This window comes from Corallococcus sp. AB045, assembly GCF_003668895.1.
Classification (GTDB): Bacteria; Myxococcota; Myxococcia; order Myxococcales; family Myxococcaceae; genus Corallococcus; species Corallococcus coralloides.
On record NZ_RAWN01000048.1, the window covers coordinates 1 to 54,111 of the forward strand.

Annotated in this window: 33 protein-coding genes; 16 read left to right on the plus strand and 17 right to left on the minus strand. The window is 69.4% G+C overall.

Annotated elements, in window-relative coordinates:
- Positions 1-140: 140 nt before the first annotated feature.
- Positions 141-1,787, plus strand: a complete 1,647-nt coding sequence (ffh, locus tag D7Y21_RS14165) for a signal recognition particle protein (protein WP_121713758.1) — start codon at positions 141-143, stop codon at positions 1,785-1,787.
- Positions 1,788-1,954: 167 nt separating this feature from the next.
- Positions 1,955-4,084: an Ig-like domain-containing protein gene (locus tag D7Y21_RS14170; protein WP_121713760.1), complete on the plus strand. Its 2,130-nt coding sequence runs from the start codon at positions 1,955-1,957 to the stop codon at positions 4,082-4,084.
- Positions 4,085-4,161: 77 nt separating this feature from the next.
- On the opposite strand, the gene D7Y21_RS14175 is transcribed toward D7Y21_RS14170, so the two are convergent.
- The 12 genes from D7Y21_RS14175 to D7Y21_RS14225 form a co-directional block, all read right to left on the minus strand.
- Complete coding sequence (locus tag D7Y21_RS14175; protein WP_199735419.1) at positions 4,162-5,262, minus strand: TIGR04552 family protein; 1,101 nt, start codon at positions 5,260-5,262, stop codon at positions 4,162-4,164.
- Positions 5,263-5,364: 102 nt separating this feature from the next.
- The gene (locus tag D7Y21_RS14180) at positions 5,365-5,847 is read right to left on the minus strand and encodes a toxin-antitoxin system YwqK family antitoxin (RefSeq protein WP_121713763.1); all 483 of its coding nucleotides are present in this window, start codon (positions 5,845-5,847) and stop codon (positions 5,365-5,367) included.
- A 227-nt stretch (positions 5,848-6,074) separates the two neighbouring features.
- Positions 6,075-6,974 carry a hypothetical protein gene (locus D7Y21_RS14185; protein WP_233612097.1) on the minus strand — a complete coding sequence of 300 codons (900 nt, stop codon included), beginning with the start codon at positions 6,972-6,974 and terminating at the stop codon, positions 6,075-6,077.
- 226 nt (positions 6,975-7,200) lie between these two features.
- Positions 7,201-9,312 carry an adventurous gliding motility protein GltJ gene (gltJ, locus tag D7Y21_RS14190; protein ID WP_121713767.1) on the minus strand — a complete coding sequence of 704 codons (2,112 nt, stop codon included), beginning with the start codon at positions 9,310-9,312 and terminating at the stop codon, positions 7,201-7,203.
- A gap of 136 nt (positions 9,313-9,448) precedes the next feature.
- Positions 9,449-21,724: a tetratricopeptide repeat protein gene (locus D7Y21_RS14195; RefSeq protein ID WP_121713769.1), complete on the minus strand. Its 12,276-nt coding sequence runs from the start codon at positions 21,722-21,724 to the stop codon at positions 9,449-9,451.
- Positions 21,725-21,830: 106 nt separating this feature from the next.
- Positions 21,831-23,546: a DEAD/DEAH box helicase gene (locus D7Y21_RS14200; RefSeq protein WP_199735420.1), complete on the minus strand. Its 1,716-nt coding sequence runs from the start codon at positions 23,544-23,546 to the stop codon at positions 21,831-21,833.
- Positions 23,513-23,710, minus strand: coding sequence for a hypothetical protein (locus D7Y21_RS42215; protein ID WP_370038597.1), 198 nt, complete (start codon positions 23,708-23,710; stop codon positions 23,513-23,515). Before D7Y21_RS42215 ends, D7Y21_RS14200 begins: the two co-directional genes overlap by 34 nt.
- Positions 23,711-23,744: 34 nt before the next feature.
- Positions 23,745-24,383 (minus strand): adventurous gliding motility protein CglE, encoded by a 639-nt coding sequence (cglE, locus tag D7Y21_RS14205; protein ID WP_120618596.1) that lies wholly within the window; start codon positions 24,381-24,383, stop codon positions 23,745-23,747.
- A 115-nt stretch (positions 24,384-24,498) separates the two neighbouring features.
- Entirely contained in the window at positions 24,499-26,469 is a 1,971-nt protein-coding gene (gene gltG / locus D7Y21_RS14210) for an adventurous gliding motility protein GltG (RefSeq protein ID WP_121713788.1), read from the minus strand.
- A gap of 85 nt (positions 26,470-26,554) precedes the next feature.
- Positions 26,555-26,815, minus strand: coding sequence for an adventurous gliding motility protein CglF (cglF, locus tag D7Y21_RS14215; protein ID WP_014395388.1), 261 nt, complete (start codon positions 26,813-26,815; stop codon positions 26,555-26,557).
- A 142-nt stretch (positions 26,816-26,957) separates the two neighbouring features.
- A complete protein-coding gene (gene gltE, locus D7Y21_RS14220) occupies positions 26,958-28,394 on the minus strand; it encodes an adventurous gliding motility TPR repeat lipoprotein GltE (RefSeq protein WP_121713773.1) in 1,437 nt (478 codons plus the stop codon).
- A complete protein-coding gene (locus D7Y21_RS14225) occupies positions 28,394-31,987 on the minus strand; it encodes a tetratricopeptide repeat protein (RefSeq protein ID WP_199724375.1) in 3,594 nt (1,197 codons plus the stop codon). Before D7Y21_RS14225 ends, gltE begins: the two co-directional genes overlap by 1 nt.
- Positions 31,988-32,281: 294 nt before the next feature.
- Between D7Y21_RS14225 and D7Y21_RS14230 the strand changes: the two genes are divergently transcribed.
- Both D7Y21_RS14230 and D7Y21_RS14235 read left to right on the plus strand, forming a co-directional pair.
- Positions 32,282-32,935: a hypothetical protein gene (locus tag D7Y21_RS14230; RefSeq protein WP_120564135.1), complete on the plus strand. Its 654-nt coding sequence runs from the start codon at positions 32,282-32,284 to the stop codon at positions 32,933-32,935.
- 80 nt (positions 32,936-33,015) lie between these two features.
- The gene (locus D7Y21_RS14235; protein WP_120564134.1) at positions 33,016-33,957 is read left to right on the plus strand and encodes an ATP-binding protein; all 942 of its coding nucleotides are present in this window, start codon (positions 33,016-33,018) and stop codon (positions 33,955-33,957) included.
- Here the strand turns inward: D7Y21_RS14235 and D7Y21_RS14240 are convergent, their stop codons facing one another.
- Complete coding sequence (locus D7Y21_RS14240; RefSeq protein ID WP_121713775.1) at positions 33,958-36,543, minus strand: N,N-dimethylformamidase beta subunit family domain-containing protein; 2,586 nt, start codon at positions 36,541-36,543, stop codon at positions 33,958-33,960.
- A gap of 165 nt (positions 36,544-36,708) precedes the next feature.
- The gene (locus D7Y21_RS14245; RefSeq protein ID WP_120564132.1) at positions 36,709-37,902 is read right to left on the minus strand and encodes an aspartate kinase; all 1,194 of its coding nucleotides are present in this window, start codon (positions 37,900-37,902) and stop codon (positions 36,709-36,711) included.
- Positions 37,903-37,944: 42 nt separating this feature from the next.
- On the opposite strand from D7Y21_RS14245, the gene D7Y21_RS14250 reads away from it, so the two are divergent.
- Genes D7Y21_RS14250 through D7Y21_RS14265 form a run of 4 tightly spaced genes read left to right on the plus strand, consistent with a single transcriptional unit; the run spans position 37,945 to position 42,522 of the window.
- Positions 37,945-38,688: an ABC transporter ATP-binding protein gene (locus tag D7Y21_RS14250; protein ID WP_199724373.1), complete on the plus strand. Its 744-nt coding sequence runs from the start codon at positions 37,945-37,947 to the stop codon at positions 38,686-38,688.
- 17 nt (positions 38,689-38,705) lie between these two features.
- Positions 38,706-39,509 carry an ABC transporter permease gene (locus D7Y21_RS14255; RefSeq protein WP_120564131.1) on the plus strand — a complete coding sequence of 268 codons (804 nt, stop codon included), beginning with the start codon at positions 38,706-38,708 and terminating at the stop codon, positions 39,507-39,509.
- A 2-nt stretch (positions 39,510-39,511) separates the two neighbouring features.
- The gene (locus D7Y21_RS14260) at positions 39,512-41,065 is read left to right on the plus strand and encodes a GldG family protein (protein WP_121713790.1); all 1,554 of its coding nucleotides are present in this window, start codon (positions 39,512-39,514) and stop codon (positions 41,063-41,065) included.
- Positions 41,062-42,522: a DUF4340 domain-containing protein gene (locus D7Y21_RS14265; protein ID WP_121713777.1), complete on the plus strand. Its 1,461-nt coding sequence runs from the start codon at positions 41,062-41,064 to the stop codon at positions 42,520-42,522. Before D7Y21_RS14260 ends, D7Y21_RS14265 begins: the two co-directional genes overlap by 4 nt.
- 7 nt (positions 42,523-42,529) lie before the next feature.
- Here the strand turns inward: D7Y21_RS14265 and D7Y21_RS14270 are convergent, their stop codons facing one another.
- Entirely contained in the window at positions 42,530-43,234 is a 705-nt protein-coding gene (locus tag D7Y21_RS14270; protein WP_120564201.1) for a metallophosphoesterase, read from the minus strand.
- Positions 43,218-44,042: a nucleotidyltransferase gene (locus D7Y21_RS14275; protein WP_120564129.1), complete on the minus strand. Its 825-nt coding sequence runs from the start codon at positions 44,040-44,042 to the stop codon at positions 43,218-43,220. The genes D7Y21_RS14270 and D7Y21_RS14275 overlap by 17 nt, the downstream gene beginning before the upstream one ends.
- A gap of 243 nt (positions 44,043-44,285) precedes the next feature.
- On the opposite strand from D7Y21_RS14275, the gene D7Y21_RS14280 reads away from it, so the two are divergent.
- The 8 genes from D7Y21_RS14280 to D7Y21_RS14315 all read left to right on the plus strand — a co-directional run bounded on the left by D7Y21_RS14280 (position 44,286) and on the right by D7Y21_RS14315 (position 52,950).
- Entirely contained in the window at positions 44,286-45,284 is a 999-nt protein-coding gene (locus D7Y21_RS14280) for a hypothetical protein (RefSeq protein ID WP_121713779.1), read from the plus strand.
- A 28-nt stretch (positions 45,285-45,312) separates the two neighbouring features.
- Positions 45,313-45,855 (plus strand): RNA polymerase sigma factor, encoded by a 543-nt coding sequence (locus tag D7Y21_RS14285; RefSeq protein WP_233612098.1) that lies wholly within the window; start codon positions 45,313-45,315, stop codon positions 45,853-45,855.
- Positions 45,852-46,640: a DUF4384 domain-containing protein gene (locus D7Y21_RS14290; protein ID WP_121713781.1), complete on the plus strand. Its 789-nt coding sequence runs from the start codon at positions 45,852-45,854 to the stop codon at positions 46,638-46,640. The genes D7Y21_RS14285 and D7Y21_RS14290 overlap by 4 nt, the downstream gene beginning before the upstream one ends.
- A 164-nt stretch (positions 46,641-46,804) precedes the next feature.
- On the plus strand, positions 46,805-48,379 hold the full coding sequence (locus tag D7Y21_RS14295; protein WP_121713782.1) for a caspase family protein: 1,575 nt from the start codon (positions 46,805-46,807) through the stop codon (positions 48,377-48,379).
- Between the two features lie 11 nt (positions 48,380-48,390).
- On the plus strand, positions 48,391-49,356 hold the full coding sequence (locus D7Y21_RS14300; protein ID WP_121713784.1) for a hypothetical protein: 966 nt from the start codon (positions 48,391-48,393) through the stop codon (positions 49,354-49,356).
- A 111-nt stretch (positions 49,357-49,467) separates the two neighbouring features.
- A complete protein-coding gene (locus tag D7Y21_RS14305; protein WP_120564199.1) occupies positions 49,468-50,754 on the plus strand; it encodes an AmpG family muropeptide MFS transporter in 1,287 nt (428 codons plus the stop codon).
- A gap of 143 nt (positions 50,755-50,897) precedes the next feature.
- Complete coding sequence (gene pgm, locus D7Y21_RS14310; RefSeq protein ID WP_121713786.1) at positions 50,898-52,535, plus strand: phosphoglucomutase (alpha-D-glucose-1,6-bisphosphate-dependent); 1,638 nt, start codon at positions 50,898-50,900, stop codon at positions 52,533-52,535.
- A 58-nt stretch (positions 52,536-52,593) separates the two neighbouring features.
- On the plus strand, positions 52,594-52,950 hold the full coding sequence (locus D7Y21_RS14315) for a DoxX family protein (RefSeq protein WP_120564123.1): 357 nt from the start codon (positions 52,594-52,596) through the stop codon (positions 52,948-52,950).
- 16 nt (positions 52,951-52,966) lie between these two features.
- Here D7Y21_RS14315 and D7Y21_RS14320 read toward each other — a convergent pair whose 3' ends face one another.
- A complete protein-coding gene (locus D7Y21_RS14320) occupies positions 52,967-53,836 on the minus strand; it encodes an SDR family oxidoreductase (RefSeq protein ID WP_199735421.1) in 870 nt (289 codons plus the stop codon).
- Positions 53,837-54,111 lie beyond the last annotated feature (275 nt).

The following is a 54,111-nucleotide window of genomic DNA, read 5'->3' on the forward strand; positions in this document are numbered from 1 at the left end:
CCCCGGTCGTCCAGCAGTGGAGGAATCGAGGGTGGTGGCATCCCGGGTGGTGGGGAAAGCCCCTCGATTCCTCCACTGCTGGACGACCGGGGCTTCCGTGACCGTCGCATCCGGCGGGACGCTGTTATAAAGCGCCCCCCATGCTTGAGACCGTCACCAAGGGCTTCCGGGCCGCCAAGAACCGCCTCGCCGGCAAGAGCGAACTCACCCCCGAGCTGGTGGACGAGTCGCTGCGAGACATCCGCGTCTCCCTGCTGGAGGCCGACGTCGCCTTCGACGTGGTGAAGAAGTTCGTCGCCCGCGTCCGCGAGAAGGCGGTGGGCGAGGTGGTGCAGACAGCCGTCACGGACGCGGGGGGCCAGAAGCGCAAGGTCAGCGCGATGGACCACTTCATCAAGATCTGCCACGACGAGCTGGAGGCCCTGATGGGCCCGGTGGACACGAGCCTCCACCTGAAGCCCAAGGGCCAGCTGTCCGGCATCATGATGGTGGGCCTCCAGGGCTCCGGTAAGACGACGACCACGGGCAAGCTCGCCAGCCGGCTCCTCGCGGAGGGGCGCAAGCCGTTGCTGGTCGCGGCGGACATCTACCGCCCGGCCGCCGTGGATCAGCTCAAGGTCCTGGGCGAGCGCCTGAAGGTCCCCGTCTACCACGAGCCCGGCGTGCAGCCGCCCGAGCTGGCGAAGCGGGGCTACGCGGCCGCGCGCGAGCAGAAGTGCGACGTGGTGCTCATCGACACGGCGGGCCGGCTCGCCATCGACGAGACGCTGATGACGGAGCTGGAGTCCATCAAGTCCAACGTGCAGCCGGACACCATCCTGCTGGTGTGCGACGCGATGATCGGCCAGGACTCGGTGCGCACGGCGGCCGAGTTCGACCGGCGCCTGACGCTGGACGGCTTCATCCTGACGAAGCTGGACGGTGACGCGCGCGGCGGCGCGGCGCTGTCCATCAAGGAAGTGACAGGCAAGCCCATCAAGTTCCTCGGCATGGGCGAGTCGATGGACAAGCTGGAGGAGTTCCGTCCGGAGGGCCTCGCGGGCCGCATCCTGGGCTTCGGCGACATCGTCGGCCTGATGAAGGACTTCGAGAAGGTCGTCGACGAGAAGAAGGCCGAGGACGACGCGCGCAAGCTGCTCTCCGGCCAGTTCTCGATGAAGGACTTCGTCGAGCAGATCCGCATGGTCCGCAAGATGGGCCCGCTGAAGGACCTGCTGGAGAAGTTCCCCCTCTTCGGCGACCTCACCGAGCACCTGAACCCGGACGAGAAGGAGCTCACGAAGATCGAGGCGATGTACGACTCGATGACGCAGAAGGAGCGCCTGCGTCCGGACCTCATCAACGGCAGCCGCATCAACCGCATCTCCAAGGGCAGTGGCCGCAAGCCGGAGGAGGTGCGCGAGCTCCTGCAGAAGTTCGGGATGATGCAGCAGGTGATGGGCACCATCGGCCAGAACCCAGGCCTCCTGGGCCGCATCCCCGGCTTCAAGCAGCTGGGGCAGCTGGGCCAGATGAAGAACATGGACCTGGGCAGCATGTTCGGGAAGGACCCGAAGGCACTGGAGAAGGCCATGTCCGCGATGGGCGGAGGCATGGGGGGCATGCCCATGCAGCTGCCGCAGATCGCCCCGGGCTACACGCCGCCCATGGGTCAGGCCGCGATGGCCAAGGCCCGCCTGATGGGCTACGCGCCCCCGGCCGTGAGCAAGCCGGACGACCGCGACGCCATCAAGGAGCGGCGCAAGAAGGAGAAGGAGAACAAGAAGAAGAACCGCAAGAAGAAGTAGCTCGCGGCCTTCTGGAGTCCCTCACCTGCCCGCGCGTCCCCACCCGAAGTCCGGGGGGCGGCGGGCAGGCGTGTTTCCGGGTCCGGACGCCTGTCCTGCTCCGCGGACGGGCATGGCAGTGTTCTCGCTCGGGACCGACCGGTCCCGACCTTGCAGAACGCGCCCCCATGCCCAACCTGAAACACCTGTTGCTGTTGAGTTGCATCGGCCTGAGCCCCGCATGCATCGACGTTCCCCCGCTGGATGACCCGCCCAAGGAGGACCCACGGACGGACCCCGACGCGGACTTCACCTTCACGGCGACTCCTGCCCAGGAGCAGGTCCTCCCGGGAGGAACCCTGGACTGCGACGTCCGGCTCGCCTGGACCGAATCCACGGGAGGCGCGGTCACCTGGAGCCTCGTGTCCCCGCCTGCGGGCGTCGAGCTTCAGCCGTTCACCCTGCCCAAGGGAGAGACGCGAGCGACCCTGAGCATTCGCGTGGGAGCGGGCACGGCGCCCGGGGCCTACACGCTGACGCTCCAGGGCAAGAGCGGCTCGGTCACGAAGCAGGCCACGCTGACGGTGACGGTCGGAAAGCCCGGTGACCTGGTGGTGAACTGGGTCGTGCCCACGCCCGGCAAGGCGTACACGCGAGGCCCCCTGCTCCTGCAGTTCACGGTGGAAGGAGGCGCGGCGGAGCAGGTGGAGATCCTGAAGGACGCCACGGTGCTCGTGAAGCCCACGGGGAGCCCCTATTCGTTCACCTGGGACACCACCTCGGAGGCGGAGGGCACATACCAACTGTCCATCCGCGCGACCCGCGGAGGAGCAGTCTTCACCAGTGCACCAAGGACGGTCATCGTGGACCGGACGGCGCCCACGGTGGCGTCCTTCCTTCCGGCCAAGGACTCGGCGACCATGGGCGTCCACGACTCCGTCCGGGTCACCTTCAGTGAGCCCATGAATCCGCTCTCGGTGACGGAGGAGGCGGTCGGGCTCAAGACGGGAGCGGGAGTAGCCATTTCCAAGTCCTCAGCATTGTCTGCCGATGGGAAGGCGCTGACGCTGACGCCAGCGACCTCCCTGGCAGCGCCCAGCACAGTACAGGTCGAGTTCGCTGCTGCAGCCAATGTCATCACAGACTTGGCTGGAAACAGCTTGGTGAGTGCCCCCGCTTGGTCCTTCACAGTGCCAACGTGGCTGCCATTGGGTGGTGCCCTTAGCGCGGTGAGCGGGGCGACGTCCGCCAAGGAAGTCGTTCTGAAGCTTGACCTTGAAAATCAGCCCGTCATTGCCTGGACGGAAAGTGATGGCGTCGCCCGCAACGTCTATGTGGCTCGCTGGACAGGAGCCGAATGGACCCTCCTGGGGGGCGCACTGAATGGATTGGGTGCGGCAGGAACCGACGCTGGTCACCCTACGCTGATCATCAACAAGTCGAACCGCCCCGTTGTCGCATGGCATGAAGCCTCGGGGGATGGTAAAGTCAACAGCATTTTCTCCAGGGCATGGAATGGCACCACATGGGAGGCGCTGCCTTCTATCGTCCTCCCCTATTATGCCGGCTCGGATTCCCTCCGTTTGCCGACCCTGCTCCTTGAGGAAACAGGGACGCTAAGCCTGTATGCCAATTACAGCAATGAGGGCGAAGGCTTGGTCAGGCACTATCGACTCACGGGGGGAGCTTCCTCCTGGTCGCTTTCGACATTGCCGATCCCCAGCGGATACACCCGAACGTACGCTCCCACCGCCTTGATTTCAGGAACTCAAACCTTCACAGCTTACAGCATTTTCAACTACAGCGGCGAAGGTGATGGCACTCGAGAAATCGCCGTCGTTGAGAATGACGGGTTGCCCCTAGGCGGTCGGCTCCTGGGGTCGTTGGCATGGACACCGACGCTATCCATCGATGGCAACGGACGCCCCTGGGTTGCCTGGGTCGAATCACCTTCCGATCAGCCGACGTCCGATGGACAGGTCTATTGGGCGCGCTGGGAAGGCAACGCATGGACTACTCCGTCACTCGTCAGCACTTCCACGACAGGCAACATCACGCCCGTCATGAGCATGGCAAAAGGAGTCCCCCATACGCTTGCATGGAGCGGGATCGTCGCATCGGAAAGAGTCATCTTCATCAACCGATGGATTTCCAATCAATGGCAGCCCGTCAACGCGCCGCTCACTGCCTTGACCGGAACAAGCACTCCCGCCACATCTCCATCACTGGCATTGAGCCCAGCGGGCACCCCGTTCATTTCCTTTGTCGAAGAGGATTCGTCGTCAGCAAACGTATACACGTTCAGGCTCAACGACTGACGCCCACCATGAACACTCGCGCTTCTCGAAGCGCGAGTGGCACGGGATGCCGAAACCATTCATCCCCGTGAAGTTGCTCACCCTTGACGCTTGGGAACAACGAGCCCTCGACTCAAGCGGTTGAGGACACGGCGCTTCTGCCTTCGCTTGTAGCTCTCATGAGCGTTGTCACCGAGTTCATTACGGCGAGCTGTTTCTTCGTCCGCGATCTGGAACTCAACGAGCGCGAAGGTGACCCGTCCCTTCCGGGGGCGGGTATCACTCTCAGGCGGAGGAAGGTAGGGATCCATCCGGAGTGGAAGGTCCACGACGAAGTTGAGGACCCGGTAGGAATCCCCAGAGAAGGCGTTCCCCATTCGGTCCTCGCGGTCCTCGAAGTCCCGGTCCAGGTGGAGCTGGGGGATGAACTGCTCGAAGTGAGGGTTCTCCTCCAACAGCCCCTTGAACGGCAGCAGCGTGTTCTCCGTCTGCCCCGGGACGACGAAGTTGAAGGGAAACAGGCGCTGCGTCAGGAAGTAGAGGACCGGCAACAGGTCCTCCCGCTTGCGGGTGATGACGCGAAACCGAGTACGGTCATAGACCTGCGCCGCCACGGTCTCCTTCTTCGCGATCAGCTTCGTGACCAGGGAGTCCCGCGTCTTGATGGAGTGGGCGAACTCCACGATGGGCAAGCCCATCTCCTTCATCTCACGAGCAACGCCCAGCACCTTCTCCGTGACCATCTCCGCCAGTTCGGCCTCGGAGGCGGCCAGCCGGAAGAGAAGGTCACGCCCTTCGATGTGCTGGATGACGTGCATCACCTTCAGAACGATGCAGGCGATCCGCCGGTAGCGAGCAAGACCCTTCGCCCCCGAGGCAAAGAGGAAGAGGTCATGGAGTTCTTCCGGCCGGGCCACCGCGTCCGCGACCCGGTAGTCGAAGGTCTTGCGCAGGTACTCGACGGCATCGGCGAGCACCGTCCGGCCCCAGGCATCATCATAGGGCCGCGACACGTCCAACTGGCAGAGGCGCAGGAACCGGTCCACCTCGTCCCGAGTCTGGAAGTGCATGCGCCGCCAGTCGATAACCGAGCCACCTCTCAGGATGAGCCGGATGCGCTCAAGTTCACGCAAGCCCATCTGCGGCACCGTGCAGACAGGGACAGCGGAAAGGACTGGAACGAGAGAGGGGGCCTTCACAGCGTTGTTCCTATCTGGCTGGAGCCCCAAGGGAAAGCCCCGCAATGCGAAGGGCCCCGGCCTGGAAAGCAGGCTGGGGCCCTCCTGACCACGTCCGCCTGGCTACTTGGCGGCGACTTCCTTGCCCTTCTCGAAGCGGCTCTCACGGACGACCTTGCCGTCCTCGCTCATTTCCTGCACCACGCCGTCCTTCAGGCCATTCTGGTACTGCTCGATGAAGTGGGGCTTGCCGCTGGCGAAGTAGAGCGTCCGAGTGCCGTGGTAGTTGTTCTCGCGGAACTCCGTCTTGCCGTATTGGTTACCGGCTTCATCGTAGAAGTACCAGGTGCCGGTCTTGAAGCCATTCGAGTACTGCCCCACTGCCGCCTTCTTTCCATTGGCGTGGAACGAACGGTAGGGGCCGTTCGCCACGAAGCTTCCCCCGGCCAGCTCCTGCTTGCGGCAGAACAGCCCCTCTTCCTTGGAACCGGACTGCTTGGTGCCCTCGGGACACACCAACTGAGTCGTGGCGTCTCCCGCGAAGGAGATAGGGGATGCGAGAGCCAGGCCCAGAGTGAAAATCCGCATCAGCTTCTTGGACTGCATGGAGTCTCCTTTTGAAGTCGCCGGAACGCCCGTGCGCGCACCTGAAAAGACTGGGAAGGACTGACTGAAATTCATGGACCCTTCCTGCCGTTTGACGGCTTCACCAAAGCTTCAAGTTCCGTGGCAGAGAAACAACACAAAGAGCCCCGCCCGATGATTCCTGGGCGGGGCTCCAATAGGCTCGGTGGCTCGGAACTCCTGAGCATCAGGAGTCCTCGATCCGGTCCTTAGTAGTTCGCCTGGTGGCAGGCGAAGTTGCCGCCCGTGAAGTAGTAGCCAAGCGAAGTCGTGGTCGACGACGGCAGCACGCAGAGGTTGGCAACAATGTCCGCGCGCTTACCGGAGACCGTGTAGTTGCCAGCAGAAGTGCTGATCGAAGGCGCCTGCTCGTTTCCAGCGACGAGGACGTAGAAGAAGCCGTTAAGCTCAGCGGACGTAGCCGGCCATGCCGTGTCCGAATACGCCGAGATGGTGATCTTCACGCGCTTGGTGCTGGCTCCGGCGCTCGCGCAGAAGGCGCTGTTCGGCTCCGCGCTCGTCGTCGCCACCTTGAAAATGATCGGACCCGTAGTCCCCAGCGACGACTTCTTGGGGAAGGCCGTGTAATTGTCGCAGGTCGGGGTCGGGGGCGCCGAGCAGGTTCCGCTGTAGCAAGCCGAGCCGTACGCGCAAGCCGCCTGGCCCTCACCGGTGCAGGTCGTCGCGGCCGGGCTGCACACGCCCGTGGCGGTGTTGCAGGTGTTGCCGGAGCCGCAGTCAGCGTCCTTGGTGCAGGCCGCGGGGGTGGAGCCGGGCTCCTCGCAGCGCTTGGACACGGTGCCGCAGACCAGGTCCGTGGAGTCGCCATCGTTGCACAGCTGGTTCGTCTTGCACTGGCAGACCTTCTCCGTCTTGGACGAACCGGCCAGCACGGCGCATTCCTTCTCGCTGTCCGGGCAGTCAGCGGCGCTCTCGCAGGTCTCCATGCACACGCTGGCGGCCGTGTTGCAGAAACCGGAGGAGCAGTCGGTGTCCGACGTACAGGAATCAATCGTCGTCGCGTCATCGCCACAGGCCGTCAGGGCCAGGCTCATCGAGCTCAAAGCGGCGAGCATCACCATCATCTTGCGCAGCTGCATTCGGAACATCCTCCTGGATGGGTTACGTCGCCCGGTGTCTCCGGCCACCTGACTCCAGACACCGGGTTTGAAGTCGAGCGGCTTTAGTCCTCTCGCTCCAGACGTGTCAACGAGTGTCGACCGACCTTTCCACGGCTCCCACCCGAGGAAATTCACTGTTCACGAAAGCGCACAATCCTGACGCACGTCACAGCGACATCGCCGTCATACATGACGGCGATGTCGCTGCTGGATTTCAGAACGTGAACGGGAAGTCGATGGGCTCGCCCTGCTTCTGGTGCTTCGGGAACGACCAGCTCTTGATAAGGCCCGTGATGCACGTGGCCATGTGGCTCGAGCGGAACTCGTCCGTGCGGCACGACACCCCGGTCGTCTTGCCGCTCGTCTGGACCGTCCAGCGCATCACCAGCTTGCCGCTGAGCGACGGGTCCTTCTGCTTCTGCTCGTTCACGCACTTCACGATGGCCGGCTTGTTGTTCAGCACCACCTGCATGATGTCCGACTGCTGCAGGCGATCCAGCGTGCCGCCTCCCGGCTCGGGCGGGATGTACGCCGTCGCCGTCGGCTTGCTCGCGGGCTTCGCGGCCGTCGTCTTCTTCGTGCCGAACAGCTCGTCGAAGTCGTCATCCCCGCCACCGGAGCTCGATGACGAAGACGACGACGCAGCGGAAGGCTTCGACACGGTGATCGCGTCGCCCTCGTCCTCATCCCGCGAGGAGCCTCGGCTGCCGCTGGAGCCCGACTTGCGATGGTTGCGCGAATCCACGCGCGCCACCGCCGTCCCCATGTTGGGCGTCGTGGAGGCAGGCTTCACCTCCGCCGTGGGCGGAGGAGGCGTCGGCGTGGCGGCCGGAGCCGCCGCCACGGCGGGCGCGGCCGGAGTGCCAGCGGCGGAAGGCGTCCCCGCGGCAGCGGTCGCCGCCGTGCCTTCCGCAGGCGTTCCGGCAGGAGGGGTCGGCGTCGCCGCGGGCTGCACCGCCGCCGGAGGAGGCGTCTGCACCGCAGCGGGAGGCGGCGGCATGGGCGGCATCTCCGCCTTGGGAGTCGGCGCGGCCGCGACCTGGACCGGCTGCTCCGCGGGACGCTCGGACGAATTGCCGCGCGCGACGAAGACGACCGCTGCACCCGCCATCACCAGCACACCCGCCGTCACCGCGACCATCATCCCCGTGCGGCCCTTGCCGCCCGCCGGTGCCGCCGCGGGCGGCGGATAGGCCGCCGGATACCCCGGAGGCGGGTAGCCTTGCGGCTGCTGCCCGTACGGCATCTGGGGCTGCTGCGGCGCATAGGCCGCGGGCTGCTGCGGCGCGTACTGCTGCTGCACCGGCGGCTGCGGCGCATAGCCCTGCGGCTGCGGCGGCGCGTAGGCCTGGGGCGCGGCGGCCATCATGGCGCCGGGCATCGCCGGGGAGGACACCGGCTCCGGCGGCGGCATGGGCACGTCCAGGAGGCGCGACTGTGACAACGGCTCGCGCTCCAGCGACGGCGCCGGACGCGGCGGCGGCTTGCTGAGGGCGTCGTTCTCCTCCTTCACCAGCGAAGCCAGCACGCTCGCGGCCGAGGGCTTCCAGCCCACCGGCTCCTCGGCCACGGCCGAGTTGCCACCCGAGCCAGGACGGGAGGCGCCCGCGCTGAAGGCGGACTCCACCGGACCGGCGGGAAGCGTGGGCGACGACGTGGACACTGGCGCGGGCGCGACGATGACCGGCTTGGCCGGGCGCGGCGCCAGCACCGACGCCAGCTCCGCCGTCTCCGACAGGGGAATCCAGTCGCTGAAGCCCGAGCGCCAGCAGAGGTTGTCCGGGCCCACCTCGCCACGGTCCCAGGCGTCCTTCACCTTCTCCACCGTCCAGGGGCCCACCTGCTTCTCGTCGATGGCGACGTACCACTCGTGCGACGCGGCGGCGGCCTTCTCCTCCGCGGTCGGCTCGGCGGATTCGGCCTCGGCGAGCTTGCGCACGGCCTCCGCCTTCGCGGCCTTGGCCTCCGCTTCCGCTTCCGCGGCCTTGAGCTTCTGCGAGCCCGTGCTCAGGACCTGGTCGAAGACCGCGCCGATCTCATCCTCTTCCACGTCCGTGAAGAGGCCGCCCTCCGGCGGCGTGCCCAGCGAGGCGGGCAGCCCCGTGCCGGACGACTCCACGATGCGGGGCGCGTTCGCATCCGCGCTGCTCTTGGTCTCGGTAGACGCGGAGGCCTCCGCTCCGCCCTCCTTCGCCGCCGATGCACCGGCGGGCCTCACCAGAATGGTGTGACCGCACTTCTTGCAACGAAGCTTGACCCCCTTGGGGCCAATCTTGTCGTCGCTGATCATGTACTGCGCGCGGCAGCTGTCGCAGACGAAACGCATCGTTCCCGTAAGCCTCAGAAATGACGGGCGAAATCCCGTCCGAATCGTAGAAGTGGCCACCGGCGGAGATCAAGGACACCTGCCTTGAACGCCCGCCTGCTTTCAACGCATGAACCCTCGTTGCGGTCTGAGGGCCTTACTTTCGCACCTGGACCTCGACGTGTGTGCCAACGGCCACACGCAGCTCGTGCAGGTCCTCGGAGGTCGCGAACACCAGCAACTCCCGCAGCTTGGTGCGCGGGGCGACGCGGAAGGAGGACCCCGTCTCGCCCTGCACCATACGGCGCACGGGCTCCAGCTCGCCCGCGGCGAAGAGGCCCGCGCGCGACGCGGTGAGTTCCGCGCCCTCCAGCCACGTGCGCACATCCTGCGGCGTCGCCGTGGGCAGGTAGGCCCTCGCCACCTTCGCCAGGGCGGCCCGGTCCGGCTCGCTCAGGCTCTTCTGGAGCAGCTGCCGCTCCACGTCCACCAGCCGCGGATCCACCGTGTAGCGCACGTTGCCCACCACCAGGCTGAGCGCCGCCTGCACCACGGCCTCCAGCCGCTCGGGCGCGACGCGCTGGCTGAACGCCAGCTCCGGACGGGCCAGGGCCAGGGTACGACCCAGGAGGTAGTACACCTCCTTCTGCCCCTGCTCCGCGAAGTACTTGCCGCCCACACGCACACACGCGGGATGCGTCTGGAGCAGATCCACGTTCACGAGCGGCTCGGGGGCCGGTTCGTTGGAGCGCTTCGCCAGCCGCTCACGCGTGGCCACGAGGAAGGGCGAGTACAGCTCCACCGCCTCCATGCCGAAGAGCCGCGCGACGTAGCGGTAGTGGTTGACGTGGTACTCCTGCGCCGCCGCCACGTCGATGCGGTGGCGCTTCGGCACCAGCTGGTACTGCGGGAAGGGCACCGAGTACAGGTGTCCCGCCTTCTCGAAGAGCAGGCCCAGCAGCTCCGACAGCGGCCCGCGCACCTTCGGGTGGAAGAGCGCGGTCTGCCACAGCCGGTCCGTCAGCGGACGCTGCGCCAGTTCCTTCTTCTTCGCGTAGGGCCCCAGCTTGGTGAGGATCTCCTGCTCGTCCTCGCCCGCCTCACCCAAGAGGCCCGACACCGCCTGCGCGGCGAGCCACGCGGCGTCGTAGTCCTTGCGCACCGCGGACAGCCGCACCAGGTTGCCCACCACCTTGCGCGGGTTCTCCGTGTTCGGCAGCGCGCGGCGCAGCGCCACGATGGCCTCTTCCTCGCGGCCCGGCATCTGGCCCGCGACCTCCGCGAACATCTCCTGGATGGAGGCGTCGTCCGGCAGGCCCTTCGCCGCGACGCCGTAGGCGGCCACCGCGCCTTCCGGATGCTTGAGCACCTGGAGGTACAGGTCGCCCAGCGCGCGCCACAGCGTCATGCGCGCGGGGTGCGTGTCCGGCGTCTTGGGCAGACGCGCGAGCATGCGGGTGTAGTTCTCCTCCAGCACCTTCCACTGACGCGCGCCGCCGAGCATCGCCTCCAGCGCGCTGAAGGCCTCCACGAAGCGGTGGTCCAGGTCGAGCGCGGCGTTGAAGGCCTGCGTCGCGCCCTCCACGTCCTTCAGCTCGTCCCGGCGGATCTCCCCGAGAGCGAACCACACGCGCTTGGCCTTGTGCGGCTCCAGGGCGAGCGCGGGCAGCGCCAGCATGCGGCCCAGCACGTCCGCGGCCTTCTGGCCCTGACGCGTCTCGCGCAGCAGCCGGTAGAGCGCGTCCATCACCTCCGGCGCGTCCGGCTGCGTCTTGAGGGCGCCGGTGAACGCGTCGATGGCCATGTACGGGTCGTGCAGTTCGTCGCGCGCGATGCGGCCCAGCTCCAGGTAGACCTTGACCTTGGCCTCGCCCTCCAGGCTGTTGACGAGTTCCTGGCGCAGCTCCGCGGACTTGTCGTAGTTGCCCGCCTTGTCCATCAGCGTCACCAGCGCGCGCAGCGTCTGCTCGTGCTGCGGGTCGATGGCGAGCGCCTTCTCGAAGTGGTTCTGTGCGCGGTCCGTCTGGCCGAGCGCGGCGTGCACGTCACCCAGCTGCCAGTAGACCTCCACGACCTCCAGGTCCGTCAGCTCCTCGCGGTGGTGGATGAGGATGGTCTGGAAGACCTTGAGCGCGTCCTCGTACCGCTTCGCCTGCACCAGCAGGTTGCCGTAGCCCTCGAGCGAGGGCAGGTACGTGGCGTCCAGGCCATAGGCCTTCTCGTACGAGGACAGGGCCTTGTCGCGGCGGCCCAGCTTCTCCGCCACGTAGCCCAGCCGGTAGAGCTGGCGGCAGAGGTCCTGCGCGATGGCGGGGTCCTTCTCCGCCATGGCCTTCTCCGCCATCTTGCGCGTGACGATGTCCAGCATCCGCTCCGCGGACGACCAGTCCTCTCTCGCGATGTAGACGTCCGCCAGCGGGCGCGCCGCCTCCAGGCTGTCCGGGATGTGCTTGAGCGTCTCCTCCCAATAGGGCGTGGCCGTGTCACGGTCCTCGCGCGTCTCCGCGTGGTAGCGCGCGACGTCCAACAGGGCCTTGCCCTTGGCGGCTGGATCATCCGTCTGCTGCGCCTCCTGCAGCAGCGTCTGCTCGTAGCCGCTCCAGTCCTGCTCCTGCTCCTGGATGCCCTTGAGGGCGCGGATGGTGGGCAGGTGGCCCGGGTCGATGGCGAGCGCCTGCTGGTACGCGTTCCGCGCGCTCGCCATGTCCGAGAGCATGTCCTCGTTGATCTTCCCCAGGCGATGCCACAGCTCCACCGCCGCCGGGTCGCTGCCCACGACCTGCGCTTCCTTCTGGAGCATCTCCAGCGCGAAGGGCCAGTTGCCGCTGCGCTCGTAGAGGTTGCCCAGGGCGTGCAGCGCCTGACGGGACTCGGGGTCCGTGGCGAGCGCCGCGTGGTAGCTGTTCACCGCGCGGTCCACGGCCTTGAGGTTCTGGTACTGGACGTTGCCCATCTCCACGTACAGCTCCGCCTGCTCCTGCGGGCTGGTGGCGAGCGCGAGCTGCCGCTCGTACGCGAGGAGGAGGTCCTCCCACCGGGACTGCGCGCGGCGCAGCCGGATGAGCGACTTGATGGCCGACACGTTCTGCGGGTCGATGGAGAGCACGCCCTCCACGCACGCGTCGGCGTTGGCCGGGTTCTGGTACGTGTCCTCCCAGATGGTCGCGCTGCGGAAGAGGACGCGGACCTTCTCGCGGTAGTCCTGCGACAGCTCCAGCATCCGCTCGTAGATGGCGAGCAGGTCCGCCGGCTGATCCAACCGCGTGTGCAGCCGCTCCAGCGCCTCCAGCGCCTCGCGGTTGTAGGGGTCGAACTCCAGCGCCATGCGGAACGCGGAGACCGCGGACTCGTCGTCCTTCAGGTCGCGCTCGTAGACGGTCGCAACCTCCACCTGGATGCGCGCACGCTCCTCGTTGGACGCCGCGAGGTCGCGGGCCCGCAGCAGCGTGGTGGCCACGTCACGGAACGCATTCCCGCGACGGTAGAGCTTCGTGAGGACGCCGAGCGTCTCCAGGTCCGGCTCCAGCTCCAGCGCGCGCAACAGGGCGCTGGCCGCCTCCGTGGGGTCGTCCAGCGTCTCGTCCCAGACGCGGGCGATCTCCTTGAGGATGCCCTTGCGCGCCTCGATGGAGCCCGCCGCCTCCAGCTTCTGCTCCAGCGCGACGACGTACTCGCGGTCGCGGCCACGCCGCTGGAACACCGCCGCCAGCCCGTCCAGCGCGGTGGCATTGGTGGGGTCGAACTCCAGGATCTTCCGGAACGCGGCCTCCGCCGCCTGCGGATCATCCAGCCGCGAGTCGTGGATGCGCGCGAGCGTGGCGTAGATGCGCTCCGCGAGCGGGCCACGGGGCAGTTCGTCCGCGACCTCCTCGTAGACCGCCGCCAGCTCCTCGTGGCTGCCCGTCTCGTCCGCGAGGCGCTCCACCTCTTCGCGCAGCGCATCCTCGGCCGCGTCCAGTTGCAGCGCGCGGCAGAGCGCCAGGAAGGCCACGTCCTTCTGGCCCAGGCGCTCCTCCTGCACCCGGGCGATCTCCCGCAGCGCCGCCATCTTCTCCTCGTCCGTGACGAGGTGGGGCATGTAGCGGTCCATCACCGTGGCGTACGCGCGCCAGTCGTTGTTCGCGCGGTACAGCGTGCACACGCGCTCGTAGGCGGTGCGGTTGGCGGGGTCGAGCTCCAGCACCTTCTCCAGCGCGCCGGCGGACAGCTCCGGCTTTCCGCCCTGCCCTTCCCACAGGTCCGCGACCGTGAAGTACGCGGCGATGGCCGGGTCGCGCTCTTCGGCCACCAGGTGCACCTGGACCTTGAGCTCCAGGGCGCGCACCGCGTCGTTCCACGCGCGCAGCGACACGGACAGCGCGTACACGCGCTCCAGGTCGGAGACAGAGTGCGGCTCCACCTCCAGCGCGCGGCGGGCCGCGTCCAGCGACTCCTCGCGCCGGCCCATGCCCGCGAGCACCTCCGCCATCCGCAGGCGGAGCGCCTTCACGCCGTCGCTGCTGTCCTGCAGCGGGATGAGGCGGCGCAGGATACCCACCAGCTCCTCTCGCTGGCCCGTCTCGTCGTACAGCTCGCGCAGCGTGTCCAGCACGCCACGGTGACGCGCGTCGCGGTCCAGCGCCGCCTTGAAGTACGGCACCGCCGCTTCCGGCTGCTTGAGCAGGCGGTACACCACGCGGCCCAGGCGCTCGTTGAGGCGCACCACCTCACGCGGATCCAGCGTGATGGCCAGGCGGCCCTCGAGCATCTCGCGCAGCTCCTGCGGACGGCCCGCGCGCTCGTACAGCGACTCCAGCGCGTTGAAGACCTGCTCGTTGCGCGGGTTCTTCGCCAGCAGCTCGCAGTACAGGTCGATGGAGCGGCCCAGGTCCGAAAGCCCCTCGGCCGACACCTGCGCCATCTTGCCCAGGACGCGGTCCCGCTCGCTGCCGGAGACCTTGTCCGCCTGGAGCTTCAGGATGGCGTAGAGCTTCTCGGACGCGCCCGCGCCCTCGTAGATGCCCTCCAACAGCCGCGCCGAGGCGAGGTGCGACGGATCCAACGCGAGGATGGCCTCATAGGCCCCCGCGGCGCGGTCCGGGCTGTCCATCCGCTCCTGGTAGAGCTGCCCCAGGCGGAAGAGGAAGCCAATCTTGTCCGCCGGCTGGGTCGCGCCGGTGGCCAGCGCCTCCAGCACACCGGCCAGCTCCGGCCACGCCTCCAGGTGCAGGTAGAGCCGGTCCAAGGCGACGAGCGAGCTCTGCTGCACCGACGCGTGCAGCGTGCGCGCACGCTCGAAGTAGGACACCGCGCGGTCCGGGTCGCGCAGGCGCGTCTCCAGCACCTGGCCCAGCTTGAGGCACACCTGGGCCGCGTCGGCGGCCTCGGCGATGCGCGGCAGGGCCTCCTCGTAGAGCACCACGAGCTCGTCGTAGCTGCCCGCGACGTCGGTGGCGTTCTCCAGGCGGCGGCGGACCTCGCTGTCGTTCGGGTCTTCCTTGAAGCCGCGGTAGAGCGCGAGGAAGGCCAGCTCGCTTTCGCCCTGCGTCTCGCGCAGCGTGGCCAGCTCACCGAGCAGCTGCTTGCGCTCGATGGCGTCCGGCGACACGCCCACGCGCGTCTCAATCAGCTGCGCCAGCCGCATGACGTCACCGCTCGCGCGGAAGGCGCGCAGCAGCGTCTCCACCGCGAGCAGGTTCTGCGGCTCGCGCGCCACGATGGCTTCCATGCGGCCCACCGCGCCCGGGTGGTTGGGCTGCATGGACAGCACCTCGCCGAACAGCGACAGCGCGCCCGCCTTGTCGAGCAGCTTGGACTCGCGCACCGTCCCCAGGCGGAACTTCAGCTCCAGGCCCTCCTCCGGCGGCATCAGCGCGATGCGCCGCGCGAGGACGTCCGCGAGCTCCGGCCAGCGCTCCTGCTTCTGGCAGAGGCTGTCCATGCGCGCGAGCGCGACCGCGTCATCCGGCTGCAGCTCCAGGAGCCGCCGGAACGTGGCCAGCGCGCCCAGCGGATCCTTGAGCTGCTCCTCCTGCAACGCGCCAATCTGGTGGAGCACCGCCGCGCGGCGCGCCGGCTCCTCCGACAGCGCGAGCTGACGGCGCAGCACCTCCAGCAGCTCCGAGGGACGGCCCGTCGAGGCCACCAGCCGCGCGGTACCGTCCAATGCCTCGGTGTCCGTGGGCTTGAGCTCCAGCACGCGCTTCCACGACTGGAGCGCTTCCGTCGGCTCACCCAGGTCCACCTGCATCCGGGCGAGCGCGCGGTACAGCTCCGCGCGGGCCGCGTCGCTGGCCTTGGGGGCCACCTCGGTCAGCACCGCGCACAGCTCCTCGGGCGCCTCCGCCTTGTCCACCAGCTGGATGCACAGCTCCAGCGAGCGCGGATCCTCCGGCAGCTCGCGCAGCGCACGCGTGGCGGAGAGGAACCCCATCTCCGCGTTCTCCAGCGCGGTGGCGTAGATCTCCGCGATGCGGCGCAGCAGCGCGGCCCGCTCCTGCGGCACGGCCTCCGCGGAGGCGCGCGACTCCAGCATCTCCACCTGCTTCAGGTGGTTGCCCACCGAAGCGAAGATGGGCTCCAGGGCGCTCGCCGCCGCGCCTCGCAGCGGGCTCTCCGAACGCGCCAGCTCCTCCAGCGCGCCCACCGCGCCCGGGTGTCCCGCGCGCCGCGCGAGCACCGCCTGGTACAGCTCCAGCGCGCCGCGCGGATCATCCAGGCGCGACACCTTCAGCCGGCCCAGACGCACGCGCAGGTCGGACGCCTCTTCCTGCGCGTCCCGCGCGTCCGCCATCTGGATTTCGCGCTCGACGTGCTGCGCGAGCTCCGCCCAGCGCTCCATGTCCGCGAGCACGCGGCCCAGGAGCTTCAGCGCGTTGGCGTTCTCCGGCCGGCGCTCCAGCACCTCGCGGTACGTCTGCGCCGCCAGCGACTTGTCCGCCAGCGTCTCCTCGGCCAGGTGCGCCAGCTCGAAGAGCAGGTTGATCTGCGAGGACGGACTCGTCTCCGCCGCCACCTGCCGGCGCATGACGAGCGCCAGCTCCCGGTGCGCGCCCGTGCGGCGGTGCACGCGGGCGATGGCCTCCAGCACCGGCTTGTTCATCGGGTCGCGCCGGCTCACCTGCTCCAGCGCGCGCACCGCCAGGTCGTAGCGCTTCAGGCGGTTGTCGTAGATGGCCGCCAGCCGCCGCCACAGGTCGCCCGCCAGGGGCTCCGCGGGGTCGCGCTCCAGCTGATCCTCGTAGGCCGCCGCCACCTCCTCGAAGGAGCCCGAGTCCGCCGCGAGCCGCTCCAGCTCGTCGCGCACGCCGGCTTCCGCGGGCAGCTCGTTGAACGCGCGCAGGCGCGCGACGAAGGCCAGCGACGTCTGGCCCAGGCCCTCGCGCAGGACGGCGATCTCCTGCAGCCGCTCCAGGCGCTTCTCCGGCGGAACTCCCGGCAGGAGCACCTCCAACACGTCCACCAGCTTCCGCGTGTCGTTGAGGCCGCGGTAGACGGGCTCCAGCAACCGCGCCGCCTCCAGGCGGGGGCCGTCGTGCGCGAGCAGGCGCTCCAGGCCCGCCACCACCTGGCCATCGCCCGGCGACAGCTCCAGCAGCCGGCGGTACACCGGCAGCGCCTCCGTGGGGCCGACTTCCTTCTCCAGCAACTGCGCGCGGCGCAGCAGGTACGCGCGGCGCCCGGGCTCGTCCGGCGCGAGCTCCGCGAGCTGATCCAACACGTCCGCCTGCTCCACGAAGTGGCGCGTCTTCGCGTACAGCTTGTCGAGCGCCAGCAGCCCCTCGGGCACCTTGCGGTTCGCCAGCGCGGAGCGCAGCACCTCGATGGCCTTCGCGTCCTCGCCCGCGCTCGCGTAGGCCTCACCGGCCTTGAGCAGCAGGCCCAGCCGCGCCTCCGGGTCGGTGGAGAGCTGCGCCTGGCGCGCGTAGACCTCCGACAGGCTCTTGGCGTTCTGGCCCTTCTCGTAGAGCTGGGACAGCGCCTCCAGCGCCTGGCGGTCCTGCGGCGCGTCCGCCAGCAGGTTCTTCCAGAGGCGCGTGGCCTCCTCGGGCTGATCCAGGCTCTCACGCAGCTCCGCCGCGCGGCGCAGCAGGTCCAGCGTCGCCGGGTCTCCCGCGGTGAGCTCCACCGCGGTGCTCTCGTAGATCTCCGCCAGCACCTCGTGGCTGCCCGTGTCGCGGGCCAGCCGCTCCAGGTCCGGACGCACGCCTTCGCGGTCCAGGTCGTTGGCGAACGCCTTCACCGCCGCCATGAACGCGAGCGACGGCTGCTGCATGTCGCGCTCGAAGATGCGGCGGACCTCCCCGGCGAGGATGATCTTCTCCACCGTGAGCGCGGACTCCATCCGCGTCTCGCGCAGCGCCACGCGGCGGGCATGGTCGCCCACCTGCGCGAGCACCTTGTCCAGCACCTCCAACGCCGCGCCGCTCATGGGCACGGACGCCTTCACCCAGGCCTCCAGCGCGGCCCTCGCGCCCGGGTGGCCGGGGTCCTCGGTGAGGATGCGCTTGTAGAGGCCCAGCGCCGCGTTGGCGTCGTCCAGCACCGTGCGCAGCAGCTCCGCCAGGCGGAAGGACACCTCACGCCCCTGCGGGCTCTGGCCCTCCTGGTTGCGCCGCAGCGTGAGCGTCCACGCCAGGTCCTTGGGGCGGTTGAGGTCCGTGTAGAGGCGGTCCAGCGCCGTGGCGGCCTCGCGCTGCGCCGGGTCTCGCTCCGCGATGGCGCGCCACGCGGACGCCGCGCTCTCCTTGTCGGTGAGCTTCGCCTCGTGCAGCAGCGCGGCCTCGCGCAGGCACACGAGCTGATCCGCGGGCTCCTGGATGGCCGCCGCCAGCTTCTCCAGCACCTCCGCCAGCGCCGCCCACTCCTCGCCCGCACGGTGCAACCGCTGCAACGCCCGCAGGCTGTCGAGGTTGCCCGGCTCCAGCTCCAACAGCGCGCGCAGCGCCTTCACCGCGCCGGGCCGGTCGTCGAGCTTCTTCTCCTGCACCTCCGCCAGCTCGCGCAGCAGCGCCGCGCGCGCGGGGCCCACGTCGCCCTCCTCCGTCAGCTCGGAGAGGATCTCCGCGAAGCTGTCGAGCGCGTCCGCGTCCTCCGCGGCCTGACGCGCGGCGGCCCGGAGACCCGCGTCCGCCGGGGCCAGGCGCATCGCCCTCGCGAGCGACGCGAACGCCAGCTCCGGCTGCCGCAGGTGCGCCAGGTGCACCTGGGCCGCGTGACGCAGCGCCTGCACCCGCCCGGCGTCGTCGCGAGCCACCTCCGAGAGCACGTCCAGCGTCGCCACCAGCTTGCGGTGTTCCTTCGTGCGCTCGTACGCCGGAATCAGCGCGCGCGCCGCCGCCTCGCGCGACGGGCCCGAGGCCAGCATCGCCTCCAGCGCCGAGAGCGCGTCCGGATCCGACGGACGCTGCCGCAGCAGGTCCGCGTAGCTCTGCACCGCCTCCGCGCTGCCGTCCTGCGAGCCCTGCAGCAGCTGCGCGCGGCGCAGCTTCAGCCGCGACACGTGGTCCGCGTCACCGGCCGTCTCCGCCAGGCCGATCATCCGCGCCAGGGTGTCCCCCAGCTCGCGCTGCATGCCGGCCTTCTCGTAGAGCTCCGCGAGGCGCGACAGGTGCCGGCCCTCCTCGCCACCATGCGTGATGGCGGACTGGAGCGCTTCGGCGGCCTGCTGCGGACGGCCCAGCTCCACGTTCAGGTCCACGAGCCGCAGGAGCAGCTCCAACCGCTCCGGCCCGCGCGTGGCGTGGATGCGCTTGCGCAGCAGCGTCTCCGCGTCCGCGGAGCGGCCCGCGCGCCCGTACAGCCGCACGAGGCGCTGGAGCACCTGCGGCGACTCGGGCGAGCGCGACAGCGCGGCCTCCAGCGCGGTGATGGCCTCCGCCGCCATCCCGCCCTCCTCCGCCAGCACCGACGCCTCGGAGAGCAGCTGCACGGCGAGGACGGGGTCCTCGGACTCCGTGGCGAGCGTGCGCAGCACCCGGCCCAGCTCCGCGTGCGCGGACAGGTCGCGCGCCAGGCGCGCCGTCTCCGCGCGTCCCGCCTCGTCCTTCGGCTCCTCGCGCACCATGCGCAGCCGCGTGTCGAACGCCGCGCGGCTGTCCGCGAGCTGCTTCTCGTGGATGCTGGCCAGCACCGTCAGCAACCGCTTGCGCGTGGGCGCGTCCGTCGTGGAGTCCAGCTGCTGCTGGAGCGCCGCCACCTGCCGCTGATGGTCGCCCGTGCGGCCGTAGTGGTTCGCCAGGGCCTCGGTCAGCGCGGCCGTGCGCACGCCTCCGGCCGCCAGCCGCTCCAGGCCGCCCACCACCACACCCGTGGACACGTTCTCCGCCAGCAGCGCGAGGAACAGGTCCGCCGCGTCCTCCTGGCGGTTCAGCCGCTCCGCGTACAGCTTCGCCTGCCGCGCGGTCCACTCGTTGCGCTCCAGCTGCGTCTCGGAGAGCGTCGCCAGCTTCCCCGCCAGCGCCGCCGCCTCCTCGAACTTCGACAGCGCCACGCACAGCGCCTGGAGCCGCTGCACCGCCTGCGTGTCCTCGGGTGCCAGCTGCACCCACTGACGCACGAGCGGCTCCAGCTCCACGGGCGAGGCACCCGCCGCCTCGCGCCGGGCGATGTCCGTCTCCAGCCGCGTCTTCGGATCATCCGCCAGCGCCGCGGCCGCCTGCAGCGACTTCACCGCCTCGCTCGCCACGGTGTCGCCCGGCGCGCGCGCGAGCACCTCGCGCCATGCCGCTTCCGCCCGCACGGGGTCCGCCAGCGGGCCCTGGAGCAGCTGAGCCAGGTGCCGCCACAGCGCCACCGCCACGGCCGGAGGCGTCGCCCCCTGCGCCGCGCGCAAGAGCGCGTGCGCCAGCGCCGGCTGCGCGTTGGCCTTCTCCGCGTGCTCCACCACCGTGTTGAGCAGGAGCGGCCGCCCCGGCTCCAGCTCCAGCGCGCGCGCCAGCACCTCGAAGGCGCCTCGCTCGTTCTCCTGCTCCTCGAACATCAGCGCCAGCGCTTCACAGAACGCCACGCGCTCGGCGCGCGGACGCGGGGCGAGCATGGCCAGCTCCAGGAGCGGCAGCACCTCGTCCAGCTTCTCGTCCTCCGCCAGCAGGCGCGACAGCTGGAAGGCCGCGAGCGCGTTGGTGGGCTCCAGCTTGAGCGCCGCCTCCAGGTGCGCGCGCGCCGCGTCCGCGTCCTGCAACTGCTGCATGCACAGGTCCGCCAGGCGCAGACGCAGGCTGGCCTGCTGCGAGCGGTCCTTCACCGTGCCCAGGTAGCGCTCCAGCGTGGCCACCGCGTCCGCGTAGCGCTCCTGGCCCAGCATCAGCTCCGCCGCCAGGCTTGCCGCGTCCGCGCGCGACGCATCCGCCGCCACGGCCTTCTCGAAGGCGGCCAGCGCTCCGGCCGCGTCGTTCATCCGGCCCAGCTTCACCGTGCCCACGCGCAGCCACAGGTCCACCTGCGCCGTGCGGTCGCGCGCCTCGCCCGCCATCGCCTCCAGCTGCGCGAGCGCCGGTCCGTAATCGCCCGCGCGCCCCGCCATCCGTTCGATGAGCGTGAGCGCTTCCGGCATGCCCGGCCACAGGAGGAAGCAGCGGTCCAACGCCTCCTTCACCTTGCTGGCGGAGCCCGGGTCGTACCAGGCGAACAGCTTCGCCACGAGCAGCGACAGGCGCGCGGCGCTCTTGCGGTCGCGCTCCTCCAGCGACATGCCGCGCAGCATGCGGACCTTGTCGCGCCACACCTGCTCGAAGCGCTGCATCGCGCGGGCGGCCTTGTCCGCGCGCGCGTTCTGCGGATCCAGCTCCCGCGCCACGTCCAGCACCTGCTGCGCCAGCGTGTGCTCGGTGGGGTCGTCCACCAGCCGCTCCGCGAGCGCGGCGTACTCCTCCGCCATGCCCGCGTCGCCCAGCGCGGCGCGCTCGCGCTGCAGCGCCTCGAACGCCGGCTGGAAACGCTCCTCGGACAGGAGCAGCTGGCGCACGCGCCGGAACGTCGCGCGGTCCGGCTTCACCCGCGCCGCGCGCTGCAGGCACAGCACCGCGCGGTCGCGCCGGAAGAGCTTCTGCTCGTAGAGGTCCGCGGCCTTCAGGTAGTGGCCCGCGCTCTCCTCGCCCTGCGTCGCGGCGCCCAGCCGCTCCAGCACGTCCACCAACGACGACGAGTCCTGGCGGATCTCATGCAGTCGCTTGAGACCGCGCAGCGCGGGCATCGGGTCCTTCGCGACCAACAGCGCGCGCTTGAGCAGGTCCTCCGCGCGCGGCGCGTTGCGCTGACGCTCGTGGGCCAGCTCCGCCGCGCGGCACAGGAGGCTCGCCGCCTCCTCCGTGGGAACATCCCGCGAGCGCCCCTCGTACAGGCGGATCAGCTCCTCGACCCGGCCCGTCTTCTCCAGGGCCGCTTCGGTTTCAACGAAGGAGCGGTCATCGGTCACACGCAGCGTGGGACGCGCAGGGGTGGAAGGCTGTTCCATGATGCTCGTTGGCCAAAGGGGGAATGAAACGAGGGCGCCAGCGGCCGGAGTGTACCGGCCGCGGGCGCCCCCGGGCAATCATGCAAAACCCGTCAACCGGCGGGAATTATTGGCTTTCTTGCTCGCCAGCCGAGGAAGCATTTTCCGTCGGCGACGCCGCGGATTCGGCGTCGTCAGCGGCGTCCTGCTGGCTGTCCGCGGGGGGCGTCGCGGGGGCCTCGGGGAGGGCCTTCGCGCGCTCCAGGCCGGCGCTGTCGTTGAGCTGCGTGTACAGGGCGATGGCCTTGTCACGCTGCTGCAGCTCCTCCGCGAGCTGCGCGGCGCGGGGCAGGTGCTCCCCACCGAGCTTCTCGTAGAGGGGCAGCGCCTTGTCCTTGCGGCCCGCCTGCGTCCACGTCTCCGCGGCGGCGGTGATGTCACCCAGCAGCTCCAGCCACCGGGCGCGGCCGGCGGGCTTCTGCTCCTGTTCGGCGCGGGCCAGCTCGCGCTTCGCGAGCTCCTTGGCCTCGTCCTCCAGGGTGAGCCGCTGCATGAAGTGGAACGCCTTCGGAGGAGGCAGGGGGCTCAGCACCTCCACCGCCTCGCGCCGCTGGCCCACGGCCACCAGCAGGGTCGCCGCGCCCAGACGGTCGCCGCGATCCACCAGGGCCTTCACCTCCAGGCCCCGGATGCGGTTGGCGCTGACCAGGTCCCGGGCGCGCTCGTACGCCTTGCGCGCCAGGGTCAGCTTGTTCGCGCGCTCGTACGCGAGGCCCGCCTGGTCGAACTGCCGCGCGCGCTCGTAGAGGCGGGCGACGTTCTCGAAGTCGGCCTTGGCGACGTAGTGCTCCATGAGCAGCTCGTACGCGCCGGCCTTCTCCAGCGTGGGGCCGATCTGCTCCGGGGGCAGCGTGCCCACGAGGCGGCGGACCGCGTCGTTGTCCTGGCCGGACAGCGCCGTGCGCAGCGCGCTCTTCAGGTCACCGCCCGCCTCGAACAGCCGGGTGGCATCCGCGAAGCCGTTATTGCGCTCGTGCAGGCGCGCCGCGTCGCGCGTGCGGCCCATGCCTTCCAGCTGGGTCGCCTGCTCCTTCCAGTCGCCCGTCAGCTCCGGCATCGGCGCGCGCTCGGGGCGCTCACCGCGCGGAGGACGCTCGCCACGCTCGGGGCGCTCGCCCCGGGCAGGACGCTCGCGCCGCTCACCGGCCGCGCCGCGCTCCGGACGCTCACCGCGAGGAGGACGCTCCCCGCGCTCACCCCGGTCCCGGCGCTCGCCGCGCTCCGGACGGTCACCGCGCGGAGGACGCTCGGCGCGCTCCTCACGGGCCGCGGCCGCGGGCTCCGGCGTCGGCTCACGGCCGCTGAGCGCGAAGGCCGCCTGGGAACGGTCCGCGTCGCCCGCGGCGCGCCAGACACGACCCACCAGCGACATCACGTCCACCCAGCCGTCGAACTTCTCCTTCGCGGGGTCCACGGCCGGCTTCGCGGGGGCGGCCTCGGCGGGCGCGCTCCCTTCAGCCGGCGCGGCACCCTCGGCCGGAGCAGCAGCCTCGGAGGCCGGAGCCTCCTCGGGCGCGGCTTCGGTGGTGGCGCCTGCTTCCGGCGCCGCGGCTTCCGCGCCCGCTTCCGGCAGGGCCGGCTTGGACTGGCGCTGCACGCGCAGGAGCGTGGTGATGAGGCGGCCACGCGTGTTGAGGTCCAGGTCCTCCAGCGACTTGAGGTTCATGGTCCGCAGCGAGCGGACGATGGCCTCCAGCGGACCCTTCTCCGCCCCGAAGTCGTTCTTGGAGAGCGCCTTCTCCAGGACGCTCAGCTCGGCGATGACGCGCTGGCCGGGCCCCACCGGGCCGGCGTCGCGATCACGGCCACGGCCTTCACCCCGGCCGCGCCCTTCACCCCGGCCACCGCCAGGACCGCCACGACCGCCGAAGCCTCCCGGTCCGTCACGACGGGGCCCCTGGCCCGGCGCGCCCCCGTTCGGACCGCGTCCACCCGGACGCGATCCACCGCTTCCATTCTCCTGAGCCACGTGAATCTCCCGCTAGAACGCGTAGCGAATGTTGGGCGCCACCGCGAACCCGAAGGCGCCCTTGGAGGCGAGGTAGTTCCCCACGACCTCCAGCCCCACCGAGAAGTGGCGCAGCCGCGTGTAGTACTCCACTCCGGGCCCGGCAAACACAAGAATGTCGGAATCAGGGAGGAGCTTCTTGGGAGAGAACATCGCGTAGCCCACGCCGGCACGGGCGTAGATCCAGGTGCGCTTGACCTCCTGGCTGTCGGCGAAGCCCACCAGACGGGCGCGCAGGACGGCGCCGGGCACCAGCATGGTGAAGTCACCGGACGCGGCGCCCTGCGAGTAGCCGACGTATTCCGCGCCCGCGCGGTTGGCGGAGCCCATGAAGAAAACGCCCAGGGACAGGCGCTCGCCCAGGTCCACGCCCAGCTCCACCTGGGCCATCTGGCCCGAGGAGAAGGGCCGCGGGCCGGTGTCCGCGGGCGGGTTGGCGATCCACGACGGCCCGCCATACACGCCGAAGTACACACCGCGCTCGACCTCGTTGAAGGTCACCGCGGGCCGGTCCTGCATCGCGGAACCGGCGCTGGGGGTGTCCTGGGCGCCCGCCATCGCGGGAAGGAGGAGCGCGGCGCTCAGGGCAAGAGGAGCAAGGACTTTCTGCATGGAGGGCAGCCTGGTGGGGGGCAGTCCTCCCGCGGGGGCGGGAGGTTGAAGTGAAGAAGCGGGCAGCCCTGTGTCCAGGACCGCCCGCGCGAATGACAGATGTGTTGATTCTACGTCAGTCACCGGCCTGCTTGAAGATGAACGGGTAGGTGACGATCACGGAGCCTCCACCCTTGGGCTCCGGGAACTTCCAGGTGCGCACGCGGCCGGCCACGCAGGTCTCCAGGTCCGAGTTGCCCGCCGTGGACTGCGCGACGTTGGACGTGGCCACCGAGCCGTTGGCGCTGATGATGAACTTCACGGAGACCTTGCCGCCCAGCTTGGGGAAGCGGTTGAGCAGGCTCTCGTAGCAGTAGCGGATCTGCCCGCGGTTGCGCTGGATGACCTGGCGGATGAGCTCCTTGTCCAGCGAGCCCATCACTTCCGGATCCGACGAGGTGATGCCCACGTCCACGCTCTGCTTGCCGCCGAGCGTGCCCACGCCGGTGCCGTAGCTGCCGCTGCCGCCGCCACGGCCCTTGGTGCCGATGCCGCCGATGCCGATGCTGTCACCGGTGCCACCGCCACCACCGCCGCTGCCGCGCAGGCCCATGCCGCCGAAGCCGCCCGCGTCTCCCGCCTTGGCGCCGAACATGTTGCCCATGGCGCTCTTGAGCTCGCCGCCCAGGCCCGACTTGCCGAAGATGGTGGAGATGCCGCCCTTGCCACCGCCGAAGATCTTCGCGGTGAGGGCGCGCGCCTCGTCCTTCTTGTTCGGGTCGCCCTTGGGCGCGGCGCGGTTGTTGGTCTTGGGCGCGTCCTTCTTGCCCATCTGACCTTCGTCGTTGCGCTGCTTCTGGGCCATCTCGCCCGACTTCTTCTCCTTCTGCTGGTTCAGCTTCTCCAGGAACTTGTTCTTCTGGGTCTCCGGAGCCTTGATGATCAGCTTCGCGATGCGCGCGTCGTTGCCCGCGAGCTCATCCGCGTACTCGTCCCCTTCCCCACTCTGGTTCATGGAGTGGATGACAAACGCGGTGCCGATGAAGAACATCACCAGGAAGATGTTGAGCGCCGTGTAGTCGATGTTCTCGCCCATCGGCACGACGACGCGCTTGGGCACCGGCTGGAACTGCGCCTCCAGCGTGAGGCCGCCCAGGTCCACCCAGACGAAGTCGTCCGCTTCCAGCGTGAGGCCGTAGGCGTCACCGTCCTGGGAGGCCTTGCCGGACTCCATCACCGCTTCCAGGTCCAGCGTCTCGCCCTTGCGGGTGAGCTCGCCCTTCATCTTGCGCGCGAAGCGCAGGGTGAAGGACTGACCGTCGGTGCGCAGCACCTCGAAGGTGGGGGCGCCCAGCTTGGCGTCGCCCATCACGAAGTCCACGCCCTTGGCGCTGCCCACCGTGAAGGCCTTCTTCGCGCCGGGGGGCACGAAGAACTCGCCCACGCGCTGGTCACCCCAGAGCAGGCGCAGCGACACGCCCTGCGGCCCGTTGGACTTGGTCTTGCGCACGGTGCGCACGCGCGGCGCGGCTTCCTGCTCCTCGTGCGCGTCCTCGTCCGCCACGGGGGCCTTGGGAGCCCGCGCTGGCGCCACGGCGTTCTTCTGCGTGGGCGCGACGGAGGCGTCCAGTGCGACGGGAGCCGGCGTCGGGGCGGGCGCGGGCGTCGCTGCCACCGGAGCGGCGACAGGCGCGGCCACGGCCTGCGCGATGGCGGCGGCGGGGGCCACCGGCGCAACGGTCGGGTTCTTGTCCGTGGGCGCGTCCGCCTGGGCGACGGCGGCGGCCAGGTTCACCGCGGCGACAGCAGCCGGGTTCTCCAGGCGGATGGTGGTGCCACCCACGCGGACCTCGTCACCGAAGGAGACCTGCCCCTTGTTGACGCGCTTGCCGTTGACGTAGGTGCCTTCGACGCTGCCCATGTCGATGATGGACATGGAGCCGTCGGCGGCGACTTCGATGACGGAGTGGATACGGCTGACCTTGTCGTCCTCCAGGCACAGGTGCGCGGAGGAGAGACGACCAATCTTGATGATGTCGCGCTCGTAGTCCTTGGAGGCGACCAACGTGTCGCCCTTGAAGACCTTGAGTGTCAGGGGTACGGCCATGGAGGGCTCCCGGTAGGCTTTGGCGCTCTTGGACAACGGTGCCGGCGGAAGGTTCCCGCCGCCGGTTCAATCCGTGGTGGGGGGATTACAGCTCGCCCACGGACTGCATCACCTTGTCCTCGAAGTCTTCGCGGATGCGGATGAGGTTGGAGTGCTTCACGGTCTTGCGCGCCTCGACGTACTCGCCGTCCGGCTTCGTGAGATCACCCTCGATGGTGTCGTCCTCGAAGTCGACGCTGGTCGTCTTCTGCATCCTGGCGCCGCCACCCTCACTCTTGCCGCCTTCGTCCTGGGCGAAGGCCGGGGCCACCGACAACGTCATGCACAGCATCAGCCACTTCCGCATCCTGCCTCCACGTGGGGCCTTCCCAAGGCCCACTGGTGTTTCCGCATGGTGGGCCCCCGCCCTGGAAAGCGAGGGGCTCACAAGGTTCGCATCTTCCCGAGCCGCGCCGCCAGCGTGAAGCCACTGGCGGGCGTCTCCCACATCACAGCAGGTCGTCCGTCGGCTCGTCGGAGTCCACCGGGGCTGCATTCTTCTGGGCAGGGGCCGTCTGCGTGCCACCCGCCGGGGTGGCGGCCGGCTGCTGCGCGCCCGTGCCGGAGGCCGGCGTGGCCTGCGGGGCGGTGCCGGTGCCGGACGCGGGCGTCGCTCCACCCGGAGGCGTCTGGCCCTTCTGCTTCGCCTCTTCCGCCTTCATCGCGGCCTGCTGCTGGGCCTGGAGCGCCTCCAGCTGCTTGGCCTGGGCCTCCGCGGCCGACGCCTCGCGCTTGGCCTGCACGATGCTCTCCGCCTCGCGCATGAGGCTGAAGACAGGCGCTTCGGCATTGAGCGCGACCTCGCCGCCGGCGAGCGCGACGTACTTCTTGTAGAGCTCCACCGCGCGCTCGGGGGCGTCCTTCACCTTGTGCAGGATGATGCCGCGGTTGAGGTACGTGGCGCCCAGGTCGGGGTTGAGCTTCTCCGCCTCGTCGTACTCCTGCATGGCCTTGTCGTACTGGCCCTGGCCCTTGAGCGCGATGCCCAGGTCCACGTGCGCGGCGGCGTTCTTGCCGTCCGACTGCAGGATGCGGCGCAGGTGCTCCTCCGCGCCGGGGAAGTCCTCCGCGTTGAGCGCCAGCTGGGCCAGCTCCACGTGCGCCGGCACGTAGTCCGCCTTCGCCTCCAGGGCGCTCTTGAACTGCAGGCGCGCGCCCTCGGTGTCGCCCTCCTTCAGGAGGATGAGGCCCACGGCCTGGTGCAGCTCCGGATCCGTGCCGTCCAGCTTCACCGCGCGCAGCGCGACGAGCTTCGCCATGGCCAGCTGCTTGCGATCCAGGTAGCTGCGGATCATGACCTTGAGGGCGTTGGTGTTCATCGGGTCGCGCATGAGCGCGGCGCGAGACAGCTCCATCGCCTTGTCGTGGTCGTTGTTCTGCCGGTAGATCTCCGCGAGCCGCGCGCGCGAGCCCGCGTCGTCCGGGTAGCGCGTGAGCACGTCCTGGTAGAGCGCCACGGCGCCGGCCACGTCGCCGCCGTTCTGCTTCATGATGGCCAGGTTGTCGGACGCCTGACGCAGGGACGGCTTCTTGGTGAGCGCGGACGCGTAGCGGGCCTTGGCCTCGTCGGGCTTACCCATGCGCTCGGCGATGACGCCCAGGTTGTACTCGGCCTCCGCCAGGTTCTGGTCCGCCTCCAGGGCGGCCTTGAACTTGCGCTCCAGCGACGGGTAGTCGAAGGCCTTGGCCTTCTTCTGCGCGTCGAAGGACTTCGTCGCGTCATCGAACAGCAGCATGGCGCGGTTGGAGATGGAGACCGGGCCCGTGGCGACCACGGGCTTGGCGACGGGCGCCGGGGTGTTGGTCTGCGTGGTGGAGCAGCCGACAGCGGTCAGCGCCAGCGTGGCCAGCAGGAGGGGGCGGAACGGGTGCATGCGGCGATTCATTAGAGGAAGTCCTCCGGCTCCTGATCATCAACAGTCTTCTTGGGGGCGCCGTCCTTGGACGCGGCGGCGGGCTTGGCGACCTCGGACTCGGTCTGCTGGCGAAGGGCGTTCGTCAGCGCGGACAGGTCCTCGTTGAGCGCCTCGCTCTTGGCCTGCTTCTCCGGTTCCACCTTGGTGACCGGGGGCGGGATGTCCTGCACGGCGGCCAGGAGGTCGCCGCCCAGCACCAGCTCCTTGTTCTTCAGCGCGAGCTTCTCCTCCAGCACCTCCGGGTAGCGGTCCGGGGCGTAGGTGGTGCGGAGGATCTTCAGGCTCGCCGCGGCGCAGTCGTTGAACACGCCCAGCTCGCGGCTCTTGGCCACCGCACCGGAGAAGGCCTCCGTGGCCTTGTCCTTGAGCGGCTGCGCCTGGTTGCTGAACTCGTCGCGCAGGGCCTGCTGCGACTCCTCGTCCAGGCCTCGCGGCATGGGCGCGTTCACGACGAGCTCCGCCATGTGGTCATACGCGAGGCCAATGCGCTGCAGCGCGCAGATGGCCGGCTCCGGGGCGCCCAGGGCCACGGTCTGCACGTACTTCTTCTGGACGACTTCCAGCGCGCGGCCCTTGTCGGCCAGCGAGCCCTTGAAGCGCTCCGGCGACGGCGGCACGCCCCAGTACAGCTTCAGGCGCTTGAACTCGTTCCAGTCCGGCTCGATGGCCAGCAGGTTCGCCTGCGCGGCGGCGGCCAGCGCGGGCTTCTCCAGCGCGGTCTGCTGACGGCGGGGCAGCTGATCGAAGTACTCGAAGATGCGCTTGTTCATGCGGCGCACGTCGTTCGTCTTCTTCATCTTCGCGTAGATGTCGGTGATGCGGCCCTCGGCCATGAGGAACTTGCTCTGGGAGCGCATGTTGTCGCGCTCGTACTCCTCCAGGAGCTTGATGGCCTTCATGTACGCGCCCTGCTTCACGTGCAGGTCCACGACGGACAGGAAGGCGGCCTCCGTGTCCTTCGACTTGGGCCACAGCTCGATGTAGTGCTCGCGGTTCTTGAGCGCGGCCTTCAGCTGGCCCAGGCCCTCGCGGTAGGTGGCCGCGTTGAACAGGGCGATCTGCGCCTTGGACTCGTCCCACTTCTGCACCACCGCGGGCTTCGCGGGGCCGTCGTCGTTGGAGGCCTGCTTGCCCTTGCCCTTGGCCTTGCTCTTCGCCTTGGCCTTCGCCGCCGGCGAGCCGCCCTTCTCGTTCAGGTTGCGCTCGTAGCCGCGCACGTAGAGTTCGTAGGTGCCCGCGGCCTCCTCGAAGTCACCGATGGCCTCCAGCGCCTCCGCGTTCGCGTAGATGGAGTCCGGCACGTACTTGGACCGGGGGTACTCCGCGAACAGGCGCTTGCGGACCTCGATGGCCTTATCCAGGCTCTTCGCCTTGTAGTAGTCGACGGACGCGTTGTAGAGCGCCAGGTCCGCGATCTCCGTCTGCGGGAAGTCGTGGACGAAGTTCAGGTACGCCTCGGCCGCCTTGGAGAACTCCTTCTTCTCCTCCAGCTGGCTGACCAGCTTGAACGACGACTGCTCGATCAGCTTCGCCAGGTCGTCGCGGAACTTGCCGGTGGCCAGCTTGTCGTTGGAGTAGAAGCGGCGGGCCCACTCGTTGACCTTCGCGAAGTCGCCCAGCAGGTTGTACGAGTCGAGGATGAGGTTGGCGGCGATTTCAGCCGCGCGCTGCCCGTCCTCGAACTTGTACTCGGGGTAGCCGAGCGCGATCTCGCTGAAGCGCAGCACGGCTTCGTCGAAGTGGTTGTGGCGGTAGTAGATGTTCGCCGCCTTGAAGGCGATCTCCACGCGCTTGTCGCCCTTGGGGACGTACTTGAGGTAGCGCTCGCACGCGTCGAGCAGCGACTTCTTCAGCGTGGGGATGGCGATCTTCTTCTGGATGTCCGTGCCGGCGGACTCGGACTTGGCCTCGCCGCGCGCTTCAGCGGCCTTGACCACTTCGTCGTAGGCGAGCACGGCGTTGTAGGAGGCGTTGGTCAGCCACTTGCCCGGCTTGCCCGGCTTGGGCTTGCCCTTGTCGTCCTTGGCCTCCAGCACCTTGGCGTCCTGGAGGACGACCAGCGTGTAGTTGGCGGCGGCCTTGTCGAAGTTCTGGAGGCTGTCGTTGAGGAGCTCCGCCCAGAAGAAGCGCAGGTCATACGCCTTGGGGTTCTCCGGGAAGAGCGTGAGGTAGTCGCTGTACACGGCGTCCGCGTACTTGAAGGTCTCCTCGCTGCGCGTCTTCCTGCCCTCGTTGTGCCAGGTGACGGCGAGGTTGGAGAGCGTGCGCTCGGACAGCTCCTTCGCCTCCGCGAGCGCCTTCTTGTCCTTGTCGTCCTTGATGACGCCGGAGGACTCGACGTCCTTCATGATCTTCACGAGCCGGCGCACCTGGGCCACGGTGCGCTCCTTGTTGCCCATGCGCAGGATGCAGTCGACGATCTTGCCCTGGAAGCCAGGAGCCTCCGGCGACAGCGGCTTCTCCTTGATCAGCGAGTTGTAGGTGATGGCCGCTTCGCGGTCCTTGCCGTCGCCGTAGTACAGGTTCGCGAGCTGCTTCATCATCGCGAAGCGGTCTTCCGGATTGGTGGCGACCTTGCCGAAGTCCGCGCGCGCCTGCGTGACGTCACCCTCGCGGGCGAAGGCGCGCACGTAGTCCGCGCGCGCTTCACGCACCAGCGAGCCCTTCGCCTTGGACTTGCCGTCCTTCTCCACGGCGGCGGCGCCCGCCAGCTCACCGTAGAGGACCACGGTCTTGTACTTGTCCTTCGCGGACTCGTACTCGCCCATGTTGAAGTAGCACCAGCCCTGCTTGTAGAGGGCGAAGGCGTAGACCTGGTTCTCCGGGAACTCGGCGGCCTTCTTGTACGCGGCGAGCGCCTTCTCCAGCTCCGGGCGCTTGCCCTTGGAGTTGTTGAAGTAGTACTCGCCGAAGGCGAAGTACGCGTCCGGGATGTACTTGGACTGCGGGTACTTCTCAATCAGGCGCTTGAACGCGACGAGCGCCTTCTTGTCCTGGCCGTCCTCCATCAGGTACTGGCCGAGGAAGAAGAGCACCTCGTCCGTGCGCTCGAACTTCGGGTACTCCTGGACGATCTTCGTGTACTGCTCGACGGCGTACTTGCCGTTCTCCTTCACCTTCGCCATCAACTCCGCCTTCTCCGCCTTGGCCTTCTGCTGGGCCGCGGCGTCGTTGCGGTTCATGGCGACGATGAGCTCGTCGTCCTTCCGGTTGGCTTCGAAGAAGAAGAACTTCGACTCCTCCCAGTAGAGCTCACCCAGGCGGAACAGCAGGCTGGGCGCCTCCTTCTGATCAGGAGACAGCGAGATGATCTTCCTCAGCGATTCGATCTGTTCGCGGCGCTTGGAAGCGACCTGCACTTCCACGCCCAGGCGGAACTGATCATATTGAAGCGCGGGAGCGGCCTGCTGGGCTTCCTTCGGGCGCGTGATGTCGCCTGCGAGGGACTTGTCCACGATGGTGGTGGACTTCTTGCCCAGGTCAGCGTCGCGCAGTGCTTTCTTCTCCTGGGCCGAAGCCATGGAAGTCAGGAGAACGAGGCAAACGAGTAGCGAGCGGCGCATGGTCTTCCTAGGAGCGGGGAACCGGCGTCCACGGATGCCTGCTTGCTTGGCAAGTGTCCGGGAATCTTCGGGAATTTCCATGAGGGGACTCGTACTATGCGCGGTTTGCGCAAGGCGGGTCAACTCAGACGACGGGACGTCCGGTCCGTTGGATAGCAAGCGGGAAAACTTCAATTTCGCTGTGCGCCAACGCCGCTCCAGACAGCGACAGGAAGGTTGCACGGAAGGCCCCAACAGGTATGGGAAGCTGGCGGCTGTTCGTCTGGCCGTCCTGCCTGGGGTGGTTGTCGGATCATGAGTCTTCTGCCGGAGAGCGCCAGCTTCGAGGAGCTGGTGCAGGACTACTTCCTCGCGGTGCGCGGCGCGGGCCTGATGTTGTCCGCGCTGGACACCGAGCTCGTCATCGCGTGGGCGCGGGAGGGAGTGCCCTTCGAGGTCGTGGCGCGTGGCATCTCGCGTTCGGCGGAGAAGGCGCTGTGGGACGCGCGACCCGGAGAGCCGGTGCTGCGTTCGCTGCGCGCGTGCCGGCGCCAGGTGGAGACGGAGATCCGCAAGTACCGCGACCTGTCCGCGGGCCAGGGAGAAGAGGCCCCTCCGGCCTCCTCGAAGAAGCGCCCTGCCCGTTCGTGGGAAGAGGTGCGGCACGCGCGGTTGTGCGCGGCGCTGCGGGCGCTGACGGAGCGCGAAGCCGCGATGGCGCCGCGGGTGCACCGGCTGCTGGACACGGTGCTCGCGTGCGTGCCGCGCGAGCCCGCGGCCATGGATCAACAGGAGGCGTGGGCGCTGCTGGTGCTGCTGCGCGCCCTGCCCTTCGCGGAGCGACGCACGGTGTGGCGAGATGCGCGCACCGGTGAACAACAGCTGATGACGGCCCGCGCGCGGCGTGTGTCCCGGCGCTTCCGGCTCCAGGCGGCCGTCAGACGGCGGCTGGACATGAAGGAAACCTGAAGGGTTGTCCCCCTTCCGCACGCCTGAACGAAGGTTCAGCAGGCTGACGGCCAGGGGGGACGGTGTTATGGCTGGGCGCGATGGCTGCCAAGGCGAACGGCGAGGCGTGTGGGCAGTGCGGCGGGCGGACGTACCTCATCGAGCGGCGCGGAGAGCTCGCGACCGCGCGGGTGTGTCCGTGCTCGGCGGACTGCCCGATGTGCGGTGGACGCGGGCACAGGCTGGTGCAGAAGGAAGGCACCTTCAGCGCCAAGGTGGGCCCCCGGACGTATGACGTCCTGGAGCCGTGCGTGTGCACGCTCCGGCGCACGCGCGTGGCGCTCTACAACGACGTGCAGATGCCGGGCGTCATGGCGCACGCGTCGTTCGACAACTACCGGCCCTTCAACGAGTCGCAGGACCGCGGCCGCGGCGTGGCGATGCACTTCGCCAATCAGTACGTGAAGGGCGCCACCAACAAGGGCTTCGTGCTGAGCGGGCCGGTGGGCACGGGCAAGACGCACCTCCTCGCCGCGACGCTCGGACACCTGGTGCTGGAGCTGGGCGTGAAGTCCCGCTACGTCGAAATCTCCCTCCTCTACGCGACCATCCGGCGCGGCTTCCAGGACGGCAAGAGCGGCGGGGAGATCATCGGGCCCCTGTCGGAGGTGGAGGTGCTCGCCATCGACGAGTTGGGCAAGGGGCGCGGCAGTCCCTTCGAGATGGAGACGCTCGATGAGCTGATCGCCCGGCGCTACAACGCGGGGCGCACGACGCTCTTCGCCACGAACTACTCGCTGGAGCCGGAGCGCAAGGGCGCGCGGAGCAGCGCGCCTTCGGGCTACCGCACCACGGACGACGCCCGCTCCGCCATGAAGGACGCGGAGCTTCTTCGCGAGCGCGTGGGTGAGCGCATCTACAGCCGCCTCTGCGAGATGTGCACCTTCGTGGAGCTGCCGCGCGACACCCCGGACAGGCGGCGCACGCGGCAGGAGATGGACGCGCCGCCGCCCATGGGTGGCATGCGCAACCCGGGCCGGTGATCAGCGCTGGATGGCGCGCACCAGCGAGTTGCCCGCGTCCGCCACATAGAGGGTGCCATCCGGCCCCACCGCGAGCCCGGCGGGCAGCACCAGCTGGGCCTCCCTGCCCGTGCCGTCGTCCGCGCCATAGCGGCCACTGCCCGCGAGCGTGGTCAGCTTCTCCGGCTCGCCGGACGCGTTGAAGGTCAGCCGGCGCACGCGGTAGTTGCCGGGGTCGGAGATGGCGAGCGAGCCGTCCGGCAGCAGCGCCAGGCCCAGGTACGGCAGCATCTGGCCCTCCTTCGGATCCCCGTCGCGGAAGCCGGGCGTGGAGCCCGCCACCACGGTGGTGACACCGTCGCGCACGCGCACCACGCGCGCCATGCCGCTCTCCACGACGTAGGTGGTGCCGTCCACCGTCTGGACCACCGCGGAGGGACGGTAGAGCCAGTCGCCCTGGAGCGTCGTCACCGGGTTGCCGGGCGTCACCATGTCGATGCGGCGGATGACGCTGTTGTTCAAGTCCGCCACGAGCAGCGCCGTGCCGTCCGGCGTGAACGACAGGCCCGCGGGCTGGTTGAAGGCCGCCGACAGCGCGGGGCCATCCTGATAGCCCCACGTGGTGCCCGCGAACACCTCCGCCTTGCCCTCCGGGGAGATGCGACGGATGACCGCGTTCTCGGTGTCGGACACGTAGAGGTTGCCCAGCGCGTCCGAGGCGATGCCCATGGGACCGTTGAGGCCGGTGAGCACCGTGCGGATCTTCCCGTCCGGAGACACGCGCTTCACCGTGTTGCCCAGCGAGTCCGCCGCCGCCCAGCCGCCATCCGGCAGCACGGCGACGGCGAGCGGCGCACCCAGTTCGTCAGGCCCCACCTTCGCGCCCGCGTGGCAGCGCTTGCCGGGCTGTCCCGCCACCGTCGTCACGGAGGCGGCGAACGGCCCCATGGGCGTTGGCGCCGCCGGGGGCTGGAACTTCACCAGGTCGCCCGGCAGCTTCCGGCCCAGCGCCTTGTAGAGCACGTTGGCCACGATGCGGCCCGCGCGCGGATCCGCCACGCGGTCCGCCACCCCGGCCAGCTTGTGCACGAAGTCGATGCCGCCCGAGGAGAAGACGTACGCGTCCCCCTGCTTGCGCACCACCATGTGCGCGAAGCCGAAGCCGCCCTGGAGCGACAGCGAGGGGGACTCCGCGAGCACCTCCACGCCGGCGGGCTGGCGGCCATTGGACACCAGCTGATCCACCTCGTAGCCGTTCGCCATCCACAGCGTGTCACCGGCCTTGAAGCCCGTGCCGTTGAAGACCCAGTGCTCCGGGTTGGTGATGACGGTCGGGAAGGGCCACTGGTGCCAGCGCGCGGCGAACTGCACGCCCAGCAGCGCGTTCTCCGGACGGGGCGCGGGCAGGTCGCGGAACTTCACCGTCCTGCGCTGGTCCTTGTACGGATCCTGGGGCGCGCCCTTGTAGCAGGTGACAACGCGGCGCGGTCGGCCGTCCGCGGAGGGCTCCATCCGCACCTGCCAGTACGCGTTGTTCGCGCCCAGGTTGATGATGGACCGCCCCTCCGACAGCGCGCGGTCCGCATGGTCGCGCTGCTTGGACGACCAGTACTCGTCGTGGCCGGACATCAGGAACACCTTCGCGCCACGCAGGAAGTCGTAGCTTTCGTCCATGTCCTCGTCGGTGAAGTAGCCCACGTCCAGGTCCTGCGACTCCAGCCACGTCACCAGGCTCAGGTCGTCCAGCATCAGGTGCCCGGAGCCCTGGCCCCGGTAGTAGGGCCGGTCGTAGGAGGACTGGAAGGCGCGCGAGACGCCGTGCGCCTTCATCACGCCCTTCTGATCATCGTAGAGGCTGGTGCCGCCCCAGGTGTTGTACGCCGCCCAGTTCGAGGTGGGCATGAGCACCGCGACCTCCGCGCGCGGGTTGGCGTCCCGCACGAAGAAGGGCACGTAGCGCGACGGCCGATCGTCTCTCACGAGCTTCACCACGTACACGCCGCGCACCCAGTCCTCGCCGATGGGGATCTCCAGCGTGGGGGACCAGGAGCAGGCGATGATGCCCGTCGTCGGATCCGCCGGACAGTCCGCCTGCCGCGTGCCCTGCACCGGGCCGCCGCGCGCGACCTCGCGGGCACCCACGCCGCCGTAGTAGCCCAGGCGGTAGACGAACCAGCTGAACTTGCGCTCCTCGGACAGGGACACCGCCACGCGCAGCGACTCGCCCTGCGTCAGGGTGGCCTTGAGGGGGTAGCCTTCAATCTCACGGCTGTTGGCGTTCTTGTCGATGCGCCAGCCGTTGGTGCCCTTCCTCTGGTTCTCCTTGTGGACGGCGTCCGGGTCGCGCTCGGGCAGCGCGCTGCCACCGTCGGGCAGCGTGCCCGCGTCCGGCTCCTCTTCCGGCGTGCCCGCGTCATATTCGGGAACGACGATGCCGCCGTCCGGACCGATGACGCCCGCGTCGTCGTTGCTCAGCGGCGGATCATCATGGCGGTCGCCAGGGGGAGGCGTGCCGGGTGCCGGACCGGAGTCCTTGCACCCCGAGGCCCCGGTCACCAGGAGCGCCAGCACCACCCCCAGTCCCATCCAGCGACGCCCTTGAGCCATGCCCGACCCTCCAAGGTATTCAGAGGAGGAGGGTAGGCATCGACTTCTCAGAGGGAAGCGCCCTGCCCCCATTGGGAAAGGAAGTTCGACAGAGGATGTCGACTCGTCCCCAGGGACAGCCCGCAAGTCCTCGGATCAATGGAGGTTGCGGGGGCTCGGAGCGTGTCAGCTACCGAGCAGTTCGCGGTGCAACCGGGCCGTGAGGGTCTTCAGATGCGTCTTGTCCACCAGGAGGGTCACCTGAAGTGGCGAGGTGCTCACCGCATGAACCCGGGCGGACAGGGCTTCCGCGGCGGAGAGGGCCTTGCGCAGCGGCACCCAGTCCGCGTTGAGGCCCACGCCCACACAGGTGACCGTGCCCCAGCCGTCCTGCCAGTCCACGCCCGCGCCAAAGCGCGTGGCCAGCTCGCGCTGGAGCGCCTCCGGACCGTGGATGTCCGCGAGCGGCACCGCGAGGTACGTGCGCCCCGGCGCGCCCGGCAGTCCGTCATGGGCGAGCGTGCGGCCTCGGACGGCGCGCGCGTCCAGGAACTCCAGCAGCTCCTGGAGTGGCACGCTGGCGTGGGCGACGAGCACGGCCATCTCCGCGTCCGCCGTCACGCCCTTCACGCGGCTGTCGGTGGGCACGGCGAGCTCCTGCACGCTGGTGCCGGTGCCCTGTCCATGCGCGGTGCGCGCGAGGATGGTGATGCCGCGCGCCTTCGCCCACTCCACGGCCTGCGCGTTGAGCACCTTGGCGCCGGCGCTCGCCAGCTCCTGCATCTCGTCGTAGCTCAGCGACTCCAGCTTGCGCGCGTCCGGCACCACGCGTGGATCCGCGCTGAAGACGCCGTCCACGTCGGAGTAGATTTCACACGCTTCCGCGTCCAGCGCCGCCGCCAGCGCGACAGCGGTCGTATCGGAGCCGCCGCGCCCCAGCGTCGTCACCTCCTTCTTGTAGGAGACGCCCTGGTAGCCCGCGACGATGACGACCTTGCCGTGCGCCAGCTCGTCCTGGATGCGGTAGGGCCGCACCTCCACGATGCGCGCCTGGGCGTGCGCGTCGTTGGTGATGATGCCGCTCTGGCTGCCGGTGAAGCTGATGGCCGGCACGCCCTGCTCCTGGAGCGCCATGGACAGGAGCGCCATGGAGATGCGCTCGCCGCAGGTGAGGAGCATGTCCAGTTCGCGCCGGGGCGGGTCCTGGGACACGCTCTTGGCCAGCGACAGCAGGTCATCCGTGGTGTCGCCCATGGCGCTCACGACCACGACCACCTGATAGCCCGCGTCCCGCTTCTGCTTCACGCGCCGCGCGACCTTGCCGAGCTTCTCCGCGTCAGCGACCGATGAGCCGCCGTACTTCTGCACCACGATTGGCATCCACGCCTCGCTTCCAGGGCAGTGTAGAGTTCGCCCCCGCGCATGCCAATCACCGAGAAGCCCATCATCGAGGTGCGCAACCTCACCCGGCGCTACCGCGATCGCGTGGCCATCGAGGACCTGTCCTTCACGGTCGGTGAGGGCGAGCTCTTGGGCTTCCTCGGCCCCAACGGCGCGGGCAAGTCCACCACGATGAAGATCCTCACCGGCTTCCTGCCCCCCTCCGAGGGCAGCGCGAAGGTGGCGGGCTTCGACGTGTCCACGCACCCCATGGAGGTCAAACGGCGCATCGGCTACCTGCCGGAGACACCGCCGCTGTACCCGGAGCTGACGGTGCACGGTTACCTGGCGTTCGTCGCGGCGCTCAAGCAGGTGCCCGGCCGCGCGGTGAAGGCGGAGGTGGCGCGGGTGGCGGGGCTCACGGGCGTGGACGACGTGATGGGCCGCGTGCTCCAGAACCTGTCCAAGGGCTACCAGCAGCGCGTGGGCATCGCGCAGGCGCTCATCGGTTCGCCGCCGGTGCTCATCCTGGACGAGCCCACCGAAGGCCTGGACCCCGCGCAGCGCGCGGACCTGCGCGCGTTGATCCGGAGCCTCAAGGGCCGGCACACGGTGCTGTTGTCCACGCACATCCTCCCGGAGGTCACGGTGACGTGCGAGAAGGTGCTCATCCTCCACCAGGGCCGCGTGGTGGCCCATGACGCCATCGACCAGTTGGCGAAGGCCCATGGCCAGGCCGAGCACGCGTCGTTGGAAGAAGTCTTCATCAAGCTGACCGCCGCCTGAACAGGACCCTCAAGCGCATGCGCACCGCCCTGGCCATTGCCCGCAAGGAGCTGGCCGTCGCCTTCACCACCCCGTGGGCCTACGCCGTGTTCACGGCGATGGCGGCGCTCTCGTCGTTCTTCTTCGTCAGCCTGCTGGAGCAGTTCCAGCAGGTGCAGGCCCTGGCGCGCGAGCACGGCTGGAGCAAGCTGCCGCCGGACTCCATCGTCTACCGCAACCTCACGGACGGCGTGGTGGTGCAGCTGTGGGGCGTGGTGTTGATCCTCACGCTCTTCGTCGCGCCCTTCCTGTCCATGCGGCTGTTCGCGGAGGAGAAGCGCCAGAAGACGTTCGCGCTGCTGCTCACGACGCCGGTGCGGCCCGTGGACATCGTGCTGGGCAAGTACCTGGGCGGCCTGGGCCTCATCTTCGTCACGCTGGGGCTGACGCTGGTGTTCCCGGTGCTGCTGTCGGTGGTGGGCACGGGCCCGTCAGGCTCCGCGCTGGAGTGGCCCACGGTGCTGCTGGGCTACGGCGCGGTGCTGCTGTGGGGCGCGACGTGCATGGCGGTGGGGCTGTTCATCTCCGCGCTGACGGAGAGCCAGATGATGGCCGCGTTCCTCACCTTCACCGTGCTGCTGCCGTGGATGCTCCTGCGCAGCGTGGCCCAGTCCACCGCGGAGCCGCTGCGCTCGTTCCTGTCCTATCTGTCCTTCGACACGCAGTTGCACGGGATGATCCAGGGCGTCCTGGAGGTGCAGGCGCTGGTGTTCTTCGCGTCCGTCATCCTGTTCTCACTGCTGCTCACCCACCGCGCGGTGGAAGCGCAGCGCTACGCATGAACATGAGAGCGACCCACGTCACCCGGGTGCTGGGGGCCTTTGGCCTGCTGCTGCTCGCGTCCAGCCCCTTCACGCTGTTCCTCACCTCCGGCAGCGTGGCGCTCGCCGCGGGCAAGGCGGTGCTGGGCGCGGCGATGCTCGCGGCCTACGTCGTCACGCACCGGCAGGAGCTGGGGCGCTCGGGCACCCGCCGCACGGGGCGGTTCCTCGCGTCCTCCGTGCTCACCACGCTGGTGGTGCTGGGCGTGCTGGTGGCGCTCAACGTGCTCGCGTTCCGCAAGAACCGGCGCTGGGATTTGACGCAGGAGCGCATCTTCTCGCTCGCGCCGCAGACGGTGCAGACGCTGGCGGGGTTGAAGGAGAAGGCCCACGCGCTGGCGCTCATCCCGCCCACGCATCCGTCCTATGGCGAGCTGGAGGAGCTGTTCCGGCGCTACCACGAGGCGGCACCGGAGGCCTTCGACTACGTCCTCGTGGATCCGCGCCGCGAGCCGACCCTGGCCGCGAAGTACCAGCTCAAGGACGGGCAGACGCTGGTCATCGTCTCCCGCGGCGAGGGCGACGCCGCGCCCCACACCACCCTCCCCGTCCCCGCCGAACAGGAGCTGACCAACGCCCTGCTCCAGCTGAGCGCGACGGGCGCGCAGAAGGTCTACGTCCTTGAAGGACACGGCGAGTGGTCGCTGGAGGCCTCCGGTGAAGGGCTGACGGAGCTGCGGCGCCAGCTGCTGCGCGAGGGCTACCGCCCCGAACCGCTCAACCTCCTGGGCCGGAAGGAGGTGCCTCGCGACGCGGGCCTGTTGATCATCGCTGGCGCGAAGCAGGCGTACACGGCACCGGAGGTCGCGGCGCTGCGCACCTACCTGGGTGAAGGCGGCCGGCTGCTCTACTTCACCGACGCGAACACGGAGGACGGGCTGGGCCTGTTCCTCGCGGACTACGGCGTGCAGGTGGACGAAGGCGTGGCGGCGGACCCGCAGTTCAACTCGGGCAACCCGTTCGTCCTCGTGTCGAACTTCTACGGCAAGCACCCCATCACGCGTCCGTTGCAGGAGCGCGGCTTCAACATCCAGCTGCCCACGCCGCGCAGCTTCACGCTCGTCCGCGAGGGCTTCCTGCTGCCCGGCGTGACGGTGGAGCCCGTGCTGCTGAGCTCCCCCTATGCGTGGGTGGAGTCGCGGCCCCTGGAGGACACCACCCCGTCCAGCGGAGAGAAGATGGGACAGCTCACGCTGGTGGCCGCCGCCTCCCGGGACACGCGCGCGGCGGAGCACAAGCGCTACGACGAGGCGCGGCTGGTGGCCGTGGGGGATTCGGAGCTGCTGCTGGATCCGAACTGGGGCTACGAGGCCAACCGCAACCTGGTGATGAACGCCCTGGGCTGGGCGTCCCATCAGGCGGAGAAGGTCACCCTGCGTCCTCCCGACCGTGAGACGTCCACCCTGGAGCTCGGTGAGGACCAGATGCGGACCCTGCGCTTCGTATCCACCGACCTGCTGCCCCTGTCGCTGCTGGGCGTGGGACTCGCGGTCTGGTTGTCGCGGAGGAACCGGTGAGGACTTCCACCATCGTGATGCTGGGGCTCTTGACCGTGGGGTGTTCGCGCGACGCGGAGAAGCCCCCCGCTCCGCCGAAGCTCTTCGCGACGGAGCCCGCCGAGCCAACCCGTGGCGCGGCTCCGGATCCGGCGCCCGTCTTCACGCACCTGACGGTGAAGGCGCGCGGCGCCACCACGGAGCTGGAGCGGACGCCGGAGGGCTGGCGGCTTGTGTCTCCCGTGGAGGCGAAGGCGGATCCATACGCGGTGGAGGCCCTGGTGCAGCAGCTCACCTCGGCGAAGTTCAAGGCCACCGTGAATGCCACGCCGACGGACGCGGACCTGAAGAAGTATGGACTCACGTCTCCGACGTTCACCGTGACGGCGCGAGCCTTCCTGCCGGATGCCCACGGTGAAGGCGCGGAAGATCCATCCCGCCAGCGCACCATGACGCTGGCCGGTGGAGATGAGAACCCGTTCGATGGCTCCGTCTACGTGCGCCGTGAAGGCGACGCGACCGTGTACGCGGCCGACGGGGCCGTGCGGTACTCGCTGGACAAGGGCCCGTTCGAGCTGCGCGCCAAGGAGTTCCTGGGGCCGCTGGACCTCGCGTCGCTCCAGTCCATCGAAGTCAAAGCGAAGGACCACGCGTACGTGCTGACGCGCGAAGCGGACGGCAAGTCGTGGCGGATGGAGAAGCCGGAGCCCACCCGCGCGAACGTCAGCCGGCTGACGGACCTCCTCAAGGCGTTCGAGGCCCATCAGGCCCTGTCCTTCCCGCAGGACACCGCCGCCAACCGGAAGGCACTGGGCCTGGACACGCCCGTCGTGGACGTGCGCTTCGTGCCTGCCTCCGGTGAGCCCATCCGCGTCAGGCTGGCGCAGGTGACCCGCGACGGCGCGACCGTCGTTCATGCACTGCGGGAACAGGGTTCGCGGTCCACGCTGGCGGAGGTAGAAGCCCGCGCGCTGATGACGCTGGACGTGGGTGTGCAGGAGTTGAAGGACCGGCGCGTGCTGTCCTTCCCGCGCGACGACGTGCGGCGCATGGAGTTCCTCCCCGGAGGCAAGGCCACCCCCGTGGTGGTGACGCGCGGCGCGGGCAACAGCGACACATGGCAGGTGGAGGGTCCCGGCGGTGGCCGCGCCCTGCACTTCCGCGTGGTGAAGCTCCTGGGCCGGCTGGAGGCGCTGAAGGCCGCCGCGTTCGGCGAAGCGAAGGTGAAGCGCTGGGAGCGCTACGGCATCAGCGACGCGTCCCGGGGCGTCGTGCTGCGCGACGCGAACGGGCGCGAACTGGCGCGGCTGTGGCTGGGCGACGCCGTGCCAGACACGGAGGACCGGCTCTACGCACGGGGCTCCGGGCCGGACCTGGTGGAGGTGTCCATGGGCGCGGTGGCGGACCTGCCCACGCGCGCCTCGGACCTCCAGGAGGCGCCGCCCGAAGCCTCGGACGGCGGAGCTCCCGCACCCTGAGGCGGCGCTACACCTCCATCAGGGCGAAGCGCTGCTCGGGTGTGAACTTGGTGAGCAGCGGCATGGCGACGTTGAACACCGGGATGCCGCTCTTCGTCTTGCCCTCGAGCGCGCCGTGGTGCGCGTGGCCGTGGAAGACGTAGGCCGCGCCGTAATGGTCGATGGGCATCGACAGACGGCTCGTCCCCAGGAAGGGACGAATCTCGATGTTCTCCCCCTCCAGCGTCTCCGGGATGGGGGCGTAGTGCATGATCACGACCTTCTTGGGCGTGTCCAGGTGGCTGAGCGCGGCCTCCAGCTTGAGCGACTCGGTGACGGCCTCCTGCACGAAGGACTTCGTCTGGCCCTCGCCGAACGCCTGCAACGTCGCGTTGCCGAAGCCGCCTCCGAAGCCCTTCACCCCCGCGACGCCCAGCACCTTCTCGAAGATGAAGTGGTCACCGTCGAGGATGTGCACGCCGACCTTGGAGAGCTCCGTGCAGATGTCCTTCACCTGCCCGTGCTCGTAGTCGTGATTGCCCAGCACCGCGGCGCACGGGACGCGCAAGGCCGAGAGCTCCTCGGCCAGGACCTTGCCCTCTTCAATCATCCCGCGATCCGTCAAATCCCCGCACAAGAGCAGCAGGTCCGCCGAGGCGTTCACCTGTTTGACGAGCTGACGGAAGCGCCCGTGCTGGTCCTCCCGGCAGTGCAGGTCACCGACCGCTGCCAGTCGAATCTTCGAGCTCGGATCTCGCGCCACGGGCTCCCTCCTCGGGTCTGTCCTGTTCGTCCCACGCCCTGCCGTCCCCAAAGCCCCAGTGGTGGATGTCCACGTGATAGTTCACCTTGGACACCAGGTTGCCCCGGCACAGCTTCTCGTCCCAGCTGCCGTCGCGCACCGTCTGGAGCGTGCGGCTCATCAACTCCGTCATCACGTAGTTGGGCACGATGTCGCGCTCGCTGGGATACGCGAAGCGGAACATCATCAGGTGGCTGAGCAGCACCTCCCAGTAGCGGTCGAAGCGCCGGAGGATGCGGTCCCAGTCCATCTCCCGCCCCGCCTTGAGGATGAGGTGGTTGATGTCCGCGCCGTCATAGCGCTCGCGCTCGGTGACGAAGGCCTTGGACCAGATCATCTCCTCGGCCGGCGCGATGAGGCACTCGTAGCCGAAGATGGTGGCCTTCCTGGCGTTGGTGAACCACTCGTCGTCCACCGTCGCCACGCCGTTGCCGGAGGAGAAGATGAAGTCGACGAAGTAGTCGCCCTTGTACGCCTTGTAGAGCCAGACCTCGTCCGGCCGTTCCGTGCGCCAACCATCCTTCTCCAGCACGTCCAGGGCGCGGATGGCGTCCTGCTTGCGCGGGAACAGGTCCAGGTCCTTCGTGTCGCGGTAGATGCCGGTATAGGTGGCGTAGGCATACGCCCCACCCACTACGAACGGCACCCCGGCCTCATGCAGCAGACCGACGGCTCTGGCGCGGGCGTTGATCTCGTCCGGCGCACGCTCCCGCTCGGCCAGCGTGGCGTCCGTACCCATCTCCCCGGGATGGTTCGGGTGTCGTTTTTCCATGGGCGAAAGGTAGGGATGCCCCATTTCAACCGTCAGGCAGGCGGCCGCGGGCGCCCGGAGAGCAGGCAGCCAGACGCCAAGCTCCTGGTTTCACTGTGCTTTTCCACTCCTAGCGAGCGCTTTTTCTATTTTGCGCCCGGCCTGTGTCCATAGGGGCGAATTCACTGCCGCACGGCCCGCACAAGACGGGCCCTGAAAGGACGCCCGACCATGCTGCGCAAGAGCTTGCTGTGTGCCTCCCTGCTGTTCGTGGGCTGCAACGACGCCCAGAGCAATGACGCGGACACGTTCCGTGACGGCCTGCCCTCCAAGGAGATGACGCAGGTGAAGGCGCCGAAGGCGAACGGCCAGGGCCTGACGGCGGCCGGCCCCTCCGCGCAGTACGGCCAGGGGCAGAAGGCGGAGTACTACCAGGCGACGGTGAACGCCACGGTGGCGGTGAACGGCGGCACGCTGTGGGTGCTCAACCTCATCGAGCAGATCTCCAAGTATCCGCCGACGACGTTGGAGGAGAACAAGGCGGTGTGGGGCCCGAGCACGGAGGCGCTGAGTCCCACCACGTGGCGGCTGACGGTGACGAAGTCGGGGGAGGCGTCGTTCTCCTGGGTGCTGGAGGGCAAGGCGAAGGGCGAGGAGGACAGCGCCTTCCGCGCGGTGCTGTCCGGCACGCAGCAGGTGGCGGTGGACGCGGATGGCGAGCGCGTGAAGGGCTACGGCTCCGGCGAGCTGTTCATCGACTGGGACGCGGCGCACACCCTGCCGGATGCCGACGACAACGTGGGCACGGTGGAGATCCGCTACTCGCGCCCGAGCGCCTCCGCGGAGGCCACGGTGGACGCGGACTTCCACCAGGTGCGTGACGACAAGGACCCCAACAAGCGCGTGGACGGGACGTACCACTACAAGGCGTCCGCGACGGCGGGCGGCGAGTTCGAGTTCGCGACGTTCGATGACATCGCCGCGGGTGAGGCGCTGCCCGTCATGATGGAGAGGCTGTCCATCAAGAGCCGCTGGACGGCGACGGGGGCCGGCCGCACGGACATCCGGGTGACGGGGGGCAACCTGGAAGACGAGGCCACGCTGAACGAGTGCTGGGACACGAACTTCCTCAGCACCTACTTCCGCGTCAGTTTCATGCCGCGCCTGGGCTACGGCGAGGAAGCAGAGGCCTGCGGCGAGTTCACGGCGGCGGTGTACTCGTCGCTGTGAGCCGGGTCGCGGTAGGCTTGCGCCGCGCGTGACCGGACCGACCCCGCTGGCCCTGAAGGTGGTGCCTCCCCGTCCCAACGAGGACCGGCGGGCCGTCCTGCGCGATTTGTATGTGAAGTATGGCGGCAGCGTGCGTGAGCGCTGCCGCTACCTGCTGAAGGACGCAAGCCGGGCGGAGGACGCGATGCATGACGTCTTCGCCCGAGCGCTCGTGCACGGGGAGTCGTTCCGGGAGGAGGCGTCTCCGCTGACGTGGCTGATGAAGATCGCCACGCACCACTGCCTCAACCAGCTGCGCTCGGAAGGGGCGGCGTGGCGGAAGTGGTTCGCGAGGGACGAGGCGGCCCGTTCAGAGGGCCATGGCGGCGCGGAGGCGATGGAGACGCGCGACCTGGTGCGCAAGCTGCTGGCCCGGGTGGACGCGGAGACGCAGGCGGCGGCGATCCACTACCACGTGGACGGGATGACGCTGGAAGAGGTGGCCGCGGTGCTGGGGCGTTCGGTGCCCACGGTGCGCAAGCGGCTGGAGCACTTCGCGGAGCTGGGTGGAGAGGAGCTGAGCGTCCGATGAGCGCGCACGAGTCGAGTTGGACATTGCGCCGCCTGCACGCCGGCGAACTGCCCGCCCCGGAGGCCCAACGCGTCCAGGCGCATGCGAAGGCGTGCGAGGCGTGTGGCGCGGCGCTGAGGTCCTTCGCGGACGCGCAGGCCGCGTTCGAGGCGGAGGTGCCCTTCGAAAGCTTCGAGGCCGGCGTGGAGCGGGCCCGCGCGAGGCAGGCTTCGAAAGAGCCGGCGACGCGCTCGCAGTGGGTCCGGCCGCTGATGGCGGTGGCGGCGTCCGTGGTGGTGCTGGTGCTGGCGCGTCCGCTGCTGGAGACCGGCGGGAGGACGGATCCCATCCAACCGCCCGTCACGGGCAACCGCATCAAGGGCGGCGCGGGCGCGGAGCTGCGAATCGGTGGAGGCGCGGAGCCGCAGCGGGTGGCGAGCACGGAGGCGCCGGAGGCGTTGCAACCCGGTGAGCGCGTGCGGCTGGGCTACACGGCGGACGCGTACCGCTACGTGGCGGCGCTGTCGGTGGATGCGCAGGGCGAGGTGACGCCGCTGTATCCGGAGTCCGGGGACAGCCTCTCGGTAGAGCCGAGCGCGGGGCAGCGCTGGCTGCCGGAGAGCGTGGAGTTCACCGGCGCGGGTGCGGAGCGCGTGGTGCTGGTGCTGACGGACGCGCCCGTGTCCATGGACGCACTGAGTGACGCGGCCCGGAAGGCCTTCGTCGCCGCGGGCCGAGATGTCACACGCATGGCCCCGCTGGACGTGGCGGGTGCGCAGACGCAGTGGATCTTGCTGAAGCCATGAGCGACGGCCCTGTGAAACAGGTGCTCGCTCCCGTTGCGGCCTGGGCACGGGCCGCGTTCACGCGACTCCTCGCTCCAGGGGCGTGGCGTGCGCCGTGGAGCGCCTCGTCGGCGTGCACAGTGCCTGCTCGCGCGTCAGGGCTCGGTCGTTCGTGGGTCGCGGCGATGCGGGCGTCGATTCCCGCGCTGGTCCTGGCCTCCAGCACCGCGCAGGCGGACACACTGCACCGCTTCGCGCTCATCGCGGGCAATGACACGGGCGGCGCGGACACGCGGCCCTTGAGCTACGCGCGCGACGATGCGCGCAAGATGCACGACCTGCTCACGCGGCTGGGCGGCGTGTCTCCGGCCGACGCGAAGCTCCTCCTGGATGACGACGCGAAGGACTTCCTCGGCGCGCTGTCGGAGCTGGAGCAACGGGCCCGCGCGGCCCAGGCTCGCGGCGAGCGCACCGCGCTGTTCGTCTACTACTCCGGTCACGCGAAGGATGGCGCGCTGCGGCTGGGTGATTCGCGGCTCGCCTTCGATGCGCTCAAGCGCCGGCTGGCGGACGCGCCCGTGGACATCCGCATCGCCATCCTCGACTCCTGCCGCTCCGGTGCGCTCACCCGCACCAAGGGGGCTCGCAAGGCCCCGGCCTTCGACGTGGAGTCCGGCGCGGCACGCGATGCCCGGGGTGTCGTCATCCTCACCTCCAGCGCCGCGGACGAGGACTCGCAGGAGTCGGATACGCTGGGCGGCAGCTACTTCTCCCATCACCTGGCCAGCGGCCTCCTGGGAGACGCGGACCGCAGTGGCGACGGACGCGTGACGCTCTTCGAGGCGTATTCACACGCCTACGCCCGCACGGTCGCGGACACGGCCGACAGCAGCGCGGGCCCCCAGCACCCCACGTTCAGCTACGACCTCGCGGGCAACGGCGACCTGGTCCTCACCGACCTGCGCGCGAGCGCCGAAGGCCTGGTCGTCCCCGGCAACGCCCCCGCGGGCTCCTACTACTTCGTGGATCCGGGCGGCCTCGTGGTCGCGGAGCTGGACAAGGCCGCGGACACCGAGCGCCGCGTGGCCCTGGCCCCCGGCACCTACCGCGTGAAGCGCCGGCTCAGCGACCGGCTGCGCATCGGCGAGGTGGAGGTCGCTCGCGGACGCACGACCATCCTGCAGGAGCCGCGCTTCAAGGACGCGCCCTTCTCCGACGACCCCGTGAAGGGGGCGATGCTGGACAAGGGCGCGTGGTGGACTTTCGGCCTCACCGGCGGCTTCCAGTCCTTCTTCGACGCCCAGACGCGCCAGTCCCTCTTCCTCTCCGTGCCCCTCTTCGGCGCGGAGGCCGAGCTGCACGACTACTTCCGCCGCGACTGGGTCTGGGGCTTCGACGCGGCGGTGGGCGGCACGAATGGCGTGCTGTCACTGCCCACGCTGGCGGGCCCGGCGTACCGCTACTCCGTGGTGAACGTGGGCACCAGCCTCACCGCCGAGTGGCCCGTGGGCCGCGTCGCCCCCTTCGTGGGCGTGCGCGTCGCGTACCTCATCATGGGCCGCAAGTTCGATGACGCGGCGTTCCCGGATCAACGCTTCGCCATGGTGTCACCGGGCCTGGCGACGGGCGCGCGCTTCCAGCTCACGCGGAAGTTGAACCTCACCGCGCGCAGCCGCCTGCAGTACCTCCAATACACCGTCGACGCGCAGCGCTCCCTGGGGTTCTGGGAGCTGGCCGCGCTCCTCACGTACGAGCCATGAGGGAGCACGTGATGCGAACCCCAGCCCTGGCCCTCTGCTGCCTCCTCGCGGTCGCGTGCGGCGGCGACTTCTCCAACGACGACCTGGAGTTCCAGAACGCCCTGCCCCAGCGCGAGGACCTGGCCGCGAAGCTGCCGGACACCGCCCGCTCCGGCCAGGGCCTGGGCACGCGCAACCAGCGGCTGAGCGCGTCGCTGGTGCTGGGCGGCACGTCGGAGCTCGCCCTCCAGGCCTACCAAGAGGGCACGCGGTTCAACACCAGCGTGGACAGCCTGCTCGCCCTGCTGGAGCTGTTCCGAAACGCCCCGCCCACCACGCGCGAAACCGACCGGCGCATCTGGGGCCCCTTCCCCTCCGACGATCACCCGGGCCACGAGCTGCGCTTCGTGATGGAGCGCCAGGACGCCTCCTTCGAGTACCTCCTCCAATTCCGCCCCCGGGGCGGTGGCGAGGACGCGTGGTGGACCTACCTGCCCGGCACCTTCAAGGCGGACGGCGGCATCCGCAAGGGGACCGGTACGCTCGCGCTGGACCTCAAGGCGGCCCGCGCGCACGGCATGGACACGGGGGACGCGAACACCGTGGACCGGCTGGACATCGACTACCAGACGAAGGCGCTGCCCACGCGAGTGGAGCTGCTCTTCACCGGCGCGGGCGCCGCCATACCCAACACCCGCTATGCGTCGCGTCAGACGCCCGAGGGCCTGGGGGAGATGGCGTTCCGGTTGCCGAGCACGGACCTGATTCCCGGCGGGCTCCTGGAGACGCTGGACATCCTGGCGCGCTGGACGCCGGATGGCCGGGGCGTGCTGGTGCTCAACATCCTGGACGGGGACGCGAAGGGCGCGCAGTACACGGAGTGCTGGGACACCCGGACGCGAATCACGTTCATGCAGCGCAACTGGGACTTCATCACCCCCACCGAGGGCGACCGCCGCACCTGTCCGGACGTGTCCGCGCTGGACCCGAAGCCCTGAAGAGGCCGCCCGGGCTCAGGGCCGGACAGCAGCCGGGCGGACAGTCCCTGGCCGTTGGAAGGTGACGCGCGGGGTGGATTCTCTATGCTGGCGGCGGTTTCCCGCGCCCCCATGCCCAACTCCTCGCTTCTCACCGTCTTGAAGAGCCGGCGCATCTGGCTCCTGATCGCCGTCGGCTTCGCGTCCGGCCTCCCCCTGTGGCTGACCGGCGTCACGCTGTCCGCGTGGATGAAGAACGAGGGGGTCAATCTCAAGACGATTGGCATCTTCAGCCTGGTGGCGCTGCCCTACACCTTCAAGGTGCTGTGGGCGCCGCTGATGGACCGCTACACCCTGCCCTTCCTGGGCCGGCGGCGCGGCTGGATGCTGCTCACGCAGGTGCTGCTCATGGGCGCCATCGCCGCCATGGGCCTGGTGAACCCGAAGGACGCCCCGCTGGCCATGGCGTGCATGGCGGTGGTGGTGACGTTCCTGTCCGCCAGCCAGGACATCGTCGCGGACGCGTGGCGCACGGACATCCTCCCCATGGAGGAGCGCGGGCTGGGCAACTCGATGTACGTCACCGGCTACCGGCTGGGCATGCTCGTGGCGGGCGGGCTCGCGTTCATCCTGTCGGATCACCTGGGCTGGTCCCAGACGTACTACGTGATGGGCCTGCTCATGGGCGTGGGCGTGGTGGCCACGCTGCTGGCCCCGGAGCCCCAGAGCGTGCGGCCTCCGCGCAACCTGGCGGATGCCGTCGTGCGGCCCTTCGTGGACTACTTCCGCCGCAAGTACGCGCTGGGGGTGCTGGCGTTCCTGGTGCTCTACAAGCTGGGGGATGGCATCGCCGCCAGCATGGTGACGCCCTTCTACATCGAGCTGGGGTTCTCCAACACGGAGATTGGCACGCTCAGCAAGACGCTGGGCATGGTGGCCACCATCAGCGGCGGCCTGCTGGGCGGCGTGCTGATGGTGAAGCTCAGCATGCGCCGCGCGCTGTTCATCTTCGGCGCCGCGCAGGGCCTCACCAACCTGGCCTTCATGGCGCTGGCGCTGGTGGGCAAGAACGACCTGATGCTCGCGGGCGCCATCGCGGTGGACAACGTGTGCACGGGCCTGGGCGTGACGGCGTTCGCGGCCTTCATCATGTCGCTGTGCCACAAGAGCTTCAGCGCCACGCAGTACGCGCTCTTGTCCGCGCTGGGCACCATCGCCAACCGGCTCATCGGCTCCATGTCCGGCTTCCTGGCCACGTGGATGGGCTGGCCCACGTTCTTCGCCTTCACCGCCGCGGCGGCCATCCCCGCGCTGGTGCTGCTGATGTTCCTGCCGGAGCACGCCGCCCAGCCCCAGGAGGACGAGCCCCCCGCGCCCGAGGCCGCCCCGCCCGCGGCCTCCGTCGCCGTGGCGCGCTGACGGCTTCCGGACACGCGCCCCCGTCCCGACCGCCCGCACCCCGCCCGCTACTGGACGGAGCGCGTCAAGACGGGTGAGGCTCGCGACAGGGCCTGTGACTTCGGCTCCCCTCTGAATGCGCGCGCGGCTAGGGTTGCCCCGTCATGGCCCACCCTTCCGCTGGCAAGCCCCTTTCGCGCGACCTGCTGATCAACCCCGAGAAGCTGCGCGCGCAGTACTACGACGACACGCCCGACGCGTCCGTGGCCGAGCAGCGCGTGGCCTTCGGCACCTCCGGTCACCGGGGGAGCGCCGCGCGCCGCAGCTTCAACGAGGCGCACATCCTCGCGGTGGCGCAGGCCCTGTGCGAGTACCGCAAGCAGCAGGGCCATGACGGCCCGCTGTTCCTGGGCATGGACACGCACGCCCTCTCCGAGCCCGCCCAGCGCACCACGCTGGAGGTGCTGGCCGCCCACGGCGTGGAGGTCCGCTACACGGACGGCGCCACGCCCACGCCGGTCATCTCCCACGCCATCCTCACGTACAACCGGGGCCGCACGAGCGGGCTCGCGGACGGCATCGTCATCACCCCGTCCCACAACCCGCCGGAGGACGGCGGCATCAAGTACAACCCGCCCAACGGCGGCCCCGCCGACACCAACGTCACCTCGCTGGTGGAGAAGCGCGCCAACGAACTGATGGCCGCGGGCAACAAGGGCGTGCAGCGCGTCCCCTACGAGCGGGCTCGCGCGAGCGCCACGGTGAAGGCGTACGACTTCATCACCCCGTACGTGGCGGACCTGGCGAACGTGGTGGACCTGGACGTCATCCGGGGCGCGAAGCTGAAGCTGGGCGCGGATCCGCTGGGCGGCTCCAATCTGGAGTACTGGGCGCCGATCGCACAGAAGTACGGCCTGGACCTCACGGTGGTGAACCCCACCGTGGACCCCACCTTCGGCTTCATGCCCGCGGACCATGACGGGAAGATCCGCATGGACTGCTCGTCGCCGTACGCGATGGCGAACCTGGTGAAGCTCAAGGACCAGTACGCGCTCGCGTTCGGCAACGACACGGACTCCGACCGCCACGGCATCGTCACCCGCAGCATGGGGTTGATGAACCCGAACCACTACCTGTCGGTCGCCATCAACTACCTCTTCCGCAACCGGCCGGGCTGGAAGGCGGACGCGGCGGTGGGCAAGACGCTGGTGAGCAGCAGCCTCATCGACCGCGTGGGCAAGGACCTGGGCCGCCGCGTGGTGGAGGTGCCGGTGGGCTTCAAGTGGTTCGTGGACGGACTGCTGGACGGCTCGCTGGGCTTTGGCGGCGAGGAGAGCGCGGGCGCGTCCTTCCTGCGCAAGGACGGCACCGTGTGGACCACGGACAAGGACGGCATCATCCTGGACCTGCTCGCGGCGGAAATCCTGGCGCGCACCGGCAAGGACCCCGGCGAGCACTACCAGGAGCTGGCGAAGAAGTTCGGCGCGCCGCTGTACACGCGCATCGACCAGCCGGCCACGTCCGCGCAGAAGGCCGCGCTGAAGAAGCTGTCGCCGGAGGCGGTGAAGGCCACGACGCTCGCGGGCGAGCCCATCCTCCAGCGCCTCACGCGCGCGCCGGGCAACAACGCGGACCTGGGCGGCCTCAAGGTGACGACGGAGAACGGCTGGTTCGCCGCGCGTCCGTCCGGCACGGAGGATGTGTACAAAATCTACGCGGAGAGCTTCCGCGACCAGGCGCACCTGGACACCATCGTCCAGGAGGCGCGCGCCATCGTCGCGGAGGCGTTCGCCGGAAAGTAGGCGTGGACTCAGGCGCCTCGCGCGGGGTTCGATGCCGCGCGAGGAGCCCCCACCGCCCATGGACGTGAAAACCATCCTGCAGTACGTGCTCGCGCTGTTCATGGTCGCCGCGGGGGTGAACCACTTCCTCAAGCCCCGCATGTACATGCGCATCATGCCGCCGTACCTGCCCCGCCCCCGGGAGCTGGTGCTGCTGAGCGGCGTGGCGGAGGTGCTGCTGGGCATCTTCCTGCTGGTGCCCGCCACCACGCGGCTCGCGGCCTGGGGACTCGTCGCGCTGTTCGTGGCGGTGTTCCCCGCGAACATCTACATGGCCCAGCACCCGGAGCAGTTCCGGAAGATTCCCCGGTCCCTGCTCTGGGCGCGGCTGCCGCTCCAGGTCGTGCTCATCGCGTGGGCACTCTGGTACGCCTGAGCGCGCCGGAGCCTCGTCAGCGCCAGAGCGGCGCGTGGTCCTCGATGTACTGGCGCACCGTGCGCGTGGGACGGCCCAGCAGGTTGGTGAGCGTGGGGTCCACCTGCTCCGCCTTCCCGAAGCGAAGCCCCACGTGCATCAGCGTCTGCATGCCCAATTGGCCCCATGACAGCCGGCGCTGGTGCAGGTGGCGCACGTAGCCGGGCACCGACGCGGGCACGTAGCGGATGGGCCGGCCCAGCACCTCCGACAGCACCGACGCGACCTCCTCGAACGTCACCGCCTCCAGCCCGGTGAGCGTGAAGGCGCGGTTGCGCAGCGACGTGTCCAGGAGCGCCCGCGCCGCCACTTCGCCCACGTCGCGCACGTCCACGAAGGCCACCTTGCCGTGGCCCGCGGGCATGTAGAGCCGGCCGTCCTGGCGGATGTCCTCGCGGTACGCGTCCCCCAGGTTCTGCGCGAAGAACGCCGGGCGCAGCAGCGTCCACCCGATGTTGGAGCGCATCAGGTGCGCCTCCACCGCGTGGTGCGGCGCCCATGCGCGCGTCTCCGCGCCCGCCATGGACAGGAACACCACCTGCTTCACGCCCTGCGTGGCGGCCGCGTCGATGAACGCGGTGAGCGTCCCTTCCGCGTGGGCGATGGCCGGCGGATGCATCAGGAACACGCCCCGCACACCCTCCAGCGCGGGGAGGAACGTCTCCGGCCGCAGGAAGTCCAGCGGCATCGGCATCACGTCCCCATCCATCTCCTTGAGCAGCGACACCGTGTGCTCCGGCGACTTCACCGCCGCGCGCACCGCCACCCCTTCGGCCAGGAGCGCGCGCACCACCGCACGCCCCACGTTGCCCGTGGGCCCCGTGACCAGCACCGGCCCACTCACCACGGCCAACCCTCCGCAACCCACCGGACACGGCCGGCGCCAGACGACGCTCCTGCGCTCATGAGGAACCTCCTCCCGCGAACCCGCCACCCCGGAAACCGGCCGGCGACGGGGCGATTTGGACCCACCCTGGCGTCCCATTCCCTACGCGTAAAAACGCACCCGTTTTGATCCGTTGAGGCCTCCGCTCTCAAATTCCGGAAGTTGAGAATGGAGCGTACGGCAGCCAACACCTCGCGTGTGGGAGGGTCGGCTGCCGAGCACACGGCGGAGGGTGG

Excerpts from the sequence above, each read along its gene's own strand:
- ffh (WP_121713758.1), top strand. The coding sequence starts at position 141 with ATGCTTGAGACCGTCACCAAGGGCTTCCGGGCCGCCAAGAACCGCCTC.
- D7Y21_RS14170 (WP_121713760.1), top strand. The coding sequence starts at position 1,955 with ATGCCCAACCTGAAACACCTGTTGCTGTTGAGTTGCATCGGCCTGAGC.
- D7Y21_RS14180 (WP_121713763.1), bottom strand. The coding sequence starts at position 5,847 with ATGCAGTCCAAGAAGCTGATGCGGATTTTCACTCTGGGCCTGGCTCTC.
- D7Y21_RS14185 (WP_233612097.1), bottom strand. The coding sequence starts at position 6,974 with ATGTTCCGAATGCAGCTGCGCAAGATGATGGTGATGCTCGCCGCTTTG.
- gltJ (WP_121713767.1), bottom strand. The coding sequence starts at position 9,312 with ATGCGTTTCGTCTGCGACAGCTGCCGCGCGCAGTACATGATCAGCGAC.
- D7Y21_RS14195 (WP_121713769.1), bottom strand. The coding sequence starts at position 21,724 with ATGGAACAGCCTTCCACCCCTGCGCGTCCCACGCTGCGTGTGACCGAT.
- cglE (WP_120618596.1), bottom strand. The coding sequence starts at position 24,383 with ATGCAGAAAGTCCTTGCTCCTCTTGCCCTGAGCGCCGCGCTCCTCCTT.
- gltG (WP_121713788.1), bottom strand. The coding sequence starts at position 26,469 with ATGGCCGTACCCCTGACACTCAAGGTCTTCAAGGGCGACACGTTGGTC.
- cglF (WP_014395388.1), bottom strand. The coding sequence starts at position 26,815 with ATGCGGAAGTGGCTGATGCTGTGCATGACGTTGTCGGTGGCCCCGGCC.
- gltE (WP_121713773.1), bottom strand. The coding sequence starts at position 28,394 with ATGAATCGCCGCATGCACCCGTTCCGCCCCCTCCTGCTGGCCACGCTG.
- D7Y21_RS14225 (WP_199724375.1), bottom strand. The coding sequence starts at position 31,987 with ATGCGCCGCTCGCTACTCGTTTGCCTCGTTCTCCTGACTTCCATGGCT.
- D7Y21_RS14230 (WP_120564135.1), top strand. The coding sequence starts at position 32,282 with ATGAGTCTTCTGCCGGAGAGCGCCAGCTTCGAGGAGCTGGTGCAGGAC.
- D7Y21_RS14235 (WP_120564134.1), top strand. The coding sequence starts at position 33,016 with ATGGCTGCCAAGGCGAACGGCGAGGCGTGTGGGCAGTGCGGCGGGCGG.
- D7Y21_RS14240 (WP_121713775.1), bottom strand. The coding sequence starts at position 36,543 with ATGGCTCAAGGGCGTCGCTGGATGGGACTGGGGGTGGTGCTGGCGCTC.
- D7Y21_RS14245 (WP_120564132.1), bottom strand. The coding sequence starts at position 37,902 with ATGCCAATCGTGGTGCAGAAGTACGGCGGCTCATCGGTCGCTGACGCG.
- D7Y21_RS14250 (WP_199724373.1), top strand. The coding sequence starts at position 37,945 with ATGCCAATCACCGAGAAGCCCATCATCGAGGTGCGCAACCTCACCCGG.
- D7Y21_RS14255 (WP_120564131.1), top strand. The coding sequence starts at position 38,706 with ATGCGCACCGCCCTGGCCATTGCCCGCAAGGAGCTGGCCGTCGCCTTC.
- D7Y21_RS14260 (WP_121713790.1), top strand. The coding sequence starts at position 39,512 with ATGAGAGCGACCCACGTCACCCGGGTGCTGGGGGCCTTTGGCCTGCTG.
- D7Y21_RS14275 (WP_120564129.1), bottom strand. The coding sequence starts at position 44,042 with ATGGGTACGGACGCCACGCTGGCCGAGCGGGAGCGTGCGCCGGACGAG.
- D7Y21_RS14280 (WP_121713779.1), top strand. The coding sequence starts at position 44,286 with ATGCTGCGCAAGAGCTTGCTGTGTGCCTCCCTGCTGTTCGTGGGCTGC.
- D7Y21_RS14290 (WP_121713781.1), top strand. The coding sequence starts at position 45,852 with ATGAGCGCGCACGAGTCGAGTTGGACATTGCGCCGCCTGCACGCCGGC.
- D7Y21_RS14295 (WP_121713782.1), top strand. The coding sequence starts at position 46,805 with ATGCGGGCGTCGATTCCCGCGCTGGTCCTGGCCTCCAGCACCGCGCAG.
- D7Y21_RS14300 (WP_121713784.1), top strand. The coding sequence starts at position 48,391 with ATGCGAACCCCAGCCCTGGCCCTCTGCTGCCTCCTCGCGGTCGCGTGC.
- D7Y21_RS14305 (WP_120564199.1), top strand. The coding sequence starts at position 49,468 with ATGCCCAACTCCTCGCTTCTCACCGTCTTGAAGAGCCGGCGCATCTGG.
- pgm (WP_121713786.1), top strand. The coding sequence starts at position 50,898 with ATGGCCCACCCTTCCGCTGGCAAGCCCCTTTCGCGCGACCTGCTGATC.
- D7Y21_RS14315 (WP_120564123.1), top strand. The coding sequence starts at position 52,594 with ATGGACGTGAAAACCATCCTGCAGTACGTGCTCGCGCTGTTCATGGTC.